Consider the following 54,829-nt stretch of genomic DNA (forward strand, 5'->3'; position numbering starts at 1 on the left):
GGTCACGTCTCGACGGAAATCAACAGCCAGAGGTTTGGCGAGTAATATTTGCGGTCGACGCTGTGTATCCACCCGAAGGAGCCAGATGAGGCCTCCCCAGTGGAAGAGTGAAATGCGCTGATGACGATCCGGTGCGGCGAAGCACCTTCGCGCATCAGAGAAAAATATCTGGAAGCGAGGGGAATGGCGACTGAACGAACGTCCGCTGTCGCGGCGTCAAAAACACTCCGCGAACGGCGACTATTCGGTGGGAAACGGACCCGTCTAGGAACGGGGTGCCAGAGACCGCGTCCACCCTTCTATAGCCATCGCTGCGCTGATCCAGGGTGCAACATCACCGATAGGCCCGCTGCAATACCACAAGAGGGAGTCGGCTTCTTCTCGCACCCAGGCCACCAGTTCCGCAGCCTGGCGTGAAGTATAGGACACGATTGCCCCACTTGCCGCGTGCCAATGAATCCTGGCGATCGCTGATCAAAGCTCAACGCCGCATGCACCATCCGCTCTCACCTCTTCGCCAGCGAAGCGATCGATAGTGGCTTCGAATTCCTTTATCGGTCGCAGCAATCGCTGGCTGTGCACCGCCGCGAAATCAGCTTTATCGAAAAAAGGGGGAAATGAATCTCCCGAGGCTCCGCTCTATTTGATCGGGCGCTTATATTGTGCGGGAAACGGAGGTTTACGGCGGTATTTGGCGTTCTTAAATTGGGCCGAAACAGGAAGCGTGGCGGAGACGAAGGGATTCGAACCCTCGAGACGGTTTCCCGTCTGCACCCTTAGCAGGGGTGTGCCTTCGACCACTCGGCCACGTCTCCGCTGCCCCGTATATGGGGCGAGCGGCGGGGAAACAAGGGCTTTTTGACTGACCGGCGCAGTTGCAAAGCCCGGCCTGTATGCCGTCGTTTTCAGAGTATTTCGACCAGAACACTGCATGGTTTGGCGCAAGCCGCGCGGGAGACCACCGGCCTGTCGGCCTGACACGCCGCAGCTGTCCGGCCAAAGCTGTTGTGAACAGGCCACAGTTAGGCTTATCAATGGATTGCGGGCAGGAGGAACGCTTGGTGGGCGTCCCGCAGAACGCATCTTGCGGGGCGCGTCAAAAGGGCAGGGAGGGGCAAGAGGGCCATGCGTGCTTCCTCGGAGGCTATGGGTTTGCCTGTGTCCGCCGCATGCAAGAGGTGCGGGCGGTGACGGGGGCGGATCGCAGCACGCGCCACGAACAGCGCGAGATGGTGACACTGGTCACGGCGCGGGTGCGCGATGCCGCCCTGCGCAAGCCATATGTGGTCGATGCCGGGACCGATCTTGCAACGTTGTGTCGCGAACTCGCGGCCCGTGCCCTGACCGATGCGCTGGTGCGGGACGGAAAGCGGCTTGGCATCTTTACCGCCACCCAGCTGGTCCGGGCGATCCTGCGCGATGAGCCGCCACAGGCGCTGGCGGTGCGCGATTTCACCAGCTTCACCCCTTGGTCCGTGGCGGTGGACGACGATCTGTACGATGCGATGATGCTGATGCTGCGCCACCGTATTCATCGCGTTCTGGTGCGCGATGGCGATGAAGTGGTGGGCATTCTCAGCCAGTTCGATCTGATGAGCTTTCTGGCCAGTCACTCGCATCTGATCGCGGCCGAAATCTCGCGCGCCCGTAGTCCGGGTGAGCTGGCCGAAGCCGCTGCCGGGGTTGAGCCGCTGATCCGCGCCCTGCATGCCGATGGCGTACGAAGCGAGATCATCGCCGAGCTCGTTGGCCGTCTGAACCGCCAGATATTTCGTCGGCTGTGGCAGATGCTGGCCCCCCGGCCTTTGCAGGAAAACAGTTGCCTGATCGTCATGGGCAGCGAGGGCCGGTCCGAGCAGATCATCCGCACCGATCAGGACAATGCGCTGATCCTGCGCGACGGATTCCGCTTTGACGGGCTGGAGCGGGTGACGCAGGCCTTTACCGATACGCTGATCTCGTTCGGCTATCCCCCCTGTCCCGGGGGCATCATGCTAAACCGTCCGTTATGGTGCCAAAGCGTACAGGACTTTGGTGACAGTATCCGCGACTGGGTCCATGGCTCGGACCCCGAGGGGCCGATGCATCTGGCGATCTTTCTTGACGCCGCCGCGGTTGCCGGGGACGAGCGGTTGCTTGCCGCCCTGCGCGACCGGCTGCGGCGGGTCCTGACCGGGGGCGACAGCTTTTATGCCCGTTTTGCCTTGGCGATCCGGCAGTTTGACGGCGGTGCAGAGGGCGGCTGGTGGCGGCGTCTGCCCGGTCTGCGCGGACCCGAGGCGGCCGAGATCGACCTGAAAAAGCTGGGGATATTTCCGTTGGTCCATGGCACGCGCGCATTGGCGCTGGAACACGGGATCACATTGCCGGGCACTCAGGCCCGTCTGGCGGCGCTGGCCGGGGCCGGGCGGATCGATGCAGGGCTTGCCCGCGACGTTGCTGACGCCCTGCATTGCATGATGGGGCTAAAGCTTGACAGCAACCTCGCGCAGATTGCCCGTGGCCAGGCCCCTGACAACAGCATCCGCCCGTCCGAACTGGGCCGGCTCGAGCGCCAGGCCTTGCGCGATTCGCTGAACATCGTGCGCGAATACAAGCAATGGCTTGGCCAGCATTACCGGTTGGATCTGCTATGAGACGGCGCGACGGACCCCGGCCCGAGGTGCTGTTGGCGCTGTGCGGCGCGGGCTTTTTGCTGTTCAACTTTCCGCTGCTGCTGATCTGGGACCAGCCTTTGACTATCCTTGGGCTTCCACTTTTGCCGGTGGTGCTGTTCGTGGTCTGGGGCGGGCTGATTGCGGCGCTGGCATGGGTCAGTGCCCGCAGCGCCCGACCGCCCCGCAGCGACCGGGCCGGGAACCGGAGGAAGGGCGAATGATCCAGCCCGGTTTCGTTCTGGCAGCCTCTTTTGGATATCTGGTCCTGCTGGTGGCGGTCGCAGCACATGGAGATCGCCGCGCAGGGCAGGGCCGGTCGCTGATCGACAGCAGCCTGGTCTATGCGCTGTCCTGGGGGGTCTATTGTTCGGCCTGGACCTATTTCGGCAGCATTGGCCGCGCGGCTTTGGGTGGGGTCTGGTTCTTGCCGATCTATCTGGGGCCGATGCTGGCCATGCTGCTTGCATGGCTGGTGCTGCGCAAAATGGTGCGGATCGCGCGCAGCTATCGCATCACCTCGATCGCGGATTTCATTGCCAGCCGCTACGGGAAAAGCCCGCTGCTTGCCGCGCTGGTGACACTGATCACCGTGGTCGGCATCCTGCCTTATATCGCCTTGCAGCTGAAAGCCGTCTCGGCCGGTTACGAGGCATTGACCGGGGGGCAGGGCCAGTCTGACATGGCCTGGTGGCGCGACGGCACGCTTTACATGGCGTTGTCGCTTGCGGGCTTCGCGGTGGTCTTTGGCACCCGCCACCTTGACCTGTCCGAGCGGCATGAAGGCATGGTCGCCGCCATCGCCTTTGAATCGGCGGTCAAGCTTGCGGCTTTTCTGGCGGTGGGGGTTTTTGTCACCTACGGGCTTTTCGCAGGCATGGGCGATATCTGGGCACGGGCGCAGGCACAGCCTGATATTGCCAATCTGCTGCGCCTTGATGGGCTGGGATTCGAAGGATTTCAGGGTGCGCAATGGTTCGCGCTGACTCTGCTGTCGATGCTTTCGGTGCTGATGCTGCCGCGCCAATTCCAGATGATGGTGGTGGAATGTGTCGATGAAAGGCACATCCTGCGCGCAGCCTGGCTGTTTCCGGCTTATCTGCTGCTCATCAACATCTTTGTCCTGCCCATCGCCATCGGCGGCATGTTGATGATGGGCGACGCAGGGGCGGGGGCGGAAAGCTATGTGCTGACCTTGCCCCTGTCACAGGGGGCGGCGTGGCTGGCACTGCTGGCCTATATCGGCGGGCTTTCGGCAGCGACGGGTATGATCATCGTTGAGACGGTCGCGGTCTCAACCATGGTCTGCAACGATCTGGTGATGCCCGCGCTGCTGCGCAGTGGGCGCTTTGCCCAGGCCGGGGGCGACCTGACGCGGCTGCTCTTGAATATTCGCCGGGCCGCGATCCTTTTGGTGCTGCTGCTGGGCTATCTGTATTTCCGCGTCGCGGGTGAGGCTTATGCGCTGGTCTCGATCGGGTTGATCAGCTTTGCCGCCGTCGCGCAATTCGCCCCGGCGCTTTTGGGTGGCATGTATTGGCGCGGCGCGACGCGGGCGGGGGCGCTGGGCGGGCTGATCGGTGGGTCTTTGGTCTGGGCCTATACGCTGATGCTGCCTTCGGTCGCCCGGTCGGGCTGGATCGGGGCAGATTTCCTTGATGGCCCATTCGGTCTGACCTTTCTGGCACCGCAACGGCTTTTCGGCCTTTCCGGTTTCGACGAACTGACCCATTCGCTGTTCTGGAGCCTGCTCGTCAACATTGCGCTTTATGTTGGCCTGTCGCTGATCGGCCGCGCCTCGGCGCGCGAGGCAAGCCAGGCGCTTTTATTCGTCGATGTGTTCGAGCGTGGGCAGGCCCAGCCGGTGTTCTGGCGCGGTCGGGCGCGGCCCGAGGATCTGCGCCGCCTTGCCGGGCGTTTTCTGGGGGCGGCCCGGGCCGAGGCGCTGTTTCGTGACCATGCGCGCGAAACGGGAACGGCGCTGGACAGTCTGACCGCCGATGCACGGCTGGTGGATCGGGTGGAACGTCAGATTGCCGGGGCTATTGGCACGGCCTCGGCCCGGGTAATGGTCGAATCGGCTTCGCAGGAGGAACCGCTAAGCCTTGATGATGTGCTTGAGATCATCGACGAGGCCTCGCAGGTGCGCGTCTATGCCCGCGAACTGGAAGAGGCGACCATCGAGCTGCGCGCTGCCAACGAAAAGCTGAAAAGCCTCGACCAGCTCAAGGATGATTTCATGTCCTCGGTCACGCATGAATTGCGCACGCCCCTGACCTCGATCCGGGCGCTGACTGAGCTGATGCTGGACACGCCCGATATCGAGTCCGCTCAGCGTGATGAGTTTCTGGGGATCATCCTGTCGGAAAGCGAAAGGCTAAGTCGGCTGGTCAATCAGGTGCTGGATCTGGCCAAGATCGAGGCGGGCGTGGCAGAATGGCATACGACCCGCGTGGACATGAAGGCGCTGATCGCCGCTGCCCTGCGCGCCACGGCCGAGCTGTTTCGCGAACACGGGACCGAGGTGGCGCTGGACCTGCCCGAGCGGGTGCCCATGGTGCTGGCTGATCCCGACCGGCTGACACAGGTGCTGGTGAACCTGCTGTCGAATGCGGCCAAGTTCGTCCCCAAAGGGCGAGGCCGGGTCCAGATCGTGCTGCTGCAGCAGGGGGATGAACTGGTCGTCAAGGTGCGCGACAACGGCCCCGGTGTTGCGCCCGGGGATCAGGCGACGGTGTTTGAAAAGTTCCGGCAGGGCGGCGATGCGTGCAACCGTCCCCCCGGTACCGGGCTTGGTCTTCCGATCAGCCGGCAGATCGTTGTTAATTTGGGGGGCAGGATGTGGCTGGAATCCCGGCCGGGGCAGGGCGCATGTTTCGCCTTCAGCCTGCCGTTACAGAGTCAGGGGAGGAGCTGATGACGGACAAGGTACTGATCGCGGATGATGAGCCGAATATCGTCGTGTCGCTGTCCTTCATGCTCAAACGCGAGGGGTATGAGGTCCTTGTCGCGCCGGACGGGTTGCAGGCGCTTGATATGATCCGCAGCGACCCGCCCCGGCTGGTGCTGCTTGACGCGGCCATGCCGGGGATGAACGGCTTTGACGTTTGCGAGGCGGTGCGCGCCGATCCCGGCCTTTCGGGGGTCCGCATCCTGATGCTGACCGCCAAGGGGCGCGAGACGGACATCGCCCGCGGCATGGGGGCGGGGGCCGACGCCTATGTGACCAAGCCCTTCTCGACGCGCGAACTGATCGTTCGTATCCGCGAGCTGCTGGCATGAGATCCGCCACCCGCCTCCTGTTGCCTGTCGTCCTACCGGGTCTGGCGGTGGCGCTATGGGTGCTGGGTGGCATGGCGCTGTTTTATGCTGCCCTGTCGCCCGAGCGGCGCGAGGGGGTGTCCGCCGGGCTTGCGCCGGCGCTGGCCGAAGGCGGCGCGCTGATCTTTGGCTGGTGGCTTGCTGGGGCGGTGCTCGCTGGCTGGCTTGCCGCGCGTCTTTACGCCCGCCATGTTGCAGCCCCGGCGCGGCTGGCTGATGCGGCGCGGCTGCTTGCCGGGAATGCCGATGCGCCCCGCGCGCAGGCTGCTGGCCCCGAGGCGCTGTCCGGGCTGGCCGAGGCGCTGAACCGTCTTGCCGACGAACGTCGGACCTTGCAGACCGACATGGCGCGTCTGGTGGCCGAGGCCCAGCACAAGGTCGCGCAAGAGCGCGACCAGCTTGGTGCGCTGATGGCTGAGCTGCGCCAAAGCGTGATCGTCTGCAACCTTGATGGTCGCATCCTGCTTTACAATGACCATGCCCGCAGCATGTTCCGCCGGGTCTCGGGCGGGGGGGATGTGATCGGGCTTGGCCGCTCGATCCATACTGTTATCGAGCGGGCCCTGATCGACCATGCGCGCGATACTGTGGACCGCCATATCGCACGGGGAGAGGCGCCCGTTTCGGCGCAATTCGTTACCACCACGCCAGCGGGCAGTCTGCTGCATGTCGTGCTGGCCCCGGTTCGCCCGCAGGCCGGGGAATCCGATCAGATCAGTGGCTATGTGCTGCTGGTTGATGACATTACCGGCGATTATGCCGCCCAGTCCCGTCGCGACCGTCGCCTGATCGAGCTGACCGAGGCCAGTCGCGCCTCGCTGGCCAATATGCAGGCGGCGCTGGACATGCTGGATTATCCCGACCTGCAACCGGCCGAGCGGGACGGCTTTCACGCCATCGTCCGCGATGAGGTAACGGCGATGGGCCAGCGGCTAAAGGCGATGACGGCGGATGCCTCGCAAGAGATCCTGACCCGCTGGCCGCTGCAAGAGATGCTGGGCGACGACCTGCTTGCTGCCGCTTCGCGGCATGTCCAGGTACAGACCGGGGCCGAGGTTGCGGTCGGGAATGCCGATGACGGGCTGTGGCTGCGCGTTGACAGCTTTTCCCTGATTCAGGCGCTTGGTGCACTGGCGGTGCAGGTCGCGGGGGCGCAGTCATCCCTGACGCTAAGACTTGCCCCCGCAGCAACGCCGGGCTGGGCGCATCTGGATCTGGTCTGGCCGCTTGAGGTCGGGACGGGGCCGGGCACTGCCGGGGCCGTCGCTGGTCAGGCCGAGGTGGACCGTGCCCGTGACATCGCGGAACGTCACGGCGGTGAATTGTGGCTGGAACAGGACCGTCCGGCGGGGCAGTCCTTCTTTCGCTTTCTGCTGCCGACCGCCCTGTCCGGACCCGAGATCGCCTGGCCCGAGTCCCGGCCCGAGTTCTATGATTTTGACCTGTTTGCGGCCAGCGATTCCAGCCGCTCTTTGGACGATCAGCCGCTGGATCAGCTGACCTATACCGTCTTTGATACCGAGACGACGGGTCTGAATCCGGCCGAGGGCGATGAAATCATCCAGATCGGCGCGGTGCGTATCCTGAACGGCAAGCTGTTGCTGGGCGAGCGGTTTGACCAGATTGTCGATCCGGGCCGCGAGATCCCCGAGGCCTCGATCCCCTATCACGGCATCCACCCCGAGATGGTGCGGGGTCAGCCGCGTATCGCCGAAGTGCTGCCCGTTTTTCACGCCTATGCCGCCGATACGGTGCTGGTCGGGCATAACGTTGCCTTTGACATGCGGTTTTTGCAGATGAAAGAGGGAGTGACAGGCCTGCGCTTTGACCAGCCGGTTCTGGATACGCTGCTGTTGGCCAGTATCGCCCAGCCCCATGAACCTTCGCATTCGCTTGAGGCGATTGCAGAGCGGTTGGGGATCGAGGTCGCCAATCGCCACAATGCCGCCGGCGATGCGCTGGTGACGGCGCAGGTGTTCTTGCGGCTTTGGCCGCTGTTGCAGGCGCGGGGCATTGCGACGCTGGGTCAGGCACGTGCGGCGGCCGAGAACTCGTATTATGCGCGGCTGCGCTACTAGCGTCGGGGGCGGCTATGGACCAGCTGCAAGGGATGTTCCAGAAATCCAGAAGGGGGAGTATGCGGCGGCCCAGAGCATTTCCGAAGGAGCTGTGACATTGGCCACGCTGAAGGATGTCGCGCGTGCGGTGGGCCTGTCGATCACACAGGCCAGCCGGGCATTGAACGATCATTCCGATGTCAGCGAGATGACGCGTAAACGGGTCAAGGCCGCAGCGTGTTCGCTGAATTATCAGGCGAATATCTCGGCGCGCAAGCTGGTGACGGGCCGCTCGGGTAGCGTTACCAAGGCACCGCGGCGTGACAGCCGGGAGCTGCCGGCAGATTGCCTTGCCGGTCTGCTGGAGGGGCGGCCGCTTAAGGAATTGCAGCGCGTCGGCCCGCATGAACTGATCATCCGTAATTCGACCGGCCCTGCGCCGGAGTGACCTGACGAGGACCGACATGACCTTTCCCGACCGTGCCGCAATCGAGACCATGGATGCCCAGGACCCGCTGGGCCATCTGCGCGATGTCTTCCTTTTATCCCCGGACGAGGTCTATCTGGACGGCAACTCTTTGGGTGTCCCGACCCGTGCCGCTCAGGATGAACTGATGCGCGCTGCCCGTGACGAATGGGCGGGACAGCTGATCCGCAGCTGGAACAGCGCCGGTTGGTTCGACCTGCCCGTCGAACTGGGCGATCGTATTGGCGGGCTGATCGGCGCGGCTGCAGGACAGGTGGTGGTGGCCGATACCACCTCGATCAACGTCTATAAGGCGCTGCATGCCGCCATGAGATTGCGCCCGGGGCGCAAGGCAATCATTGCGGAAAGCAGCAGCTTCCCGACCGATCTGTACATCGCTGAGGGGGTCGTTTCGACCCTGCCCGGGGCACGGCTGCGGCTTGAGGGCGTGGATGGCGCGACGATCGAGGAGATGCTTGATGGCGATGTCGCCGCGGTGCTTGTCAATCATGTGGACTATCGCACCGGAGCGTTGCGCGACATGGCGGCGCTGACGGCGCGCATCCATGCGGCGGGCGCCGTCGCTGTCTGGGACCTGTGCCATTCTGCCGGTGCGCTGCCGGTCGGGCTGGATGCGGCGGGTGCGGATTTCGCCGTGGGCTGCACCTATAAATACCTCAACGGTGGGCCGGGCTCGCCCGCCTTTATCTATGTCGCACAGCGGCATCAGGGGCAGGTGTCGCAACCCCTCAGTGGCTGGTGGGGACACGCCCGGCCTTTTGCCTTTGAGACGGGGTATGAGGGTGATACCGGCATCCGCCGTTTCCAATGCGGCACCCAGCCCATCCTGTCGATGCGGGCGCTAAAGGGCGCGTTGCAGATCTGGGAGGGGGTGGACCTGCACCAGCTTCGCGCCAAGAGCATTGCCCTGACCGATCTTTTTATCCGGCTGGTCGAAGGGCGATGCGCCGGGCTGGGACTGACGCTTGAGACCCCGCGCGAGGGCGCCCGGCGCGGCAGTCAGGTTGCATTGCATCACGATCACGCCTGGCCGGTGATGCAGGCACTGATCGCGCGCGGTGTAATCGGCGATTTCCGCGCACCCTCGACCCTTCGCTTTGGCTTTACGCCGCTTTACCTGCGCTATGCTGATGTGCTGCGTGCGGTCGATGTGCTGGAGGATATCTTGCGCAGCGAAAGCTGGCGCGATCCGCGCTTTGCCGTAAAGGCCGCCGTGACCTGAGGAGTTATTCGTCCGACGGGGGACAGACCCGGACCTTGGTCCCCCATTCTGCGCAGCGTCGCGTCAGGTCCTCGGGTAATGGCTGGTCGATAAAGACCGCATCCAGTTCGGACAGGCTGGCAATGCGGGCGGGTGCGGGGCGGCCAAGCTTGGAATGGTCGGTGACCAGAAAGGCCTGACGCGACTGGCGCAGGATGGCGCGGCTGACCCGCACCTCGGCCAGATCGAAATCCAGCAGATCGCCGTCATGATCCAGCGCCGAGGTGCCGATGACCGCGTAATCGACCTTGAATTGTTCAAAGAACTGGGTGGTCAGTTCTCCGACCAGCCCACCGTCCGAGCGCCGCAACGCGCCACCCGCCACCATGATTTCGCAGCCCGGATTGGCCAGCAGGATATTGGCGACATTCATGTTGTTGGTGACAACGGTGATATTCGAATGATGGATCAGCGCACGGGCCACCGCCTCGGTCGTGGTGCCAAGGTTCAGGATCAGGCTGCAATTGTCGGGGATTGCCGCTGCGCAAGCCTTGCCGATGGCGGTCTTGGCCTCGGCATTCATACGCCGCCGCGCCTCATAGCCCAGATTGACGGCCCCGGCGCGCGGCACCGCCCCGCCATGCACGCGGTCCAGCAAGCCTGCTCCCGCCATTTCGCCCAGATCACGGCGGATCGTCTGTAAGGTGACGTCGAAACGTTGTGCCAGATCCTCGACCAGAACCCGGCCTTCGGCGCGGGCAAGCTCAAGGATCTCACTTTGGCGAATGCTGAGGGCCAAGGGCGCTCTCCATCGGCTGAACCGTGGTCAATGTAAGCGATCCGGAAGGGTGCGCAAGTGTTCCTTGCATAGGGAAAGAGCCGGCGCTGATGTTCGCATTGCTGCTGCTTTGGCCTGAAACGAAAGCTTCTTGACCGTCCGGGGCCTGCGGTGCAGCCTGCGCCCGACCTTGAAAACAGCAGGCCGCCATGTCCCACACGTTTCGATTGACCAGCGCATTGCGCGTGCCACTCTGCCCGAAATGCGCGGGGGCGGCATGAACGGGTTTTCCTTTGCCCTGCCGGGGCGTGTGATCTTTGGTCGGGGCGAGGCGGAACAGGCTGCGCCCCTGATCCGCACATACGGTCCGCGCGGTGTGCTTGTACATGGTGCGAACCCGGCCCGCGCGGCATGGCTGCTTGACGCCCTGCACAGTCAGGGGGCTGAGGTCATGGCTCTGGCCTGCGGGTCTGAGCCAAGCTTGCCGATGCTGGAACAGGCACTTGGCCAGGCCAAAGAGTTTGGCGCTGACTGGGTTGCGGCACTGGGCGGAGGCGCGGCGCTGGATCTGGGCAAGGCGCTGGCGGGGCTGATCCCTGCTCCGGGCGGGGTCATGGATCATCTTGAGGTGGTGGGCCGTGGCCTGCCGCTGGCCGCGCCGCCCTTGCCCTATATCGCCTTGCCGACCACAGCCGGGACCGGGGCCGAGGCGACCCGCAATGCCGTGATCGGCCTGCCCGATCATGGCCGCAAGGTTTCGATCCGGGACGAGCGTATGCTGCCCCGGCTGGCCATCGTCGATCCGGCGCTGACCGATCATTGCCCGCGCGCGGTGACGCTGGCTTCGGGGCTTGATGCATTGGCGCAGGTGATCGAACCGTGGATCTCGTGCAAGGCGACGCCGTTTACCGACGCGTTGGTGCGGCCGGTCATCCGCCCCGGCTTGCAGGCGCTGAAACGGTTGACAGAGGCCGAGGACAGCGCCGCCCGTGACACCATGGCCTGGGTCAGCCTGTGTGGGGGCATGGCGCTGGCCAACGGAGGGCTGGGCGCGGTGCACGGCCTTGCAGGGGTGATCGGGGGCGTGACGCCCGCCGCGCATGGCGCGATCTGTGGGGCGTTGCTTGGCCCTGTGCTGGCCCTGAATCGCACCCATTCCCCTGATTCCGCCCGTATCCGAGAGGTCTGTTGCGAGATAGCCGGGGTGCTGGACTGCACCACCGCCGAGGCTCCGCAAGCGCTGACTGCCTGGGCGCGCGGTGCCGGGTTGCCTGGGCTGATCGCGCAAGGTCTTGACCCGGCGCGGCATCAGGTGGTGGCCGAAGCGTCGCTTTCCAGCTCTTCGATGAAGGGCAATCCCTTTGCCCCGACGGTTCCGCAGCTTTGCGATGTGCTGCGCGAGGCGAGCTGACCGCCGGATGCGTCGAAGGCTTGTCGCAAATCATCTGCTCGGCTGACGTAGCCTGTTTTGACCCAAGTCGCAAAACGACACTGTCCTGTCGCAATAGGGTCTGACCTTTGCGACGGCCAGTTGGAAAAAGGCGTCAACGGGGATAGAGGCGAACCGGGACGGTCAGGTCCGCCATGGGGCGGGTTTGCACATGCCGGCGCCTGCGCTATCCGCGAGCGGGGGCGGTCGGCTATTGCCGCCCGCGACACGGGTGCGGAATGCGAAGGAGGTTAGGCCGATGGGGGCAAGGATCATCGACGGCAAGGGGTTTGCGGCCGGGGTTCGCGGCCGTGTGGCAGAGGCTGTGGCAAGTCTTAAGTCCCGGCACGGGATTACGCCGGGCTTGGCGGTAGTTCTGGTGGGCGAAGACCCGGCCAGCCAGGTCTATGTCCGCAACAAGGGCGTCCAGACCCGCGAGGCCGGAATGGTCAGCTATGAACACAAGCTGCCGGTCGAGACGCTGCAGGATGAGTTGCTGGCACTGATCGACAGGCTGAACACCGATCCGAACGTTCACGGCATCCTGGTGCAGTTGCCGCTGCCCGACCATATGGACGCCGCGGCTGTGATCAACGCCATCGACCCCAAGAAGGACGTGGACGGGTTCCATGTCATCAATGTCGGCCTGCTTGGCACCGGGCAAAAGGCGATGGTGCCTTGCACCCCTCTGGGCTGTCTGATGCTCTTGCGAGATCTGCACGGCGATCTGACGGGGCTGAATGCTGTGGTGGTCGGGCGCTCGAACATCGTCGAAAAGCCGATGGCGCAGTTGCTGTTGAATGCAAGCTGCACCGTGACCGTCGCCCATAGCCGTACAAAGGATATCGAAGAGCTGTGCCGCTCGGCCGATATTCTGGTCGCGGCGGTGGGCCGGCCGCGCATGATCCACGGCGATTGGATCAAGCCTGGTGCCACGGTGATCGATGTCGGCATCAACCGGATCGAAGAGGATGGCCGGGCGCGGCTGGTTGGCGATGTCGACTTTGACAGTGCCGTACAGGTAGCGGGGGCTATTACTCCGGTGCCGGGTGGGGTTGGGCCGATGACCATCGCCTGTCTTTTGGCGAATACGCTGACAGCCTGCTGCCGGGTGCACGGCCTGCCTGAGCCGGAGGAGCTTACCGCCTGAGCGCGCTGCCCGGCCGGGGGCGCTGCCCCCGGACCCCCGGGATATTTGCACACAAAAGAAATCAGGGGCCTTGCGCCCTTTAGTGGAGAGCCAGATGAAGAAATATGTCCTGACCGTCGCTTGCCCCTCGACGCGCGGCATCGTTGCCACCGTGGCCGGCTTTCTGGCCGAGAATGGTTGCAACATCACCGATTCAAGCCAGTTCGACGATCCGCAGACCGGCAAGTTCTTCATGCGGGTGAGCTTTGTTTCGGAACAGGGCGTCGGGGTGGAGGAGCTGCGTGCGGGTCTGACAGAGCCGGCAAAGCCCTTCTCGATGGATTACGCGATCCATGACGAAGCCGATAAGATGAAGGTCGTGATTATGGTCAGCCGCTTTGGCCATTGTCTTAACGATCTGCTTTACCGTTGGCGGATCGGGGCGTTGCCGATTGATATCGTGGCGGTAATCTCGAACCACATGGACTATCAAAAGGTAGTGGTGAACCACGACATACCTTTCCACTACATTAAGGTGACCAAAGAGAACAAACCCCAGGCCGAGGCGCATCTGGTGCAGGTGGTTGAGGAATCCGGGGCCGAGCTGGTGGTGCTGGCGCGCTATATGCAGGTGCTCTCGGATGAGCTGTGCCGCAAGATGTCGGGGCGGATCATCAACATCCATCACTCGTTCCTGCCCAGCTTCAAGGGTGCGAATCCCTACAAGCAGGCCTTTGAACGCGGCGTGAAGCTGATCGGCGCCACCAGCCACTATGTCACTGCCGACCTTGATGAGGGGCCGATCATTGAGCAGGATATCATCCGTGTCACCCATGCCCAAAGCCCCGAGGATTATGTGAGCCTTGGCCGTGACGTGGAAAGCCAGGTTCTCGCCCGCGCCATCCATGCCCATATCCACCGCCGCGTGTTCCTGAACGGTAACAAGACGGTGGTCTTCCCAGCCTCGCCCGGCAGCTTTGCGTCTGAGCGCATGGGCTGAAACAGCAAAGGGCGGCCATCGAGCCGCCCTTTTCACACCTGTCATCTTCCGTGGAAAAATATCCCCGCCGGAGGCAAGAACTTCAAGACGAGAAGCCGATGCGGCGTGTCAGGGGCGGTTATGCCGCCGCAGCGCTTCTTCGACGGTCGGGGCATAATGGGCGAACGGGCGACGCAGACCATGCCGCAGCAGAACGCGGCGAATGTCTCGGCTCGCCCCTGTCAGCCACAGGTCGATGCCACGCCGTTGCGCCTTATGTGCCAAGCCTTCGATCATATTCGCGCCGGTCGAATCGAGAAAGGGTACGGCGCTGAAATCCACCACCAGTACCTGCAACCCATCCTGAATGCGGTCCAGAACCGATCCGATCGAGGCTGTGGCACCAAAGAACAGTGCTCCCGAGATGCGATAGACCATCACATCGCGCACCTGCGGCTGATCCGCGCGCGGCTGATCGCTGTCGGCAAGATCTGCCCCGACCAGCGCCTCGACCCCGACGGCCTGGCTCATCCGCTGGATGAACAGCACCGAACCCAATGCCAGACCGACCACGATGGCCTCGGTCAGGTCGCGGAAGATCGTCAACAGGAAGGTGACTGCCAGCACCGCTGTTTCGCCCCAGCCCGAGCGCAGAAGGATGGCGATGGCGGGTTTCTCGATCATGTTCCAGGCTACGACCGCCAGCACTCCGGCCAGAGCTGCCAGCGGGATGTAAGAGGCAAGCGGCGCTGCGACCAGCATGAAGCCCAAGAGGAACACCGAATGCAGCATCCCCGCGACAGGCCCGTGCGCGCCCGAGCGCACGTTGGTCGCGGTACGGGCGATGGTGCCAGTCACGCAGATGCCGCCGAATAGCGCAGAGCCCATATTCGCGACGCCTTGCGAGACAAGCTCGCAGTTAGAGCGATGCCGACGGCCGGTCATTCCATCTGCCACCACTGCCGAGAGCAGCGATTCGATGGCCCCGAGCAGCGTCAGTGACATGGCACCGGGCAACAGCGCCTTTACCTTGTCTGGCGAAAATTCGGGCAGGGCCGGAGCCGGCAGGGTCGAGGGGATGCCTCCGAACTGGCTGCCGATGGTCGCGACATTCGCGCCAGTGACGGCGATGAAAATCGCCGCCAATGCTACGGCGATCAGCATGCCGGGCCAGTGCGGACGCAGGCGTTTCAGCCCGACGATAACTGCGATGGTGCCAAGCGCCACCCCCATTGCTGCGGGTGTCACAGTGTCCCGGACTTGCCAGAGAGCAGGGATCTTTTCGATCAACGCGCCGGGTTCATTCTCAAGCGCCAGGCCAAAGATCTCTTTCAACTGGCTGGTAAAGATGATCACGGCAATACCGGCGGTAAAGCCGACCGTCACCGGGAAAGGGATGAACTTGATGAAGGTGCCAAGGCGTAGCAGCCCGATGGCAAGCAGCATCATTCCCGACATGAAGGTGGCAAGGATCAGCCCCGACATACCGTGTTGCGCGGCGATCCCGGCGATCAGCACGATAAAAGCCCCCGCAGGCCCGCCGACCTGATAGCGTGAGCCGCCGAGCAACGACACCAGAAAGCCGCCGACGATGGCAGTATAAAGCCCCTGTGCCGGAGTTCCGCCCGAGGCAATGGCGATCGCCATCGACAGGGGCAGGGCCACGATGGCGACAGTCAGTCCGGCCACAGCATCGGCGCGCAGCTGGGCCGCGCCATAGCCTTCGCGCAGAACGGTGATCAATTTCGGGGTAAACAGCTGCGCGAATCCCGGCGCTGCGTTGACCTTCTGGTTCATTTGGAGCCGCACCTTCATGAAAAAAGGCGGCGGGGTCGTCGGCGTTTGCCGGCGGTCTCCGTCGCGATTACGTCTGCGGACCGGATTTCAGCCGCACGCCACGCCCGCCCGAGGCGCTTGCCGCGCCCTCGCCGATCAGTTCGATCCCGGCGGTCTCCAGCGCCTCGACCACGCGGGTCAGGCTTTCAACCACGCCGCGCACATTGCCATCGCTGGCCTCCATGCGCTGGATGGTGGGGACCGACAGGCCCGAAAGTTCGGCCAGCCGCTTTTGGTCTATGCCAAGCAGGGCACGTGCTGCACGCATCTGGGCCGAGGTTATCATCAGCTGATTTCCAATCCTTGATTATGCATATGTAGCATAAGATAATTGATATTTCAAATATCAATACTGGCGGCTCAGCTATGAAAAAGGCCCCTGTGAAAGGGGCCTTTCCGTTCCGTCTGGCGGATGGATCAGAAATCCATCTTCAGGCCCAGTGTGACCGTACGGCCGGGGGCGTAGAGCGGATCAATATCACGCGCCAGCGTACCACCGCGGACAACGTCGCGTTCGCCGTAGCTGGAGCGTTCGTAGTAGGTCCGGTCAAAGACGTTGTCGATGCCAAGGCGCAGCACGACATTTTCATAGCTCTCGGGCCGCCATTCACCGTAAAGGTTGACGACAGTGTAGGAGCTTTGATCGTAGAAGCCACCCTCGCCGTTGACATAGTCGCCCTTGAGCTTGTCAGCCCATTCCACAGAGCCACCGACCTTGAGATTGTATTGCGCGATCTCCTGGTCGACGAACAGCGTTGCGACCTTGCCGACCGGTACGGCGGCTCCGCCTGCGGGCAGTGCGTCGATACCGCCCTGCGACACATCGGCCTTGGTAAAGCTGCCGCCCACACGGCCCGATCCCCAGCTGTAGGTGCCTTGCAGGGTAAAGCCCTTGCTGCGGTATTCATCCACATTGCCAAGATAGTAGGGCTCTTCTTCAAAGATGAACTCGCCCATCTTTTTCAGGCGGGTGTCAAAGAAGGTCAGGTTACCGGTCCAGTTCCCCTGGTTGGCGTTAAGACCGACCTTGACGTTGCGCGCTGTCGAGGGTTCAAAGTTATCGGCGGTATAAAGATCCGCGGTCCGCGCGTGCAGCAGCGCGTATTCGCCGAACCGATAGCCCAGCCAGGTGTGCGAGGCGCCGGCAAAGACTTCGTAGCCTTCGGCGAATTCGTAGGACACGGTGCCGTTCACGCTGGCGCCGGTGTCGCTGTAGCGTTTGCCGTTCCAGTCGGTGAAGCGATGGTGATCCAGCCGCAGGCCCGTGGACAGGTCGATGCCGTTGTCGAATTCGAACCGGCCCTGCACAAAGGCACCGACCTGCATCGTTTCCATGGTCCAGTAACGGCGGTTCGTGTCGCCGTAGTTATCGACATCATAGTCGTTATAGGCCCAGTCGATACCCGAGGTGACGTTGCCCGGGCCCACGGTGAAGGTGTTCTTGATTACGCCGCCGATGGTGCTGTTTTCCAGCTGCATGTCGCCGTTCACGCCGTCCGGCACATAGTTCGGCCGGTCATACTTGTTGCGGGTGACATAGATCATCGCCTCTGGATCCCAGAGATCGGTCGGCGCAGTCGAGCTGTATTTCAGGCTGAACGAGTCGCGGGTGACCTTGAGCGGATAGACCAGCTTGTCCGCGTTCAGGTCCATGTTCATCTTGATGGTGCGGTCGGCGTCGTCCTCGGTGTGATCGACGGTCACCTCAAGGCGGTGCCCTTCGGCCTCATAGCCCAGTTTGACAAGCGCGCCGGTGACGCCCGGTTCGGTTCCGACGATTTCATAGCCGTCGCCGTTTTCGTAGTCCTTGCCGTTGGTGCCATGAACCATCGCGAACCAGTCAAAGCCACCATAGATGCCATAGCCTGCCAGCGAAGCCGAAAGCCCCCGACCGTTCGAGCCATAGGACAGGCCGACGCGGCCGCCTTGGGTCTTGCCATCGGTCAGCAGGTCCCTGGCGCCGACGGTTTCATAGCGCACCGCACCGGCCGCCGCGCCAAAGCCTGCGTCTGCGGCAGCCGCGCCAGCCTCGACCTCGACCGATTTCAGGAAGGCCGGGTCAACCACGTTCGAGCCGGTATGATGCCAGCTCGTCGGCCCTTGCGGCACGCCGTCCACGGTAACGGCGAGGTTCGACTGTTCGAGGCCAAAGACGTGAATCCGTTTTGACGGGCCCGCGCCGCCCGAGACGGTGACCGCGGAATCGCGGGCAAAAAGCTCGGACACATCGGCCGGCTGCATTGCCTCGATGTCTTCGGACGAGACGACCACACCACCGGTTGCCTCAACGTTTTCCTGACCATCTGCGACCAGCGTGATCGGGCTAAGCACGACGGTATCGGTTTGCGGCTTTTGGTTGTCCTGCGCGTAAAGCGCAGAGGCCAGGGCAAGCGAGGACACCCCCGCCAGCGGGATGATGCGGCGCAATTTCATGGTCAAAGCCTTGTTTTGACAGGTTCTCGCGCGGCTTATAGAGGCGCGGAACCAGATTCAAGTATTTTACTCAGGAATACGTGCAAAAATTTTACTGTTTTGGTATGGATTGTTGCACATCTGCGCCACTATCGGCGACGGGCCGCCGCGGCGGGGTATCTGGCGGCCTTGCTTGCGGACACCGGGGCTGGCGCTAACGGGGGCAAAGGGGTTACAGCAACTGAAACCCGCAGCCCGAGAAGCTCGACATGACCATTACCCTTCATCGCAATGACCTGCCCGACGATCTGGATCTTGGCCCGGTCGTCGCCATCGACACCGAGACGATGGGTCTTGACCCGCGCCGTGACCGGCTGTGCCTTGTCCAGCTGTCCTCGGGCGATGGAAATGCGCATCTGGTCCAGATCACCAAAGACCAGCGTGAGGCACCGAACCTCGTGCGGATGCTGGCCAATCCCGATGTGGTAAAGCTGTTCCACTTTGGCCGGTTCGACATCGCTGCGCTGGAAAACACCTTTGGCGTGGTGACCAAGCCGGTCTGGTGCACCAAGATCGCCTCGAAACTGGTGCGCACCTATACCGACCGTCACGGACTGAAATATCTGCTTTCGGAACTGGTCGGGGTCGATATCTCGAAGCAGCAGCAGACCAGCGACTGGGGCGCGTCCGATCTGTCCGAGGCGCAGCTGGGATATGCTGCATCGGACGTTCTGTACCTGCATGCGCTGAAAACCGAGCTGGAAAAGCGGCTGGCCCGCGAAGGCCGGCTGGAGCTTGCGCAGTCCTGTTTTGATTTCCTTCCTGTCCGGGCCCATATGGATCTGTTGGGCTGGGGGGATGAAAACGACATCTTTCATCACTAGATAGCCGGCCATGAGCGCATATCTTGACACCGCCCACCGGGTGATCCGAACCGAGGCCGAGGGGCTGGCGCTGCTGGCCGAAGGTCTTGGCGACAGTTTCGACCGCGCGGTCGAGGCCATTCTGGCTGCCCGTGGCCGGGTGGTGGTTTCGGGCATGGGCAAATCCGGCCATGTCGGGCGCAAGATCGCGGCGACGCTGGCTTCGACCGGTACTCCGGCGCAATTCGTCCACCCTGCCGAGGCAAGCCACGGCGATCTGGGCATGGTGACCGAGGCGGATGTGGCGCTGGTCTTGTCAAACTCGGGTGAGACGCCCGAGCTTGCGGACCTGATCGCCCATACCCGGCGCTTTCAGATCCCGCTGATCGGCGTTGCCAGCCGGCCGCAATCGACCCTGCTGCGTCAGGCTGATGTCGCGCTGGTGCTGCCTGCGGCACCCGAGGCCTGCGGCACCGGCATCGTGCCCACCACCTCGACCACCATGACCATGGCGCTGGGGGATGCGCTGGCCGTGGCGCTGATGGAACATCGCAAGTTCACGCCCGAGCATTTTCGCACCTTCCATCCTGGCGGCAAGCTGGGGGCGAAACTGTCGCGCGTCGCCGATCTGATGCACAAGGACATGCCGCTGGTTTCCGAAGGCGCGCCTATGGCTGATGCGCTGCTGACCATCAGCCAGAAAAGCTTTGGCGTGACTGGCGTGACCGACGAACTGGGCCGTCTGACCGGTATCATCACCGACGGCGACCTGCGGCGGCATATGCAGGGCCTGCTGGATCATACTGCGGCCGAGGTAATGACCCGCAATCCGCGCACCATTGCCCCCGAGGCGCTGGCCGAATCCGCGCTGGCCGAAATGCAGTCCCGCCGCATCACCTGCCTGTTCGTGGTGACGCCCGACGGTGCGCCCGCCGGATTGATCCATATCCATGATTTTCTGCGCACGGGGTTTTTGTAGGTGAGCACCCGGTCCTGCATCGTCGCATGGTTGAGGGTGCTGTTGCCGCTGTCGGCGCTGGCGCTTTTATCGGTGCTGTTTCTGCTGGGCCGCAACCCCGACCCCGATGCGAGCATCCCCTACGCCGATGTTGACCCGCGCGAGCTGGCCGAACGTCAGGCAGTGACCAGCCCGACCTATGCCGGGGTGACGGATGACGGGGCGCAGCTCAGTATCACGGCCGCCGAGGCGCGGCCCGATGGCGGGCAGGGCGAGGGACAGGCGCAGACGGTGCACATGACCTTGCGCGCCCGTGATGGCAGGGCGGCGGATGTCAGCGCCGGCTCGGCCGCGCTTGAGGGCGAACAGGTCCTGCTGGGCGATGGCGTGCGCATGACCACAGCCGATGGCTGGGTGGTGACCGCGCCCCAGTTCCTGGCCTCGACCATCGCAGGCACGGTCGTCTCGGACCGCGAGGTGAATGTCCTTGCCCCCTTCGGCGAACTGACGGCCGGGCAGATGGAATTGCGCCCTTCAGGACAGGGCAGCGGCGATCATGTGCTTGATTTAAGCGGCGGAGTCCGCTTGATATACCGCCCATGACCCGGTGCCGCCGCCACAGAGGGGCCGTCACAGGCGCCAGAAAGGAAATCCGATGATCCGGCCCGGACCGCTTTTGCCCGTGATCCTGTCGCTTGTGCTGGCAGCAGGATCGGTGCAGGCGCAGACTACAGGGTTCGGCAGGGCGCAGGACATCAAGGCGCCGGTCGAAGTTACTGCTGATTCGCTGAGCGTCGATCAAAAGACCGGGAAGGCCACATTTTCGGGTCATGTGCTGATCGGGCAGGGCGCGATGCGGCTGTCAGCCGACAGCGTGACCGTGACTTATGCCCAGGGAGACCAGCGCCGCATCAGCGCCCTGCATGCAGAAGGGAACGTCACCCTGGTCAGCGGACAGGACGCGGCCGAGGCCCGCGCCGCTGACTACAATGTCGAAAGCGGCACCGTCGTACTGACTGGCGACGTGCTGCTGACCCAGGGCAGCAATGTGCTGGCCGGTGAGCGGGTCACGGTAAATCTGGAAAGCGGCACGGCCAATGCTTCGGGCCGGGTCCGCAGCGTATTGCAGCCGGAGAATTGACGCTATGGCCGGGGAACTGGGGCTGCGCGTCCGCGGGCTGCGCAAATCCTATCGCAAGCGCCCGGTTATCCGGGACGTGGCACTGGATCTGGACCGGGGCGAGGTGGTGGCGCTGCTTGGGCCGAACGGCTCGGGCAAGACGACCTGCTTTTACTGTGTGGCAGGCCTTGTCGCCCCCGATTCGGGTCAGGTGCTGATCGACGGACAGGATGTGACTGTTCTGCCCATGTATCAGCGCGCCCGTATGGGGATCGGCTATCTGCCGCAGGAAATGTCGATTTTTCGCGGCCTGACGGTCGAGCAGAACATCATGGCTGTCCTTGAACTGGTCGAGCCGCATGTCCATCAGCGCCGCGAACGGCTTGAAGAGCTGTTGGGCGATTTCTCGATCGGCCATTTGCGCGGCGCCTCGGCCATGGCGCTGTCGGGGGGGGAGCGGCGGCGGGTCGAGATCGCGCGCTGCCTTGCAGCCGATCCGGCCTATCTGCTGCTGGATGAACCCTTTGCCGGTGTCGATCCGATTGCCGTGGGCGAGATTCGCTCACTGGTCCATGACCTGAAAAGCCGCGGCATCGGTGTTCTGATCACCGATCACAACGTGCGCGAGACGCTGGAGATCGTCGACCGTGCCTATATTCTGCATGACGGACATGTACTGAAATCCGGCTCTACCGCAGAAATCGTCGCCGATCCTCAGGTCCGTCGCGTCTATCTGGGCGAAACCTTCCGCATGAACTGAACGCAGGGACGTGCCGATCCTCTGCGCAGCCGTTGACACAAGGCCGCGGCTGTCACCAAATGAGGATATGACCGGGCACGAAAGCACGGTCGGAAAACCCCGGACGCCAGGCTCCTCGCAAGGGCCGCAACCACAGCCCGGGCAACCGAAAGGACGAAGACCATGCGCTACCAGATCAGCGGAAAACAGATCGACGTAGGTGAGGCGCTTTCGACTCATGTCAAGACCGAGCTTGGCGTGACCATCGAAAAGTATTCGCAACGCCCTACGGATGCGACGGTCATCTTTTCCCGTAACGCGCATGAATTCATATGCGACGCCGTGGTGCATCTCTCAACCGGGCTGACTGTTCAGGCCAAGGGCAGCGCCACGGATATCTATGCGGCTTTCGAGCAATGCCGCGAGCGGATGGACAAGCAGCTGCGCCGCTACAAGCGCCGTCTTAAGGACCATTACAAGGATCGGACCCAGCCGGTTGAATTCGAACAGGCGGGGATGTATGTGCTTGCCGCCGATGAGGACGAATGGGAAACGCAGGAAAACGGCCTGCAGCCCATGATCATCGCCGAGATGGAGACCCGCGTGCCCACCCTGTCGGTTGGCGAGGCGGTGATGCAGATGGAACTGGCCGGCAGCCCGCTGCTGGTCTTTCGGAACGAGAAACATGGGGGCGTGAACGTGGTTCATCGTCGCGATGACGGTAACGTAGGCTGGATCGACCCCCGCAACTTGAGCTAGACTGGTACCAGACGGGCAGTCTTGTTGAACCAATCGTCCCGGTCGCGCAGCCCGCGGCCGGGACCTGACAATTTCGGGCGACATGCAGATCAGCGACATTCTCTCCCCTGCCGCAGTGCGGACGATGAGCCAGACCACCAGCAAGAAGCGGTTGTTTCAGGAAATCGCCGAACAGGCGCGGGCGGTCTATGGTGTGGACGCGGCGCAGACGCTGGACGCGCTGCAGGAACGCGAAAGCCTGGGGCCGACCGGCGTCGGGCATGGCGTGGCGTTGCCGCACGCGCGGCTGCACGGGCTGGATCGCGTGGTCGGGCTGTTCCTGCGGCTGGAAAAGCCGCTGGATTTCGACGCGGTGGATCGCCAGCCGGTGGATCTGATCTTTGCGTTGCTGGCGCCCAAGAACTCGGGCGTTGATCACCTCAAGGCGCTGGCGCTGGTCTCACGCACGTTGCGTGATCAGGACCTGCGCGCCAAGCTGCGTGCCAATGAGGACCCGGTGGCGCTGCATGCCATGCTGGCCGCTGCGCCGGGCATCAAGGCGGCCTGAGGTCAGCTGTCGCGGGCCAAGGGGTGAAATGCCCGCGCATTCGCGCTATACTCTGTTGCAGGAGGAAGACCGAACATGACCAGACATATCGCTGACCGAAGTCAGGAAAGCAGTTCCGGCCGCACGCAATATTTCACGCGGCAGGAACGCGAATCCGGCCTTCACCCGTCCATTATCACGCTGCGCACGCGGCCCCGTGCCCGTGACGAGGCGGCGAATCGCCGTGCTGCGGAATTCGCCCGGATCGAGCGGGGTCATCGGGTCTGATCCCGTAACCCGCAAATGAAAACCGGCCGGGCGTCAGGGCCCGGCCGGTTTTTTGTCCTGCGATCTGCGATCAGGCGCGGACCAGCTGTTCATATTCTTCGGCGATCTTGCGGGTGGTGTCGCCGACCTGGAAATGCCAGTCGCCGATCTGCCCGACCGGGGTCACCTCGGCCGCGGTGCCGGTCAGGAAGCATTCCTGAAAATCCGCCAGCTCTTCAGGGCGGATGCGGCGTTCATGCACGGCGATGCCCTTGTCATTGAGCATCTGGACGACGGTCTGCCGCGTGATGCCGTTCAGGAAGCGGTCGGCCAGCGGTGTATGCACCTCGCCATCCTTGACGAAGAAGATGTTGGCGCCGGTGGCCTCGGCGACATAGCCCTCCCAGTCCATGAACAGCGCATCCGAGCAGCCTTTCGCCTCGGCGGCGTGTTTGGACATAGTGCAGATCATGTAAAGCCCGGCGGCCTTGGCGGCGGTGGGGATCGTCTCGGGGCTGGGGCGTTTCCACTTGGCGATGTCGAGTTTGGCGCCCTGCCATTTCGCATCGCCGTAATAGCTGCCCCATTCCCAGGCGGCGACAGCCATGCGCACCGGGTTGCGGCGGGCCGAAACCCCCATATCCTCGCCCGAGCCACGCCACATAACCGCACGGACATAGGCGTCCTTGAACCCGTTTGCGGCCAGAACCTCATCCTTGGCGCGGTCGATCTCTTCAGCGGTATAGGGCGAGGTCATGTCCAGCAGCCGGGCCGATTCGATCAGACGCAGCGAATGTTCGTGCCCCCTGAAGATCTTGCCGTTGTAGCAACGCTCGCCTTCAAAGACCGAGCTTGCATAATGCAGGGCGTGGGTCAGGATGTGCACCTGGGCATCCCGCCAATCGACCAGCTTGCCATCCATCCAGATCTTGCCGTCACGATCATCATATGCGCCCGCCATTTTTCCCTCCGGCCGGTTATGTGTTCGGAATGTTGCGTTTCATTACCCTGTCTGGCAAAGAAAGTTGCGCAACTTGACGTCCGGGCTATCCATTCATGGTTGGAAAGTCAACAAGTCTGACGTAATACAAGGTAATGGTTTACGGAGAAGTCATGCAGGACAAGGTGGGCGCTGCGCCGGCGGGGGGCGAAAACCTGCTGTTTCTGACCGACGACCAGCTTCGTCGCGGCATCGAGGCGATGTTTTTCGCCTATCGGGCCTTTACCGCCGATCCCGACATGATTCTGACCGAGCTTGATTATGGCCGCGCCCATCACCGCGCGATCCATTTCATCAATCGCGAGCCAGGTCTGACGGTGACGGCGCTGCTGGATGTGCTGGGTGTGACCAAGCAGTCGCTGAACCGTGTGCTGCGTACCTTGATCGAGGACGGGCTGGTTGAAAGCCGTATTGGTCGCCGTGACCGGCGCGAGCGGCAGCTTTACCTGACCGAAAAGGGCGCGCTGCTTGAACGCCGGCTGTCCGAGGCGCAGCGTGCCCGTATGCGCGCCGCCTATCGTGCCGCCGGACCGCAGGCGGTGGCTGGCTTTCGCCAGGTGCTTGAGGCGATGATGGACCAGGAAACCCTGCGCCAGTATCACGCGCTAAGGGAAATGCCCGAGTGACATGACCAATCCCGACTCGCAGCCCGCGCCCCATATTCTGGTCGTCGATGATGACGAGCGTATCCGCAGCCTCTTGCGCCGCTTTTTGCTGCGCAACGATTTTCTGGTCACTACCGCGCGTGACGCCGCCCATGCACGGCGCCTGCTTGGTGGTCTGGATTTCGACCTGATCGTGCTTGACGTGATGATGCCGGGCGAGGACGGGTTTGCGCTGACCCGCGACCTGCGCAAGCGTATGAACACGCCGATCCTGTTGCTTACCGCCAAGGGCGAGACCGAGGACCGGATCGAAGGGCTTGAAAGCGGCGCGGACGACTATCTGCCCAAGCCCTTTGAGCCGCGCGAACTGCTGCTGCGCATTGCTGCCATCCTGCGCCGCATGCCTGCGGCCGAGACAAAGGGGCCAAAGTTCCTGTCCCTTGGTCCGCTGCGCTATGACGCCGACAAAGGCGAGCTGTGGCAGGGTGAGACCCCCTTGCGCCTGACCGGGACCGAGCAGGCGCTGTTGAAGCGACTGGCCGATACGCCGCGCCAGCCGGTCAGCCGCACCGAATTGATCGAGGATCTGGGCCGCAGCCCGGCCGAGGATGCGGGTGAGAATTCCGAACGCGCCATCGACGTGCAGATCACTCGCCTGCGCCGCAAGATCGAGCCTGATCCCAAAGAGCCGCGCTATCTGCAGACCGTGCGTGGCACGGGGTATATGCTGGTACCCGACTAGGCGGCCGCCAGCACCGTAACGATATGAAAAAGGGGCCCGGGGGCCCCTTAATTCATGCCAGCGCGCCGTGGCAGTGTTTGAACTTTTTGCCCGAGCCGCAGGGGCAGGGATCGTTGCGCGACGGATTACCCCATGTGGTGGGGTCGGTCTCGTCAAAGCCCGCCACTCGGCCCGAGACTTCGCCGCCCTCGGCCTCTTCATGCTCAGGGTGCATCTGCTCTTGCACCGCTGCCTGCTGCTGCTGGTATTCGCGCAGCATCTGTTCGCGTTCGGCATCGGTCAGCGGACGGATACGGGCCAGCTGCTGCGTCACATCAATGCGCAGACCGTCAAGCATGGATTCAAACAGCTGGAACGCTTCGGTCTTGTATTCCGACAGCGGATCGCGCTGTGCATAGCCGCGGAAGCCCACGACCGAGCGCAGATGCTCTAGCGTGATCAGGTGCTCGCGCCATTTGCTGTCGATCTGTTGCAGCAGAACCTGCTTTTCGATCTGGCGCATGTTTTCCGGGCCGAACTGCTCGGCCTTTTGCGCCATATAGGAATCGGTGTGCTGCTGGATACGCTCGTGGATCGTGTCCTGATCGACACCATCCTCGGCCGCCCAATCGGCGATGGGCAGATCCATGTTCAGCTTGTCGATCACCGCGTCATGCAGACCCTTGACGTCCCATTGCTCGGCATAGGCGCGGGGCGGCAGATATTCATCAATCAGATCGTCAATCACCTGCGAGCGCATATCCGCTGCGATATCGCCGACCTCTTCGGTATGCATGATTTCCAGACGCTGGCTGAAGATCGCCTTGCGCTGGTCGTTCATCACATCGTCGAATTTCAGCAGCTGTTTGCGGATGTCAAAGTTGCGGCCCTCGACCTTGGCCTGTGCGCGTTCCAGAGATTTGTTGACCCAGGGGTGAACGATCGCCTCGCCCTCTTTCATGCCCAAGGTGGACAGAACCTTGTCCAGCCGTTCAGAGCCAAAGATGCGCATCAGGTCATCTTCCAGCGACAGGAAGAACAGCGAACGGCCGGGGTCGCCCTGACGGCCCGAACGGCCGCGCAGCTGGTTGTCGATGCGGCGGCTTTCGTGGCGTTCGGTTGCCAGAACGAACAGGCCGCCGGCCTCTAGTACCGCCTGCTTTTCGGCGGCATGTTCGGCCTCGATCCGGGCGCGGATCTCGTCGGGGTTGGCCTCGGGGTCCTCGGCCAGCGCCTCAAGCACTTTCATCTCGACGTTGCCGCCCAGCTGGATGTCGGTCCCGCGGCCGGCCATGTTGGTGGCGATGGTCACCGCGCCCAGCTTGCCGGCATCGGCGACGATCTTGGCCTCTTGCTCGTGCTGGCGGGCGTTCAGAACGTTGTGAGGGATGCCAGCCTTGTTCAGCATCTGCGACAGCATCTCGGATTTTTCGATGCTGGTCGTGCCGACAAGGATCGGCTGACCTTTGGCATGTGCCTCTTTGATCGTTTCGATCACGGCGGCATATTTCTCGGCCGCGGTGCGATAGACGCGGTCATGTTCGTCGATACGCTGCACGGGGCGGTTGGTCGGAACCTCGACCACGCCAAGCTTATAGATCTCGGCGAATTCCTCGGCCTCGGTGGCGGCAGTGCCGGTCATGCCCGACAGCTTGTCATAAAGCCGGAAGTAGTTCTGGAAGGTAACCGAGGCCAGCGTGACGTTTTCGGGCTGGATGGCGACGCCTTCCTTGGCCTCGATGGCCTGATGCAGCCCGTCCGAAAGGCGGCGGCCCTTCATCATCCGGCCGGTAAACTCGTCGATCAGTACGACCTCATCGTCGCGGACGATGTAGTGCTGGTCGCGCTGGAACAGTTTATGCGCCCGCAGGGCCTGATTGACGTGGTGGACGATGGTGGTCGATTCGGGGTCGTAAAGCGTCTGCCCCTCGGGCAGCACGCCCGCCGCCTGCAACCGCTTTTCCAGATATTCGTTGCCTTCCTCGCTAAAGGTGGCGTTGCGGGACTTTTCGTCCAGCTTGTAATGCTCGGGCGTCAGTTCAGGGATGAACTTGTCGAGCGTTTTGTAAAGCTCGCTGCGGTCCTGGCTTGGCCCCGAGATGATCAGCGGCGTCCGAGCCTCGTCGATCAGGATCGAGTCAACCTCGTCCACGATGGCATAGAAATGCCCGCGCTGGACCATCTGATCAATCGAGCCCTTCATATTGTCGCGCAGGTAGTCAAAGCCCAGCTCGTTGTTCGTGGCATAGGTCACGTCGGCCTGATAGGCGGCGCGCTTTTCCTCGTCGGGCTGGAAAGGGTAGACGACGCCGGTGGTCATGCCCAGCTGGGCAAAGACCTTGCCCATCCAATGTGCGTCCCGCTTGGCCAGATAGTCGTTGACGGTGACGACATGCACACCCTTGCCCGCCAGCGCGTTCAGATAGGCCGGGAAGGTCGCGACCAGCGTCTTGCCCTCGCCCGTCTTCATCTCGGCGATATTGCCCTGATGCAGAAAGATCCCGCCCATCAGCTGGGTGTCAAAGGCGCGCAGGCCAAGTGCCCGGCGCGCTGCCTCGCGGCAGTTGGCAAAGGCTTCGGGCAGAAGCTTGTCCAGATCCTCACCCGATTGCGCCCGGCCCTGCAATTCGCGGGTCTTGCCGATCAGTTCGGCATCGGAGAGCGCACGGAACTCCTCTTCCAGCGCGTTGATCTGGGCCACGAGGGGGCGGACTGATTTCACCTTGCGGTCGTTGGGTGTTCCAAAGACCAGTTTCGCCAAGTTTCCGATGCCGAGCATATGAACCTTCAAAATCGCGTATCTGGGGCTGCGCCGGACGTTCCGCCCACTTGCCGGCACCATTCGCCTTGCCCTATCACGGGGCCGGAAAAACGGCGACGGGCGCGCATTTTCGGTTGAGCCGGATGTATGCCCCGGTTGCCCCACTGTCAACGCTTGCGCCCGTTCACCTGTACGTGGACGCGCCGTCCCATGAAAGGGAAGACCATGCTGAAACCGCTTCTCGCTGCCTCGGTGCTGATGTCGGGGGTCCTGTCGGGTCTGCCCGTCTGGGCGCAGGACGCTGATACCGTTGTCGCCACCGTCAATGGCGAGACGATCACCCTTGGCCAGATGATTGCCATGCGCGACGGGTTGGACCCTCAGGCCACGCAGGGCCTGCCCGATACGGCGCTGTGGGATCTGATGCTGGACCAGATGATCCGCCAGACCGCCGTTGCCCAGGGGGCCGAGCCGCTGAGCAAGCGCGATACCGTGGCGCTTGAGATCGAAAAGCGCGCCTATCTGGCCGGTTCGGTGCTGGAAAAGGTCGCCGCTGCCGAGCCGACCGAGGCTGAGCTGAAAACCGCCTATGATCAGGCAATTGGTGCAGATGCCGGCCCGCGCATGGAATATAGCGCCGCCCATATCCTGGTGAAAACCAAGGAAGAGGCCGACGCCATCGCCAGGGAACTGGCTGAGGGCGCCGATTTCGGCAAGCTCGCCGAAGAGAAATCGACCGACACCTCGGGTCCTAACAAAGGCGATCTGGGCTGGTTCCAGCCCGAGCAGATGGTGGAGCCCTTTGCCGAAGCGGTGAAGAAACTGGAAAAGGGTCAGGTCTCTGAGCCGGTCGAGACCCAGTTCGGCTGGCATGTTATCAAGCTGAACGACACCCGCGAGGTCACTCCGCCCGCCTTTGAAGAGGTCAAAGAACAACTTGCCGTGCAGGTCCGTCGCGACCGTGTGCAGGCCGAGATCGAAAAACGCGTGGGCGAGGCCAAGATCGAAAAGACCGAAGGCCTGACCCCCGATCTGCTGAACAAGACCGACATCCTTGGAGAGTGAGCCATGGCCAAGACCGATGACAAGAAGTCCGGCCTTTCCGATGCTGAAAAGCTGAAGACGCTAAAGAAAAAGCTGAAAAAGCTGAAATCTGCGCTGAAAGAGGCCGCAGCCGGCATCGAGGCCCGGGCTGGTGCGGCCGCAGGTGCCGCGATCGGGGCGGTGGCCAAGCCCGGGAACCCGGTCTCTCCGCTGGCGCCGGCCAGGTTTCCCGATCTGCCGGTGGTCGAGGGGGTGGAATTCGCCGCCGGTGCCGCAGGGGTCAAATACAAGGGCCGTACCGATGTCATGCTGGTCCGGCTGGCGCCGGGTACGGCTATCGCGGGCGCGTTCACCAAATCCTCGACCCGTGCGGCCTGCGTTCTGGACTGTCAGGCCAAGCTGGCGCTGAAACAGGACACGGCCAAAGGCGCGGCGATCATCGTGAACTCGGGAAATGCCAATGCCTTTACCGGCCGGCTGGGCCAGGAGGCGGTCGATACTGTCACCGGTGGCGTCGCCAAGACGCTGGGCGTGCCGCGTGAGCGGGTGTTCTCATCCTCGACCGGGGTGATCGGCGAGCCGCTGCCGGCCGAGCGCATCACCGCCGTTATCGGCGATCTGGCGGCCAGTCTGGACGTCTCGGGTGCGGCGGATGCGGCGCGTGCCATCATGACCACCGACACTTTCCCGAAAGGTGCTTCGGCGACCATTCAGGGTGAGGGCGGGCCGATCAACATCGTTGGCATCGCCAAAGGTTCGGGCATGATTGCGCCGGATATGGCGACGATGCTGGTCTATATCTTTACCGATGCGCAGATCGCGCCGGCGATGTTGCAACGGATGCTGTCGTCGCGCCTGGATCAGACCTTTAACGCGATCACCGTGGACAGCGACACCTCGACCTCGGACGCGCTGATCCTTGCCGCGACCGGCAAGTCCAGGGCTGCGCCGATCACCGATCTGCGTTCGGCCCCGGCGCGGGCCTTTGGCAAGGCGCTGTCGCAGGTGATGCTGGATCTTGCCCAGCAGGTGGTCCGTGACGGCGAAGGTGCGACAAAATTCGTAGAAGTGCAGGTCACCGGTGCGGCTAATGATGCCGATGCGCATCGCGTGGCCATGGCTATCGCCAATTCGCCGCTGGTGAAAACCGCCATCGCCGGTGAGGATGCTAACTGGGGCCGCGTGGTCATGGCCGTCGGTAAGTCCGGTGCCAAGGCTGACCGCGACCGGCTGTGCATCCGCTTTGGCGACATGGTCCTGGCCGAAAAAGGCTGGCGCGCGCCCAGCTATGACGAGGCCGCCGCCAGCGCCTATATGAAGCGCGACCACCTGATCATCGGCGTCGACCTGGGGCTGGGCAAGGGGCAGCGCACGGTCTGGACCTGCGACCTGACGCATCGCTACATTGATATCAACGCCGATTACCGCTCATGAAAATGGTGCTTGTTGCGGCCGTCGCTCTGATCGACACCGACGGTCGCGTCCTGCTGGCACAGCGCCCCGAGGGCAAGTCCCTCGCAGGCCTGTGGGAGTTTCCGGGCGGCAAGGTCGAGCCGGGTGAGACCCCCGAAGCCGCGCTGATCCGCGAACTGCACGAAGAGCTGGGGATCGAGACATGGCAATCCTGTCTTGCGCCTCTGACCTTTGCCAGCCACGCCTATGAAGATTTCCATCTGCTGATGCCGCTTTATGCCTGCCGGCGCTGGCAGGGCGTGCCAATGCCTCGTGAAGGGCAAAAACTGTCCTGGGCGCGTGCCTCGGAATTGAACAAATACCCGATGCCACCCGCTGATTTGCCGCTAATTCCCATCCTGCGCGACTGGATATGAGACATATCGGTCACGCGAGCGGGGATCATATCAACAACTTGCAGTATATTTGCACATTCCCGATTAACATTTAACGAATTTGTGACAATCCTGAAATCCTCAAGAGGAGGAGATTGGACATGATTCGCACGATCACGATCGGTAGCTGCATTTCTGTTCAAGGTGTTTTTGAGCGGCAGCAGGCGAATGGGAACATTGTCGTCCGGGTAGGCACCAAGACCTATGAGGGCAAACCCGTCTTGTCCTGAGGCAAGCGAACTATCTGGAATGCCGAAACGGGGCCCTGTCGGGCCCCGTTTTTTTTTTGCGCAAGTGCCCGCGCAAGGGGCGGCGGATATGAAAAGGGCGGACCCGCAGGCCCGCCCTTTTGTCTCATTCTGCGCAGTATCACAGCTGACGCTGTACCTCCTCGCGCTCAAAGATCTCGATGATGTCGCCTTTGCGGATGTCGTCGTAGTTTTCAAAGGCCATACCGCATTCCTGACCGGACTGGACCTCTTTGACCTCATCCTTGAAGCGCTTGAGCGTCTTCAGCGTGCCTTCGTGGATCACCACGTTGTCGCGCAGCAGACGCACGCCGGCAGAGCGTCGCGCCACACCTTCGGTGACCAGACAGCCGGCGACGTTGCCGACGCCCGAGACGCGGAACACTTCCTTGATCTCGGCGTAACCGATGAAGGTTTCGCGCACCTCGGCCGACAGCAGACCCGAAGCCGCCGCTTTGATATCATCAACCAGATCGTAGATGATCGAGTAATAGCGGATCTCGACCCCTTTCTGGTTGGCAGCATTGCGGGCCGGGGCATTGGCGCGGACGTTGAAGCCGATGACCGGAGCGCGGCTGGCCTCGGCCAGACCGACATCCGATTCGGTGATCGCGCCGACGCCGTAATGCAGCACGCGGATGCGTACTTCGTCGTTGCCGATCTTTTCCAGCGCCTGGACGATCGCCTCGGCCGAACCCTGCACGTCGGCCTTGATGACCACGGGCAGTTCGGCGACGTTTTCATCCGCCTTGGCCTTGGCCAGCATCTGGTCAAGGGTGATCGCGGCACCGGCAGCGGCGCGTTTGTCCTTGGCTGCCTGAATACGGTAATCGGCGATCTCGCGCGCCTGGGCTTCGGTTTCGACCACGTTCAGCACGTCGCCCGCTTCGGGCGTGCCGTTCAGGCCCAGAACCTCGACCGGAACCGAGGGGCCTGCTTCGTCGATACGGTCGCCCTTGTCGTTGATCAGCGCGCGCACCTTGCCCCACTGTTCGCCGACGACAAAGATATCGCCGCGCTTCAGCGTGCCGTGCTGGACCAGAACCGTGGCAACCGGGCCCCGGCCAACATCCAGCTTGGCCTCGATGACCGCGCCCTGAGCGGGACGGTCCGGATTGGCCTTAAGCTCAAGGATCTCGGCTTGCAGCGCGATGGCCTCCAGAAGCGTTTCCAGACCTTTGCCGGTCTTGGCCGAAACCTCGACATCCTGCACGTCGCCCGACATCGCCTCGACCACGACCTCATGCTGCAAGAGGTCGGTGCGGACCTTTTGCGCGTTGGCCTCGGGCTTGTCGATCTTGTTGATCGCGACAATCATCGGCACTTTGGCGGCCTTGGCGTGGTTGATCGCCTCGACCGTCTGCGGCATCACTGCGTCATCGGCGGCAACCACCAGAACGACGATATCCGTCACCTGCGCACCACGGGCGCGCATCGAGGTGAACGCCGCGTGGCCGGGCGTGTCGAGGAAGGTCAGCGTCGCACCCGATTCGGTCTTAACCTGATAGGCGCCGATATGCTGGGTGATGCCACCGGCCTCACCCGTGACGACGCTGGTCTTGCGGATCGCATCCAGAAGCGAGGTCTTGCCGTGGTCGACGTGGCCCATGATGGTGACCACGGGGGGACGCGGCTTCAGATCCTCGGGCTGGTCCTCGACCTGATCAATCACCTGTTCGACGTCGGAATCTGAAACACGGATAGCGCGATGGCCGAATTCGTCGATCACCAGCTCGGCGGTGTCGGCGTCGATGGTCTGGTTTGCCGTGACCATCATGCCCATTTTCATCAGGACCTTGACGACGTCAGCCGCGCGTTCGGCCATGCGGTTGGCCAGTTCCGAGACCACGATGGTTTCGGGCAACTGGACATCGCGGACCTGCTTTTCGGCGCGCTGGTTGCCGCCCATGGCTTTCTGCCGGGCTTTTTCCTGCTTGCGCTTCATCGCGGCAAGGCTGCGCTGGCGGCCGCCTTCACCATCCAGTGCCTGGCTCAGCGACAGCTTGCCGGTGCGGCGGCTGTCCTCGCGGCCCTTGCCACGGCTGTCGCGGTCGTCCGCCCCGCCGCGGGGGTCGCGGTCGCGGTCGGTCTTGCGCGGGCCAGCGGCGCTGACGCCCTTGGTTTCGGCGCGGACGGCTGCGGCCTCGGCAGCGGCACGGTCGGCGGGGGCCGCCGGGCGCGGCGCTGCCTTGGGCTTGGCAAGCTCGGCCTTTTTCTTTTCACGCAGCTCGGCCTCGCGGGCACGGCGCTCATCCTCTTCGGCTTTCAGCCGCAGGGCTTCTTCACGCTCACGCTCTTCACGCTCTTTGGCCTCGGCTTCCAGCCGGCGGCGTTCGCGCTCTTCCTCGCGGGCCTTTTCCTCGGCAGCACGCTGCGCAGCCTCTTCGACCTCGCGGGCCTTGGCGGCCTTGAGAGCAGCCAGACGGCGCTCCATCTCGGCATCCGAGATCCCGGCCGGGCGCTTCGACGGGTCGCCCGACACGGCCGAGGGCGAACCTGCGCGTGCGCCGCCAGCCGCTCCGGTCTTGCCGGGTACGACCACGCGCTTGCGTTTGGTCTCGACGACCACGTTATGGGTCCGACCGTGGCTGAAGCTTTGCTTCACATGGCCCGAACGGCCGCCGCCAAGACCCAGGGGTTTCTTTCCGTCACTATCGCTCATCCGATCTTCATTCCTTCCCGGCGGGTGCACCGCCGTCATGCCCGCGCAGACCAGTCAGTCTGCTCGCGTCCCTGATCAATCTTTCGGTCAGGCCCCCCGGCGCAAGCGCGCTGTGTATGACATGATCGCGCCCAAAGGACAAACCCAATTCTGAGGCGGTCATGCAGCCGAACCACCGGCCTCCCGGCGGCGTCCACAGTTTACCCTTGCCCCGCTCGGATCCGTCGCTGGCCTGAAGCAGTACCTTGACCTTGCCCGAGGCCAGCCAGTCCTTGACCTTTTCAAATCCTGCAACCGCCAGTCCCGCCTTGCGGGCCAGCGAAAGCGTGTCGGTCACCCGCCGCGCCAGCCCCGCCTCGATCATCTCAAGAAGATCGGACGGAGCGGTGACGCGGGCTTTGGCACCGCGTGAAAACAGTCCCTTCGCCGCAGCCCTGTCCAAGGCAGCGCGATCAGCCACCACCCAGAACCCGCGTCCGGGCAGCTTTTCAGCCAGATCAGGCACGACCTCGCCATCGGGGTCCGCGACAAAGCGGATCAGACCCGCCTTAGGCTGGGTCTCGCCCGTGACGATGCAGCGCCGTTCGGGCGTCTCGCGGTCCTTGATACGGCCCCCGCGCGTCATCTATCTCCCGGGGCGTTACACCCCGGCCTCCTGTCCGTCGGCTTCATCGGCTTCTGCCGATTCCAGCTCGGTCGGGTCAACCCAGCCCAGCATGACACGGGCGGTCATGACGAGGTTCTGGGCCTCTTCAAGGCTGATATCGAAGGGCTCAAGGATGCCATCATCCTTGACGCGCTGACCGTTCTGCGTGGTCCAGCCGCCCGCCAGTTCCCAGTCGGCGCAGGTGGCAAAATCTTCAAGCGTCTTGACGCCTTCCTTGGCCAGCGCCTCGACCATCTGCGGGGTCAGGCCCCCGAATTCGATCAGGCTGTCCTCGACGCCAAGGGCGCGGGCATTCTCAAGCGCGGCCTTGTTCGCGGCCTCCAGATGCTCGCGGGCGCGGGTCTGCAGCTCCTCTGCGGTCGCTTCGTCCACGCCTTCGATCGCCAGCAGCTCGTCCACATCGACATAGGCCACCTCTTCGAGATCGGTGAAGCCTTCGGCAACCAGAAGCTGGGCAAAGAATTCGTCCAGATCCAGCGTGTCCATGAACAGCTTGGTGCGGGCGTTGAATTCGGCCTGCCGGCGCTTGGACTCTTCTTCCTCGGTGAGGATGTCGATGTCGAGCCCGGTCAGCTGGCTTGCCAGCCGCACGTTCTGGCCGCGGCGACCGATAGCCAGCGAAAGCTGCTCGTCGGGGACCACCACCTCGATTCGGGTCGCATCCTCGTCAAAGACGACCTTGGCGACCTCGGCCGGTTGCAGGGCGTTCACAAGGAAGGTCGCCTGATCGTCGGACCACGGGATGATGTCGATCTTTTCGCCCTGCAGCTCGCCCACCACGGCCTGAACGCGGCTGCCGCGCATGCCGACGCAGGCGCCGACCGGGTCGATCGAGTTGTCATAGCTGATCACGGCGATCTTGGCGCGCGAGCCGGGGTCACGGGCCACGGCCTTGATCTCGATGACGCCGTCATAGATTTCCGGCACTTCCATCTTGAACAGTTCGGCCATGAACTGCGGGTCGGTGCGCGACAGGAAGATCTGCGGACCGCGGGCCTCGCGGCGCACGTCCTTGACATAGGCGCGGATGCGGTCGTTCGGGCGATAGCTTTCGCGGCCGATCTTTTCGTTGCGGCGCAGGATCGCTTCGCCACGGCCGACATCGACGATGATGTTGCCGTATTCCTCGCGTTTGACGACACCGTTGATGATGGTGCCGATGCGGTCCTTGAATTCCTCGTACTGGCGGTCACGCTCGGCCTCACGGACCTTTTGCAGGATCACCTGCTTGGCCGATTGCGCGGCGATGCGGCCCAGCTCGACCGGAGGAACGCGTTCCTCGAACACATCGCCGGGCTGAGGCCTGCCTGAGAAATCCTCAAGCTTCTGGCCCTCGCGCAGCCAGCCCGACTGGCCGTCCCTGGAGGGTTCGAAATAGGGCAGGGCCTGCGCGGCGGTGAACTGGGCCTGATAGTTCTCGACCGCGTCATCCTCGACCACGGTGCGGGCGCGGGTGAAGGTGGCGTTGCCGGTCTTGCGGTCGATATGGACGCGGATGTCCATTTCCGAGCCGTAGCGCGACTTGGCGGCACGGGCGAGGCTGTCCTCCATCGCCTCGATCACCAGATCGGGGTCGATCATCTTTTCCCGCGCAACGGCCTCGGCAGTTTGCAGCAGTTCAAGCTGGTTGGCAGAGGTGATGGCCATTCCTCACTCCTTCGCGGCGGCGTTGTCTTCGCCGGCTTCCGTTTCGATCTCGTCAAAGGCGGATTCGTCCAGATTGTCGATCTGTACGCCCGCGTCCTTTTTCTGCCGTAGCATTTCGGCAATCAGTTCGTCGGTCAGGACCAGCTTTGCATCTGAAAGCCAGTCGAAATTCAGCCCGATGGTGTGGGTCTCATCACCTTCGGAGATATTAAGCAGCACCTCGTCACCCTCGACGCCCGCGAGCACGCCCTTGAAGCGCTTGCGCCCGTCGATGGGCTGGTTGGTTTCCAACCTTGCCTCATAACCTTCAAAGGTGGCGAAATCTTTAACCCGGGTCAGAGGGCGGTCGATGCCGGGGCTTGAAACCTCAAGATGATAAGCGTCCTCAAGCGGATCCTCGACATCCAGCACCGCGCTGACCGCGGTCGAAATATCGGCGCAGTCGTCGACGTTGATGCCGCCTTCCGGCCGGTCGGCCATGATCTGCAAGGTGGCGGTCTTACCGCCTTGCAGGCGGATGCGCACCAGTTCGAAACCCAGATCCTCGATGACCGGGGCGATGATCTCGGCCAGACGCCGGTCGATGGCGGTCTTGGCGATGAGGTCGGTCATTCAGTTTCCCCAAATACAAAAAACGGGCCGTGGCGGCCCGTGCGTCTTACCGGTGGGCAGGGTGTGGACGCCTGCGCCGCTGTTGAGCCGCATATAGGCCGCCCGGCACCAAATTGCAAGGGAAACCGCCGCTGGGCCGGGAAACCCCGCAAAGGGCGTGTCAGCTCTGGCGCGTTCCATCGCGCAACCCGTCCATGACCCGCACCAGTTCAGCGGCGATTCGCGGCTCGCTCAGCGCATGACCCGAGGCCGGTACCAGCCGCAATTCGGCCTTGTCCCAGCCCTCGGCCAGCTCCCACGCGGTGCTGGGGGGGCAGACCATGTCATAGCGTCCCTGCACGATCACGGCGGGGATATGTTCAATCCGGTGGCGGTTATGCAAAAGCTGCCCCTCTTCGAGAAAGCAGCCATTTGCGAAATAGTGATTCTCGAGCCGGGCAAAGGTGCGGGCGTAATCGGGGGGAGCATGGCCGGCGCCGATGATTTCAAGCCCTGCCAGAGTGTTTTCCCAGACCAGCCAGGGCATGGCAAAGCGCGTTTCCTGCCCCCGGTCGCCGCTGAACAACCGCCGGTGATAGGCGGCGATCATGTCGCCCCGCTCGGCCTCGGGGATCGGGGCCTGAAACTCGGCCCAACGGTCGGGGAAAAAGCGCGCGGCACCGCCACCGTAGAACCAGTTCAGTTCGGACCGGCGGCCAAGGAAAACGCCGCGCAGCACCATGGCCCCGACCCGGTCGGGATGGGCTTCGGCATAGGCGACGGCCAGCGTTGCGCCCCAACTGCCGCCGAACAGGGTTGCCCGTTCGATCCCAAGGGTGCTGCGGATGATCTCGATATCGGCGATCAGGTGCCGGGTCGTGTTGGCCTCGACCGAGGCATGGGGTTGCGAGCGTCCGCAGCCGCGCTGGTCAAACAGCACGACCCGGTAATACGACGGATCAAAGAAGCGCCGCATATACGGGCTGCACCCTCCGCCCGGCCCGCCATGCAGGACGATCACCGGCACCCCGTCGGGATTGCCGCTTTGTTCGACATGCAGCTGATGTCCGTCGCCAACATCCAGCACACGGCGGTCGAAGGGTTCGACCATCGCGTGCAGTCTGCCATGCGACGACATGCCGCCGATTTGCCCTGCCAATCTGTCCATGGCACCACTATATAGCGCCTCGCACGCGCCCGCCACATCAAGGACGGCCAGATGACCGAAAGACCAGATACCGCCGCCCCAAGCAGCATCGACCCCGCCGAGGTCGCCAAGTTTCAGGCCATGGCGCGGGAATGGTGGGACCCTCAGGGCAAGTTCAAGCCGTTGCATATGCTGAACCCGACCCGGCTGGAATATGTCACGACGCAAATCGCCGCCCAATTCGGCCGTGACCTGACCGGGGCCATGCCTTTTCGCGATCTGGCGATTCTTGACATCGGCTGCGGCGGCGGGCTGATGGCCGAACCTATGGCGCGGCTAGGGGCCTTGGTGACGGGGGCCGACGCGGCCGAGGGCAACATCGCCATTGCAAGCCTTCATGCCGAAGAGCAGGGGCTGCCTATCGACTATCGCGCCACCACCGCCGAGGCGCTGGCTGCCGAAGGGCTGCGTTTTGACGTGGTGATGGCGCTGGAGATCGTCGAGCATGTCGCCGACCCGGCCCAGTTCATCGCCACCTGTCGCGATCTGGTGGCGCCGGGCGGGATGCTGATCGTCTCAACCCTGAACCGCACGGCGCGCAGCTTTGCCGCCGCAATCGTCGGGGCCGAGTGGATCATGCGCTGGCTGCCCAAGGGCACGCATGACTGGCGGCGTTTTATCACCCCCGGTGAACTTGCGCAGATGACCGAGATCACAGGCCTTAGCGTTGTTGATCGCTGCGGGATGGTCTTTAACCCTCTGGGCTGGAGCTGGTCGCTGTCGCATCGCGACCTGTCGGTGAACTATGTCCTGACCGCTCTGCGCGAAGGGTGACGGGGCAAAGCGGGTCAGCGCCCTGCCGGTCCGCGATGTTCCTGTCCCAAGGTTTCCTCCAGCTGTTTGCGCAGCATGCGCAGCACCGGCAGCGCCGCACGCACCCGGTCGGCACCCACATCGCGCACCACATCGGCAATGCGCGGCATAAAGGCAGCCAGTGCCGCGTCCCGCGCCGCACGACCCGCCGGGCTGATGGCGATCAGCTTGCGCCGCGCATCGTCCCAATCGGGGCGAATATGAATATGCCCGGCCCATTCCAGCCGTGACAATGTATTGGTCATGGCGCCGCGCGTGACGTGAAAGGCTTCGGCCAGTTCGGCAGGCGTGCGCTCGACATTCAGATGGGCCAGCAGATTCAGCACCGAGAAATGCGAAATCTGCATGCCCTTGGGCAGTGCCTTGCCAATCAGATCGCGCGCCAGCTGGTCGGCGATAAACACTTCGGAAAACAGGCTGGCGGCCAGGGCCTCGGCCGAGCCGTCGGCATGCCCTTGCGGGCTGTCTTGGGTCTTATGGATCATGGGCCCGTGAAATTCCGGTCATGCGTCAGTGATGGGATGCGAGACCGTGCATCGACAACCGCCGCCGGGTCAAGCGTCACGAGAGTCACCCCCGGTTCGGTCCCGCCATCGGCGAGGACCTCGCCCCACGGGCTGACCGCCAGCGAATGGCCATAACTGCGACGGGTTGGGCGGTCCGGTTCGGCATGGGTGGCATGGGTGCCGCATTGCGCCGGTGCCAACACAAAGCTGCCTGTTTCAATGGCGCGTGCGCGCAAGAGCACCTCCCAATGCGCGGCACCGGTCGTGTCGTTGAAGGCCGCCGGAACTGTCAGGACCGTCGCCCCCGCCTTGGCGAGCGCGCGGTAAAGGTAGGGAAAGCGCAGATCGTAGCAAACCGTCATGCCGACCGGCAAAGGACCCTCTGCCAGAACTGCGCGATCTCCGGGCCGGAAAGCTGCGGATTCGCGGTAGGATTCGCGTTCTGAAACGGTCACATCGAACATGTGCAGCTTGTCATAACGGGCGCGGATGCTGCCGTCCGGTGCGATCAGAAAGCTGCGATTGGCAAAGCGGGTCTCGCCCGGCTCACCGGTCCTAAGTGACAGAGAGCCGATCAACAGCCAGATGCGCAGATCCCGCGCCTCATGACGCAGGGCGGCCAGTGTTTGGTCCTCAGCCTCGGGGCGCAGAATCATCTCTTGCCGCTCGCGACTCGCGCCAAGCAGGTTCGTCGCCTCGGGCGTCAGGACCCAGGTCGCGCCTTGTCGCGCGGCCTCGCGGATCAGGGTCCGCGTTTCGGGAAGGTTGCGCTCGGGGTCGTCCGAGACGTTCAGCTGTACGAGCCCGGCAGTGACGCCTTTGCTCATGCGGTCAGGCTCAGCAGCCCGTCCAGCCGGCCCTGACGGTCAAGCGCATGCAGATCGTCCGAGCCGCCGATATGCTGACCGTCGATAAATATCTGCGGCACCGTCCGGCGGCCCCCGGCGCGCTGGGTCATGGCCTCGCGCAGTTTGGGATCACGGCTTACATCGGTCTCTTCATAGGCGATGCCCTTGCGTTGCAGCAGCGACTTTGCCGCGTGGCAATAAGGGCAGGTGGGCGTGGTATGGATTTCGACCTTGGCCATGGATGCATCCCGATGTTCATTGTCCGGCCCCCTATCTAGGCATCCTTGACCGCCCGCGCCAGCACCAGGATGGAAAGAGGTCCCGCCCCCGCTGCGTTAAGTGCTGTCGCAGCAGCACAAAGCGTCGCACCCGAGGCCATTACGTCATCAACAAGCAGCACCGGCCGCCCCTGCAATCGTTGCGCTATCCGCGTGGGCGCAGTGATGGCGTCCTTTTGGTTGGCATAACGGTCGGTGACGCTGCGATGATCCTGCATCGGCGTATGACGCAGCCGCCGCAGCGCGCCGGGCAGAAAGTCCAGCCCATAGGCCCGGGCGACGGGCCGGGCCAGTATCTCGGCCTGATTGTATTTGCGCCTGAGCAGCCTGCGCAGCGGCACCGGAACCGGCACCACCACCATTCCCGGCTGCACCAGCGGTTCCGCCGTCCGTGCAAGCCCCCCCCAAGTGCCGGTGCCAGATCCAGCCGGTCGCCATGTTTCAGCATCAAGGCCAGCTTGCGCCCGGTACCGCGATAGACCAGTGCCGCCCGTCCGCTCTGCCATGGGCGCGGGGTGATCAGACATTCGTCGCAAGACAGCAGATCGCCAGCCTCTGTGTCCGCATCGCCAGAGTCGGGCAGGGGTGCTCCGCAGCATGTGCAGCAAGTGCCGTGAATGAAATCAGCTTCGCGCCAGCAGAGCGCACATAGCCCGCCTTCTTCGGTAACAGGAGTACCGCAGCTAAGGCATTGCGGTGGGAAACCCAGCCGCAATGCGCCTTTCATCAGGCGGCGAAGCCCCCTATGTTGCACCCCCATGATGCCTGATCGCCCCCCTTCTGTTCCCAGTCTGACCGACCGCCCGGCACTTATGCGGAACCGAATCCGCGCCCTGCGCCAGGGGCCGGCCGACTTCCTGCACCGAATCGTCGCCGACGAGATTCAGGATAGGCTTGCAGAGGTTAACAGACGGTTTAACGACATCGCTGTCGTTACCGGCTGGCCGGATTTTTGGCGGGCCGTTCTGCCCGGGGCGCGTATTGTCAGCGACGATCCCGTTCTTGATCTGCCCGAAGGTGCGCATGATCTCGTCATCCATGCCATGGCGCTGCACTGGGCCGAGGACCCCGTGGGTCAGATCGCGCAATGCGCCCGTGCCCTGCACCCGGACGGGCTGTTTATCGCTACCTGTCCGGGGGGACGCACACTGCACGAACTACGCGATTCGCTGACCCGGGCCGAGGTCGAGGTCGCAGGGGGCCTGTCGCCGCGCGTGCTGCCCATGGGCGAGATCCGCGATCTGGGCGCGCTTTTACCACGTGCCGGGCTTGCCCTGCCGGTGGCTGACCAGATCGCGCAGACGGTAAGCTATCGCAATCTGTTTCACTTGGCCCGCGATCTGCGCGCCATGGGCGAAGGCAATGCCCTGGCGCAGCGGTTGCGGCGCCCGACGCGACGAGATGTCCTGTTGCGGGCCGCCGCGCTTTATGCCGAAAACCATCCCGACCCACAGGATGGAACGCGCATCCGGGCAACCTTTGATCTGGTCTTTCTGACCGGATGGGCGCCCGACGCCAGCCAGCCAAAACCGCTTCGTCCCGGCTCGGCCAAAATGCCGCTGGCCGAAGCCCTTGCCCGCGTGAGAAAGCCCGAATGATCCCTGCCGAGCACGCCCCCGCCAGCCACCCGCAGATTCCTTCCCGCAAGATCGGCGTGCTGATCGCCAATCTGGGCACCCCCGATTCGCCTGATTACTGGTCGATGCGGCGCTATCTGAACGAGTTCCTTTCGGACAGGCGGGGGATCGATTATCCGGCGTGGAAATGGCAGCCGCTTTTGCAGGCCATCATCCTGACCAAGCGGCCTTTTACCTCTGGCGCGAACTACCGTCAGATCTGGGATTACGAAAAGAACGAAAGCCCGCTGATGACCATCACCAAAGATCAGGTCGAGGCGCTGCGCCAGCGGACAACGGCGCTGTGGGGCGACCGGGTGATGGTTGATTTTTGCATGCGCTATGGCAACCCTTCGACCTTTGACGTGGTGGATCGGATGGTCAAGGCAGGGTGCGACCGCATCCTGTTTTTCCCCCTTTACCCGCAATATGCGGGTGCGACGACCGCAACCGCGAACGACCAGTTCTTTCGCGCACTTATGCAGCAGAAGTGGCAGCCCGCTGCGCGGACCGTGCCGGCCTATTTCGACCGTCCCGACTATATCGCGGCGCTGGCCGCGTCGGTCGAGCGGACGCTGGGCGGGACCCGGCCCGGCAAGCTGGTCGCCAGCTATCACGGTATGCCGCGGCGCTATCTGCTTGAAGGCGATCCCTATCATTGCCAGTGCCAAAAGACGACGCGTCTGCTGCGTGAACATCTGGGCTGGCCCGAGGACGCCATCGACACGACCTTCCAATCGGTCTTTGGCCGCGAGGAATGGCTGCGCCCCTATACGGTCGAGCATGTGGCCGAGCTGGCAAAGCAGGGGATTACCAGGATTGCGGTGATCTCTCCGGCCTTTTCTGCCGATTGCATCGAAACGCTTGAGGAAATTCAGGGCGAGATCCGCGAAGCCTTCATCCATGCCGGGGGCGAGGAGTTCACTTATATTCCCTGCCTCAACGCCGAGCCTGACCATATCGAGGTGCTGACCACGGTGATCGGGGAAAACCTCGCGGGCTGGGTTTGACAGGGGCTGGCACCAGACGCGGTCCTGTGCGCCGCAGCGTATGAATATGCACGAAAAAAGGGGCCGAAAGGCCCCTTTTGCATTCACAGTCTTTGCTGGCCGGTCAGATCAGCAGCACCTGCGTGCCGATCGTGGTCAGATCGTAAAGCTGGGAGATGTGCTCGTTGTAAAGCCCGATGCAGCCGTTCGAGGATTTGCGGCCGATCTTGCGCGTGTCATGGGTGCCGTGGATGCGGTAATATTGCCAGCTGAGCCACAGCGCATGGGTGCCAAGCGGGTTATCGGGGCCCGGCGGCACGAAATCCGGCCATTCGGGGTTGCGCTTTTTCATCTCGGGGGTCGGAGCCCAGCTCGGCCCTTTGACCTTCTTGATGATCTCGGTCCGGCCGGTGCGGGTCAGGTCGGGGCTGACCGGGACCGAGGTCGGGAACAGTTTGTAGACCGACTGATCCTCGGACCAGTAATGCAGCGCGCGTGAGGTCAGATCGACAAGGATCGCGCCATTGGTCAGATCCTTGAAGTAGGGCTGCCAGTCCTGCATGCGGAAACTGGAGATATTGCGGCGCGAATCCTGATTCGGATCATATTGCACCATGCCCGCGTCAGGCGTGGCGCCGCCGCCCGTACCTTGCAGCGGCAGCCCGGTATAGGGGTCGATGGCCTGTGCGATGGCGGGGGCTGCCAGCCCCGTAGCGCCGAGAGCCACCGAGGCGGTCAGGAATTTCCGGCGCGAAACCGGATTTTTCGGCGTGATCATGTGTCGCTCCTGATAGTGACGGGCCGCTTGGCGCGGCCTTCTTTGCCCGAATGTGTGAATAGGTCTTGCTGGAGTCGCGATTTACGCCTGCGCCTGACGCCTTGCAATTCAAACTGGCGTCATTGTCGCAACAGAGTCGCAGCCTGTGGCTATCACGCAATCTTGGGTTTGAAGCAGCTCGCGCGCTTTTGTATGGCTGACGCAAAACCTCCTTTGGGGACAGGACATCATGTTGAAATTCGCTACCTTGGCTCTTGTGTCGGTGCTGGCCCTTTCGGCCTGCCAAAGGCCGGCCCAGCAACTGGGCCCCGACGGGCAGCCGCTGCCGGTCGCATACAAGATTACCCCGCGTGAGGCAGCGCAGATCCCCGGCCGCGTTCTGGGCCAGGTCAACTCGCTGCGCGCCAATGTCGCTGCGCCCGCGATGATCCAGAACCCGATGCTGGACGCGGCTGCCCAGGCCCATGCCCGTGACATGGCGGCACAGAACCGCGCCTGGCACTTTGGCTCGGACGGTTCGTCGCCGCTCGACCGTGTGCGGCGTCAGGGCTATTCGGGCCACCTGATCGGCGAAAACATCTCGGAGACCTATGAGAACGAGATCACCACGCTGAACGCATGGATGCAGAACCGCGACACCCGTGACGTGATCATGGACCCGCGTGCGACCGAGCTGGGCATGGGCTGGTATCAGGAACCGTCGGGCAAGATCTGGTGGGTGCTGATCACCGGCGGTGCGGGCGGCGCGTCGAATATGGTAGCCGGCAGCTTTGCTGCGCCCGGCGCCGGTATCTGATTTTCCGGGTCACCGAATCGCAAAGGGGCGGTATTGGCTGCCCCTTTTTCATGTCTCGTCGTTTGCCGATCCGCGGGGCTAGTGGATAGTGGAATACGGCTGCGTCATGTGCAGGTGACCTCCTTATCCCGACCTTGCTCATCCCCAGCGGCCTTTTTCGACCGGTGTCGACGGGACCCATCCGGCGGATCGCGCCAGGTACTTGTGGTCCGGATACATCCCGCTGCGGATCGCGCAAATAAACAGGCCCCGGATTTCCGGGGCCTTTCGCATGTCATCGTTCTTGTTTCCCGTGGGCTAGTCGGGGCTAAGGCGAGTTTTCTCCTATGCCCGGCAAGCCGCCGTTACGGGTAGAGAAAGACCGGAACGCCGGGCCTTAGCATGGTAAAGATCTCTTCGATCTCTTCATCGGTGACAGCGATACAGCCAGCGGTCCAATCCGGGCGGTTCAGTGCCCGTCCTTCGGGGCCCAGGCCGTGGATGAAGATGTCCCCGCCGGGCCTGAGTCCCATGGTAGCTGCACGTGCTACGTCCTGAGCCGAGGGGTAAGAGATGCCCACCGACAGGTGATAGCGGCTACGCGGGTTGAACCGGTCGATGAAATACATGCCCTCGGGCGTGCGCCCGTCGCCCTCGTACTGCTTGGGGCCGACCGGCTGGTTGCCAAGGTTGATCTTGTAGCTTTTGATCACTTCCTTGCCGCTGACCATATACATCTTGCGCTCACCCTTTTTCACCACAACCTGGGTGATGGGTGGCCCCTGATAGGTCTTGCTGGGTTGCAGACTGTCTCCACCGCCGCAACTGGCCACAACGGCCACTGCGACAACCGCGAAGAATGCGCGAATTGCCCGAATCATCACTGCCCTCTAAGTGCGCTATGCGCTTCGTTTTATTATGAAATACCACAAAGATTAAAAATTCGCTAGCGGCGACGAAATTCGGCGACGGTCTCGACATGCGGCGACCAGCGGAACTGATCAACGACAAAGAGCCGCGTCAAAATATAGCTGCTCTCGGCAAGAATTCGCGCATCCCTTGCGAAAGTGACGGGGTCGCAACTGACCCAGGCGAGCCGTGGAACCACGGCTCGGGCAATCTCGCGGGCCTGCGTTTCTGCACCGGCACGGGGTGGGTCGATCACGATTGCGTCATAATCCAGCTCATCAGGCAAGAGCGGACGGCGGGCCAGATCCCGAATCTCGGTCGTGATTCGGCGCAGGCCGGGGGCGCGGCGTGCGGCGGCATCCAGTGCCTTCAATGGCGCTGCCAACCCCTCGACCGCGTGCAGCATCGCTGTTTCGGCCAGGGGCAGGGTAAAGGTGCCGCAGCCCGAGAACAGATCGAGCACCCGGTCCGCATCCCCAACCATGTCGCGCACGGCGGCAAGCAGCGCGGCCTCGCCCTCGGCCGTGGCCTGCAGAAACCCGCCCGGAGGCGGCACGACCAGCGCCCGGCCCATGGGCAATGCAGGCGGCCGGCGGGTGATGCCTTGACCGTCCCAGCTTAGCCGCGCCAGATCGCCCTGATCGGCCAGCGCTGAAAGGCTTTGGAACAGACCGGGCGTCATCGGCTTGCCACCGGTGACCGCGATATCCAGCCCCGCCGGTGTCTCGGTCACTGCCAGAGAAACCTCGCCCGAGCGTGAGGCACCTGCCGTCACAAGCTGGCGCAGAAAGGGCAGGGCGGATTGGATGGCTGGGCGCAGCACATGACAATCTGCGATATCGACGATCACATCAGAGGCACGGGCGTGAAAGCCAAGCAGAGCGCCCTTTTTCGTCCTGCGCCCCGACAATACCGCACGGCGACGCGAGCGTGGCGGCGAAACATGAACCCCCGCAACCGGCGCAGACAGCCCCTGCGCGCGCAGCGCCTCGGTCACTACGCCGACTTTCCACGCCTTTACGAAGTTTTCCGAGCCGTGCATCAGCGAGCAGCCACCACAGGCGCGGTAATGCGGGCAGGGCGCTCGTACCCGATCGACCGAGGGCGTCACGATGCGCGGCGCGGCAATGCGGCCCTCGGCAGGGTCACCCTCAATCTCTTCTCCGGGCAGGGTCAGCGCGACAAGGGCTCGCTGATCGCCGCTGACGGCCACGCCATCGCCCTTGCGGCCCAGACGTTCAACTGTCCAGATTGTCACTCGGCTGCCTCGGCGGTCTCGTCATCATCCTCGGTGCCAAGGAAACCGCCCGACTGGCGATTCCAGTAGCGCGCATAGGTGCCGTTCAGTGCCAGCAGTTCGGCATGGGTGCCCTGTTCGACAATGCGGCCTGCCTCCAGCACCACAATGCGGTCAAGCTCGGCAATGGTCGAAAGCCTGTGCGCAATCGCCAGCACCGTCTTGCCCTGCATGGCGCGGTGCAGCGCGTCCTGAACCTGCGCCTCGACCTCGCTGTCAAGCGCGCTCGTCGCCTCGTCCAGCACAAGGATCGGGGCGTTCTTGAGCAAGGCACGGGCAAGGGCGATACGCTGGCGCTGGCCACCGGACAGTTTCACGCCCCGCTCGCCCAGATGGGCGTCATAGCCGGTGCGTCCCATATGGTCGCGCAGCGTCAGGATAAAGTCATGCGCCTCGGCGGCCTGGGCCGCAGCGACGATATCTTCTTCGCTGGCGTCAGGGCGACCGTAGAGGATGTTCTCGCGCGCCGAGCGGTTGAACATCGCGGTTTCCTGCGTGACCATGGCGATGTTGCGGCGCAGGCTTTCCTGGGTTACGGCACGCACGTCATGGCCATCCACCCGGATCGCGCCGCGATCGACGTCGTAAAGCCGCAAGAGCAGCGACACCATGGTCGATTTCCCCGCCCCCGAGGCCCCGACGATCCCCAGCTTTTCGCCCGGGGCGATATGCAGATCAAGATCGCGGATGCCCCCCTTGTCGCGACCATAGGCGAAATCGACATGGTCAAAGTCGATGCCGCCCCGGACTCGGCCCAGAGAGATGGCATCGGAAGCATCCGTCAGGGCATGGGGCGGCGCAAGGGTCTGCATCCCGTCCTCGACCTCACCGATGCTGCCCCAGACGCCCATCAGGGCCATGCTGACCCAGCCGGTCATCTGCGCCAGCCGCATGGCGATGGCGCCGGCGGCGGTGATGTCGCCTGCCGTTGCAAGCCCCTGTCGCCACAAAAGGATGCTGCCCCCGACGAGAATCACCGGCAGCGCACCCGCGATGGTCATCAGCGACAGCCGGAACCAGGTCGAGACGCGGCCGAAATCCAGTGCCCGTTCGCGGAAACCGGCCATGGCGCCAAGCGCGGCGCGGTCCTCGTGTTCGGCATGGGCGAAAAGCTTGACGGTCTTGATATTGGTGATCGTATCGACGACCTGTCCCGTGACCATGGCACGGGCCGAGGCACGGCTGGCCGAGCGTGAGCGGATGCGGGGCAGGAAAAAGCGGATCAGCAGCAGATAAGAGCCCAGCCAGACAATCAGCGCCAGTGCCCCCCATCCGTCGACCGAGACCAGAAACGCGGCCGAGCCGATCACCGAGGCCAGCGCAAAAGCGACCACGTTCACGAATTCGGTTGCGACATCGGTCACTGCGCGCGCGGTTTGCATCTGCTTTTGTGCAATGCGCCCGGCAAAGTCGTTGTCAAAAAAGGTGACCGCGTGGCCCATCGTCCAGCGATGCAACCGCGACAACACCAGCGGCAGGATGTTCGGGCCAATGATGACGCTGGAGCTGGCGGTCGAAAGGCCAAAGATCGCCGGACGAATCAGCAGGAAAAAGGCGACAAAGCCAAGGATCAGCCCGCCCTGATCGGCCCAGATCCGGTCGACGGGGGTCGAGATGACTGCATCGACCACCCAGCCCAGCATCACCGCCGAGACGACATCGGCAATCCCGCCAAGCGCCGAGGCAATCGCCGCGACCGTCAGCCCCGGCCAAGCCCCCGAGAGGCACCAGCGGAAAAAGGCCAGCAGGCTGCGCGGCGGCGGACCTTCGGCGGGGCGGAAAGCATCAATCATGCGGGCAAAAAATTCGTGCATCAGCTTCCGGCCTCTGGTTGCAGTGCGATTTGCAACAGCGCCTCGCGCGGCAGGGTGAAATCGCTGTCGATGTAGGCGGCCTCGGCGCGACGCAGCGCCTGACCCAATGCGGGGCCTGAAAGCTGGGGCATCAGGTCGCGGGCGGTCAGTGGGAATTTTGCCTCGGCCCCGCGCGCAAGCCGATGGCACCAGCCAAAGGGCGGAGTTTCACCCCGGGCCGCCCGGATCAGCACCGATTGCGCGGCGACGGCGCGGCCAAAATGATAGGCGGCGACCGGGGCGGGCATGGTCAGGGCCTGTGCGATCTGGTCTTGCGTCCGCGTCTCGTCCCGCGACAGGCGCAGCGCCTCGGCCGCGTCCGGGGGGGCAAGCAACGCCAGGCGGCGCGGCCAGGCGGTCAGCGCGCCGGTGCCGTATTCATGCTCGGCCTCGACCAACTCGGGCAGGTCGCTGGCATCGGCACCGGGCAGGACCTGTGTCAGCACCCCGGTTTCCGTCATCAGCGCCACAGAGGGCGAAGGGTCGGGCGCGTTCAGCAGCCGGCGGATCTCATACCCGATCCGCTCACGCGAGATGCGGGCCAGCCCTTCACGCAGCTCACCGCAGGCGGCGACCGCCTGCAGCTCGGCCTCGCGACCATACCAGGCAAGAAAGCGAAAAAAACGCAGGATACGCAGGTAATCTTCGGAAATCCGGTCATGGGGGTCGCCGACAAAGCGCAGCCGGCGTCTGGCCAGATCCTCAAGCCCGCCGACCGGGTCCAGCACCTCGCCTGTCGAGGTGGCGTAGATCGCGTTCATGGTAAAGTCGCGACGCTGCGCGTCCTCTTCGATCCGGTCGGAATAGGCGACGACGGCGCGGCGGCCAAAAGTCTCGACATCGCGGCGAAAGCTTGTCACCTCAAAGCCGCGCCCTCCGGCGATGACGGTGATGGTGCCGTGGTCGATCCCGGTCGGGACGGTGCGCAGCCCGGCGGTTTCGGCAAGGCGAAGCGTTTCCCCGGGCCGGGCCGAGGTTGCGATATCCACATCTGCTACCGGTTCGCCCAAAAGGGCGTTACGGACCGCGCCGCCGACGATCAGCGCCTGTGCACCCTCGGCCGACAGCGCGGCCAGCACCTGTTTCAGGGCCGGATCGTCTAGAAAGGGCGCGGTCAGACGGGTCATGCAGAAAGCCTTGTCGCAAGGGAATGCAGTACGCGGGCGGTGGCGCCCCAGATATAATAGGGGCCCCAGGGAGCGACGTAATAATCGCGCCGCGCCCCGCGCCAGTGCCTGCCCTCGATACGGTAATTCGCGGGGTTGGTGATATGGGCAAAGGGGACGGTAAAGACCTCTTCGACCTCGTTCGCCTCGGGGGTGAGGGTAAAAGGGGCATGGATCAGCGCCAGCACCGGGGTCATCGCAAAGCCGGTGACGGTGCGATGCGGCGGCATGGTGCCCAGCACCTCGACCTGTGCGGGGTCAAGGCCGACTTCCTCCTGTGCCTCGCGCAGCGCGGCGGCGACCTCATCCCGGTCGTCGGGGTCGACCTTGCCGCCCGGCAGCGCGATTTGCCCGGGGTGGTAGCGCAGGCTTGAGGCCCGCTTGGTCAGGATCAACCGCCCGTTGCTGGCGTCAAACCCGGCAAGCACGCCTGCCGGGCGCAGCGCGGTTTCGGCAGCGGGGGGCGGCGCACTGGCGAAATCGTAATCTGACGAAGGCCCCGTCTGTACCGACAGGGCCTGCATCAGCTTTTCGCGCAGCGTCGCCATCAAAGCCCGGCCCGGCTTTCCCGGGCGTCGCTGTGGGGCAGAGGCTTGCCTTTGGCGTCGACCGTCGCGTCAAACCCAAGGCTTTGGGGGTCGAACTCGTAATGAGCGCCGCAGAACTGGCAATCGGCGGTCACGATCCCATCGGCATTAGTCATATGGGCGATGTCCTTGGCAGAATAGATCGACAGCGTGCCGCGCACCCGGTCGGCGCTGCACGAACAGCCAAAGACCAGATTTTGCCGGTCAAAACTGGTCGGCTCATCCTCGTGAAAGAGGCGATAGACCAGATTGGGCAGCGGCAGGGTGGGATCGACCAGCTCGATATCCTCGACCGTCGACATCAGCGTGGTGGCGCGGTTCCAGTCCTCGGACTGCGCGCCTTGCAGGATGTCGGCGGATTTGAGGTTTTCCTCCTCGGGATCAGCAGAGGCGTGGCTGGAGGCGGGCAGGGTCTGCAGCATCACGCCACCGGCGCGCCAATGCTCATCATGATGGCCGGGCAGGCGCGAGCGACCCACCGTCAGTTCAAACTGGGTGGGCAGCTGTTCGGACTGCTCGAAATAGGTCTGCGCACAGGCGGCAAGCGACCCGCCGGCCAAAGGAGTCAGCCCCTGATAGGGTGTCGTCCCCTGACCCTGATCGATCAGCACAGCGAAATACCCCTGACCGATCTGGTCAAAGCCGGGCCGGTCAAGCTGCAGGCGATCGGCATCAAAGCTGGCCCAGGCACGCATGCGGGCGGGACCGCCCTCGGTTTCGGGGGCGTAGTAATCGGTTGCGATGGTGCGGACGGCACCATTGCCGCGCACCTGCAGCGACAGTTTCCAGCGCAGCTTGATAGTCTGGCCGATCAGCGCGGTCAGCGTGGTCAGTTCAGCCAGCACGGCGCTGACGGGCACCGGATAGTCGTGGCGAGACAGGATATGTTCAAGAACCGGCCCAAGACGCGCGATGCGGCCGCGGATGTCCGAGCGTTCAAGCTGGAAAGGCAGCACGCTGTCGTCCCAGGAAAGTTCCTTCGTTTCGGTCATTGCAAGTCCTTCGGAATGCGGAATGCGCGGGGCCGTCAGCGGCCTTGCGCCTTGGCTTCCAATATAGGCGCTGCGTGGAAAAGCCCAAGGGGCCGCGTTCCGCCTGTGGGCTTGCGACTTTCATGTGTGTTGACGGCCGGCGGGCTGGGGCGATAACCCGGACCGGCGCAATGCAGGGAGCCAGCCATGACCTTTGATCGCCGCATCAAGATCGCGCCTTCGATTCTTTCCGCGGATTTCGCCAATTTCGGCCAAGAGTGCCGCGCGGTCGAGGACCAGGGTGCCGACTGGGTCCATGTCGATGTGATGGACGGCCATTTCGTACCGAACCTGACCTTTGGTCCTGCGATGTGCAAGGCGATCCGTCCGCATATCCGCGGCGTCATGGATGTGCATCTGATGATCGCGCCGGTCGATCCCTATATCCAGGCCTTTGCCGAGGCGGGCAGCGATTTCATCACCGCCCATGTCGAGGCCGGGCCGCATATTCATCGCACGCTTCAGGCCATTCGCGGAGCGGGTGCCAGGGCGGGTCTGGCGCTGAATCCCGGCACCCCGGCCGAGGCGGCGCGGCCACTGCTTGATGATGTCGACCTGATCTGTGTGATGACCGTGAACCCCGGCTTTGGTGGGCAAAAGTTCATCCACAGCCAGATCGGAAAAGTGCGTGAACTGCGTGCCATGATCGGAGACCGCCCCGTGCATATCGAAATCGACGGTGGCGTCGATCCGACCACCGCGCCGCTGGTTGCGGCAGCGGGGGCCGATGTGCTGGTCGCGGGTTCGGCAGTGTTCCGGGGCGGCTCGGTTTCAAACGCCGCGCCCTATGGCGAGAACATCCGTGCCATCCGTGAAGCAGCCGAGGCCGCGCTGCGTTGATCTGGCGCGGCGCTACGGCGCTTGCCGGCGCGGCGCTGGGGCTGGCCGCGCCCCTTGCCGGTGCCGACTGGCGCGAACGGCTGGCCCTGTCCGGGCCAGAGGTGACGCCCGGCGGCATCTGGCTGCATGCGGCAAGTGTGGGTGAATTCAACTCGGTCCGCCTGCTGGCCGAAGAGCTTGCGCGTGGCTTTCCCCTGATGGTGACCACGAACAGCCTTACTGGCCGCGAGCTGGTGCGGGGGCTTGGCCATGCGGCTGCCCTTGCGCCACTGGACGTGCCGCAGGCTGTGGGGCGCTTTCTGGACCGGATACGGCCACGCGTTCTGGTCACGGTCGAGAATGAGCTTTGGCCCAACCGCTCGGCCATCGCGGCGGCGCGGGGGGTTGCGCAGGTGGTGGTGGGCGCGCGCATGTCGCAACGCTCGGCGCTGCGCTGGGGCAGGTTGCCGGGGCTGATCGGGCCGATGCTGCGCCGCATCGACGCGCTTTCTGCCCAAGATGCGGGTAGCGAGGCGCGGCTTCTTAAGCTTGGGCTGCCCGAGGCGGCGCTGACCCCACGCCTGAACCTCAAGCTTTTGGGTCCGGCGCGGGTCGAGCCGGGTCAGGACGGGCCAGTGCGCTGGTGTACCGTGCTGGCTGCCTCGACCCACGAGGGCGAGGAGGCGCCGATCCTTGATGCATGGCTTGCCGCGCGCGAGGCGGTGCCACAGCTGCGGCTGATCCTTGCCCCGCGCCACCCGCGGCGCGGCGATGCTGTGGCGGCCCTGATCGCGGCGCGGGGGCTGGAGTTTTCCCGGCGCAGTCAGGGTGCAACCGAAAGCGCGCCGGTGCTGCTGGCCGACACGCTGGGCGAGATGGAGCACTGGTATCACGCCGCCGGGATCTGCGTCACCGGCGGTTCTTTCGTCGAGGTGGGCGGTCATACACCATGGGAACCGGCGGCATGGCGCTGTGCCATCCTGCACGGGCCGCATGTCGAAAACCACGCTGGCGATTACGCCGATCTTGATGCAGCGGGGGCGGCAACAGGCTGTGCATCCGCCGATCTGCCACAGCGGCTGGTCCGGTTGGTGCAGGATGCCGAGGGGCAGCGCCACATGGGCGTGGCGGCGCGGGCGCTGCTGCTTGAAAGGGCTGGCAATCCCGCCACGCTTGTTACGCGGATTCGGGATCTGGCGCAGCGCGACCTTGTATAAGCCCTTTCATCCCCCGATATCTGAAGGGGAAAGGAGTCAAGATGATCCGCTACGCCCTGCGCTGTGACAAAGGCCATGATTTCGACGGCTGGTTCCGGTCCTCGGACGGGTTTGAAAGCTTGCGTTCGGCGGGTCAGATCTCTTGTACGCATTGCGGTTCGGCCAAGGTGGAAAAGGCGCTGATGGCCCCGCGTGTCGCGCAATCGCGCGACGAGGCTGCCGATCTGCACACCCCGCGCAATGAATATGAGGCCACGGTCGAAAAGCTGCGCCAGCATATCGAGAATAACTCGGATTACGTGGGCATGTCCTTTGCCTCTGAGGCCCGCGCCATGTTCGAGGGGCAGGTCCCCGAACGCGCGATCCATGGCGAGGCGCGGCTTGAGGACGCCAAAAAGCTGCTTGAGGACGGCATCCCGGTGACCCCCTTGCCCTTCCGTTCGCGCCAGCGGGCGAACTGAACCCAGCGGCTCAGGCGGGGGCGTGCTCGCCGTCGATCATTACCATGATGCGCCCGCGCGAACAGCGTTCAACCCTGGCCTCGACGCCATAGACTTCGGCCAGCAGCTCGGGGGTCAGAACCTCTTCGGGGCGTCCTTCGGCACGGGTATGGCCGCCGTGGATCAATACGATGCGGTCGGCCCATTGCGCCGCCAGCGCCAGATCATGCAGCACTGCGACAACGATCCGGCCCTCGCCTGCCAGCCGACGCAGTTCTGATAACAGACGGACCTGCCGCGCCAGATCCAGCGCGCTGGTCGGTTCGTCCAGCAGCAACAGGCGTGGGTCGCGCACGATGGCTTGCGCCAGGCTGACCATCTGGCGCTGCCCG

The 54,829-nt window shown here is 63.6% G+C and carries 53 protein-coding genes, 1 tRNA gene and 1 pseudogene (1 of these 55 cut by a window edge); 31 read left to right on the top strand and 24 right to left on the bottom strand.

The features are described 5' to 3' along the window. Nucleotides 1-725: 725 nt before the first annotated feature. A tRNA-Ser gene (locus PARACOCCUSGL_RS0104335) sits at nucleotides 726-815 on the bottom strand. A 246-nt stretch (nucleotides 816-1,061) separates the two neighbouring features. Between PARACOCCUSGL_RS0104335 and PARACOCCUSGL_RS0104340 the strand changes: the two genes are divergently transcribed. The 7 genes from PARACOCCUSGL_RS0104340 to kynU all read left to right on the top strand — a co-directional run bounded on the left by PARACOCCUSGL_RS0104340 (nucleotide 1,062) and on the right by kynU (nucleotide 9,741). Continuing rightward, a complete protein-coding gene (locus PARACOCCUSGL_RS0104340) occupies nucleotides 1,062-2,636 on the top strand; it encodes a DUF294 nucleotidyltransferase-like domain-containing protein (protein ID WP_237701484.1) in 1,575 nt (524 codons plus the stop codon). Then, nucleotides 2,633-2,878 (top strand): hypothetical protein, encoded by a 246-nt coding sequence (locus tag PARACOCCUSGL_RS20260; protein ID WP_010393469.1) that lies wholly within the window; start codon nucleotides 2,633-2,635, stop codon nucleotides 2,876-2,878. Before PARACOCCUSGL_RS0104340 ends, PARACOCCUSGL_RS20260 begins: the two co-directional genes overlap by 4 nt. Further along, on the top strand, nucleotides 2,875-5,571 hold the full coding sequence (locus PARACOCCUSGL_RS0104350; RefSeq protein WP_010393470.1) for a sensor histidine kinase: 2,697 nt from the start codon (nucleotides 2,875-2,877) through the stop codon (nucleotides 5,569-5,571). Before PARACOCCUSGL_RS20260 ends, PARACOCCUSGL_RS0104350 begins: the two co-directional genes overlap by 4 nt. Beyond that, nucleotides 5,571-5,936: a response regulator transcription factor gene (locus PARACOCCUSGL_RS0104355; protein WP_010393471.1), complete on the top strand. Its 366-nt coding sequence runs from the start codon at nucleotides 5,571-5,573 to the stop codon at nucleotides 5,934-5,936. Before PARACOCCUSGL_RS0104350 ends, PARACOCCUSGL_RS0104355 begins: the two co-directional genes overlap by 1 nt. Then, nucleotides 5,933-8,053 carry an exonuclease domain-containing protein gene (locus tag PARACOCCUSGL_RS0104360; protein WP_029371498.1) on the top strand — a complete coding sequence of 707 codons (2,121 nt, stop codon included), beginning with the start codon at nucleotides 5,933-5,935 and terminating at the stop codon, nucleotides 8,051-8,053. The genes PARACOCCUSGL_RS0104355 and PARACOCCUSGL_RS0104360 overlap by 4 nt, the downstream gene beginning before the upstream one ends. Nucleotides 8,054-8,150: 97 nt before the next feature. Further along, nucleotides 8,151-8,480 carry a LacI family DNA-binding transcriptional regulator gene (locus PARACOCCUSGL_RS0104365; protein ID WP_010393474.1) on the top strand — a complete coding sequence of 110 codons (330 nt, stop codon included), beginning with the start codon at nucleotides 8,151-8,153 and terminating at the stop codon, nucleotides 8,478-8,480. Nucleotides 8,481-8,496: 16 nt separating this feature from the next. After that, entirely contained in the window at nucleotides 8,497-9,741 is a 1,245-nt protein-coding gene (gene kynU / locus PARACOCCUSGL_RS0104370; RefSeq protein ID WP_010393475.1) for a kynureninase, read from the top strand. Nucleotides 9,742-9,745: 4 nt separating this feature from the next. Here kynU and PARACOCCUSGL_RS0104375 read toward each other — a convergent pair whose 3' ends face one another. Next, complete coding sequence (locus tag PARACOCCUSGL_RS0104375) at nucleotides 9,746-10,519, bottom strand: DeoR/GlpR family DNA-binding transcription regulator (RefSeq protein WP_010393477.1); 774 nt, start codon at nucleotides 10,517-10,519, stop codon at nucleotides 9,746-9,748. A gap of 256 nt (nucleotides 10,520-10,775) precedes the next feature. Between PARACOCCUSGL_RS0104375 and PARACOCCUSGL_RS0104380 the strand changes: the two genes are divergently transcribed. From PARACOCCUSGL_RS0104380 to purU, 3 genes are all read left to right on the top strand, one after another. Further along, entirely contained in the window at nucleotides 10,776-11,909 is a 1,134-nt protein-coding gene (locus PARACOCCUSGL_RS0104380) for an iron-containing alcohol dehydrogenase (protein ID WP_029371500.1), read from the top strand. Between the two features lie 277 nt (nucleotides 11,910-12,186). Further along, nucleotides 12,187-13,077 (top strand): bifunctional methylenetetrahydrofolate dehydrogenase/methenyltetrahydrofolate cyclohydrolase FolD, encoded by an 891-nt coding sequence (gene folD / locus PARACOCCUSGL_RS0104385; RefSeq protein WP_010393482.1) that lies wholly within the window; start codon nucleotides 12,187-12,189, stop codon nucleotides 13,075-13,077. 94 nt (nucleotides 13,078-13,171) lie between these two features. Beyond that, nucleotides 13,172-14,056 (top strand): formyltetrahydrofolate deformylase, encoded by an 885-nt coding sequence (gene purU / locus PARACOCCUSGL_RS0104390; RefSeq protein ID WP_010393484.1) that lies wholly within the window; start codon nucleotides 13,172-13,174, stop codon nucleotides 14,054-14,056. 108 nt (nucleotides 14,057-14,164) lie between these two features. Here the strand turns inward: purU and PARACOCCUSGL_RS0104395 are convergent, their stop codons facing one another. The 3 genes from PARACOCCUSGL_RS0104395 to PARACOCCUSGL_RS0104405 form a co-directional block, all read right to left on the bottom strand. After that, nucleotides 14,165-15,832, bottom strand: coding sequence for a SulP family inorganic anion transporter (locus tag PARACOCCUSGL_RS0104395; protein WP_010393486.1), 1,668 nt, complete (start codon nucleotides 15,830-15,832; stop codon nucleotides 14,165-14,167). Between the two features lie 67 nt (nucleotides 15,833-15,899). Further along, entirely contained in the window at nucleotides 15,900-16,157 is a 258-nt protein-coding gene (locus PARACOCCUSGL_RS0104400) for a helix-turn-helix domain-containing protein (protein ID WP_010393487.1), read from the bottom strand. Between the two features lie 131 nt (nucleotides 16,158-16,288). Next, nucleotides 16,289-18,304, bottom strand: coding sequence for a TonB-dependent receptor domain-containing protein (locus PARACOCCUSGL_RS0104405; protein ID WP_010393495.1), 2,016 nt, complete (start codon nucleotides 18,302-18,304; stop codon nucleotides 16,289-16,291). A 248-nt stretch (nucleotides 18,305-18,552) separates the two neighbouring features. Here PARACOCCUSGL_RS0104405 and PARACOCCUSGL_RS0104410 point away from each other — a divergent pair, with 248 nt between their 5' ends. The 8 genes from PARACOCCUSGL_RS0104410 (at nucleotide 18,553) to PARACOCCUSGL_RS0104445 (ending at nucleotide 23,536) form a co-directional block, all read left to right on the top strand. Then, nucleotides 18,553-19,167, top strand: a complete 615-nt coding sequence (locus PARACOCCUSGL_RS0104410) for a ribonuclease D (protein ID WP_010393500.1) — start codon at nucleotides 18,553-18,555, stop codon at nucleotides 19,165-19,167. 10 nt (nucleotides 19,168-19,177) lie between these two features. Then, a complete protein-coding gene (locus tag PARACOCCUSGL_RS0104415) occupies nucleotides 19,178-20,125 on the top strand; it encodes an SIS domain-containing protein (RefSeq protein ID WP_010393501.1) in 948 nt (315 codons plus the stop codon). Next, nucleotides 20,126-20,707 (top strand): hypothetical protein, encoded by a 582-nt coding sequence (locus PARACOCCUSGL_RS0104420; RefSeq protein WP_029371503.1) that lies wholly within the window; start codon nucleotides 20,126-20,128, stop codon nucleotides 20,705-20,707. It abuts the gene before it with no gap. 52 nt (nucleotides 20,708-20,759) lie between these two features. Further along, complete coding sequence (lptA, locus tag PARACOCCUSGL_RS0104425) at nucleotides 20,760-21,245, top strand: lipopolysaccharide transport periplasmic protein LptA (protein WP_010393505.1); 486 nt, start codon at nucleotides 20,760-20,762, stop codon at nucleotides 21,243-21,245. A gap of 4 nt (nucleotides 21,246-21,249) precedes the next feature. Then, nucleotides 21,250-21,984, top strand: a complete 735-nt coding sequence (lptB, locus tag PARACOCCUSGL_RS0104430) for an LPS export ABC transporter ATP-binding protein (RefSeq protein WP_010393506.1) — start codon at nucleotides 21,250-21,252, stop codon at nucleotides 21,982-21,984. A 162-nt stretch (nucleotides 21,985-22,146) separates the two neighbouring features. Then, nucleotides 22,147-22,722, top strand: a complete 576-nt coding sequence (gene hpf / locus PARACOCCUSGL_RS0104435; protein WP_010393507.1) for a ribosome hibernation-promoting factor, HPF/YfiA family — start codon at nucleotides 22,147-22,149, stop codon at nucleotides 22,720-22,722. Between the two features lie 82 nt (nucleotides 22,723-22,804). Beyond that, nucleotides 22,805-23,269 carry a PTS sugar transporter subunit IIA gene (locus PARACOCCUSGL_RS0104440; protein ID WP_010393508.1) on the top strand — a complete coding sequence of 155 codons (465 nt, stop codon included), beginning with the start codon at nucleotides 22,805-22,807 and terminating at the stop codon, nucleotides 23,267-23,269. 75 nt (nucleotides 23,270-23,344) lie between these two features. Then, nucleotides 23,345-23,536, top strand: coding sequence for a hypothetical protein (locus PARACOCCUSGL_RS0104445; RefSeq protein ID WP_010393509.1), 192 nt, complete (start codon nucleotides 23,345-23,347; stop codon nucleotides 23,534-23,536). Between the two features lie 70 nt (nucleotides 23,537-23,606). Here PARACOCCUSGL_RS0104445 and PARACOCCUSGL_RS0104450 read toward each other — a convergent pair whose 3' ends face one another. Further along, complete coding sequence (locus tag PARACOCCUSGL_RS0104450; protein ID WP_010393514.1) at nucleotides 23,607-24,476, bottom strand: branched-chain amino acid aminotransferase; 870 nt, start codon at nucleotides 24,474-24,476, stop codon at nucleotides 23,607-23,609. Nucleotides 24,477-24,628: 152 nt separating this feature from the next. On the opposite strand from PARACOCCUSGL_RS0104450, the gene PARACOCCUSGL_RS0104455 reads away from it, so the two are divergent. Next, nucleotides 24,629-25,141, top strand: a complete 513-nt coding sequence (locus PARACOCCUSGL_RS0104455; protein ID WP_010393516.1) for a MarR family winged helix-turn-helix transcriptional regulator — start codon at nucleotides 24,629-24,631, stop codon at nucleotides 25,139-25,141. A 1-nt stretch (nucleotide 25,142) separates the two neighbouring features. Next, complete coding sequence (locus PARACOCCUSGL_RS0104460; protein ID WP_010393518.1) at nucleotides 25,143-25,862, top strand: response regulator; 720 nt, start codon at nucleotides 25,143-25,145, stop codon at nucleotides 25,860-25,862. A gap of 52 nt (nucleotides 25,863-25,914) precedes the next feature. On the opposite strand, the gene secA is transcribed toward PARACOCCUSGL_RS0104460, so the two are convergent. Further along, on the bottom strand, nucleotides 25,915-28,620 hold the full coding sequence (secA, locus tag PARACOCCUSGL_RS0104465) for a preprotein translocase subunit SecA (RefSeq protein ID WP_010393520.1): 2,706 nt from the start codon (nucleotides 28,618-28,620) through the stop codon (nucleotides 25,915-25,917). A 207-nt stretch (nucleotides 28,621-28,827) separates the two neighbouring features. Between secA and PARACOCCUSGL_RS0104470 the strand changes: the two genes are divergently transcribed. From PARACOCCUSGL_RS0104470 to PARACOCCUSGL_RS22570, 4 genes are all read left to right on the top strand, one after another. Then, a complete protein-coding gene (locus PARACOCCUSGL_RS0104470) occupies nucleotides 28,828-29,667 on the top strand; it encodes a peptidylprolyl isomerase (RefSeq protein ID WP_010393522.1) in 840 nt (279 codons plus the stop codon). 3 nt (nucleotides 29,668-29,670) lie between these two features. Then, a complete protein-coding gene (gene argJ, locus PARACOCCUSGL_RS0104475; protein ID WP_010393525.1) occupies nucleotides 29,671-31,080 on the top strand; it encodes a bifunctional glutamate N-acetyltransferase/amino-acid acetyltransferase ArgJ in 1,410 nt (469 codons plus the stop codon). Further along, the gene (mutT, locus tag PARACOCCUSGL_RS0104480; RefSeq protein ID WP_010393526.1) at nucleotides 31,077-31,475 is read left to right on the top strand and encodes an 8-oxo-dGTP diphosphatase MutT; all 399 of its coding nucleotides are present in this window, start codon (nucleotides 31,077-31,079) and stop codon (nucleotides 31,473-31,475) included. The genes argJ and mutT overlap by 4 nt, the downstream gene beginning before the upstream one ends. Before the next feature lie 119 nt (nucleotides 31,476-31,594). Beyond that, entirely contained in the window at nucleotides 31,595-31,723 is a 129-nt protein-coding gene (locus PARACOCCUSGL_RS22570) for a hypothetical protein (RefSeq protein WP_010393528.1), read from the top strand. Nucleotides 31,724-31,862: 139 nt separating this feature from the next. Here the strand turns inward: PARACOCCUSGL_RS22570 and infB are convergent, their stop codons facing one another. The 5 genes from infB to pip all read right to left on the bottom strand — a co-directional run bounded on the left by infB (nucleotide 31,863) and on the right by pip (nucleotide 38,476). Then, entirely contained in the window at nucleotides 31,863-34,403 is a 2,541-nt protein-coding gene (gene infB, locus PARACOCCUSGL_RS0104490; protein ID WP_010393530.1) for a translation initiation factor IF-2, read from the bottom strand. A 7-nt stretch (nucleotides 34,404-34,410) separates the two neighbouring features. Beyond that, entirely contained in the window at nucleotides 34,411-35,028 is a 618-nt protein-coding gene (locus tag PARACOCCUSGL_RS0104495) for an RNA-binding protein (protein WP_010393531.1), read from the bottom strand. A gap of 15 nt (nucleotides 35,029-35,043) precedes the next feature. Further along, nucleotides 35,044-36,717 (bottom strand): transcription termination factor NusA, encoded by a 1,674-nt coding sequence (gene nusA / locus PARACOCCUSGL_RS0104500; RefSeq protein ID WP_010393534.1) that lies wholly within the window; start codon nucleotides 36,715-36,717, stop codon nucleotides 35,044-35,046. A 3-nt stretch (nucleotides 36,718-36,720) separates the two neighbouring features. Next, entirely contained in the window at nucleotides 36,721-37,329 is a 609-nt protein-coding gene (gene rimP / locus PARACOCCUSGL_RS0104505; protein ID WP_010393537.1) for a ribosome maturation factor RimP, read from the bottom strand. A gap of 160 nt (nucleotides 37,330-37,489) precedes the next feature. Further along, the gene (pip, locus tag PARACOCCUSGL_RS0104510; RefSeq protein ID WP_029371505.1) at nucleotides 37,490-38,476 is read right to left on the bottom strand and encodes a prolyl aminopeptidase; all 987 of its coding nucleotides are present in this window, start codon (nucleotides 38,474-38,476) and stop codon (nucleotides 37,490-37,492) included. Between the two features lie 51 nt (nucleotides 38,477-38,527). Here pip and ubiG point away from each other — a divergent pair, with 51 nt between their 5' ends. Further along, nucleotides 38,528-39,289, top strand: coding sequence for a bifunctional 2-polyprenyl-6-hydroxyphenol methylase/3-demethylubiquinol 3-O-methyltransferase UbiG (gene ubiG / locus PARACOCCUSGL_RS0104515; protein WP_010393540.1), 762 nt, complete (start codon nucleotides 38,528-38,530; stop codon nucleotides 39,287-39,289). A 14-nt stretch (nucleotides 39,290-39,303) separates the two neighbouring features. Here ubiG and PARACOCCUSGL_RS20265 read toward each other — a convergent pair whose 3' ends face one another. From PARACOCCUSGL_RS20265 to PARACOCCUSGL_RS20270, 4 genes and pseudogenes are all read right to left on the bottom strand, one after another. Beyond that, nucleotides 39,304-39,813: a MarR family winged helix-turn-helix transcriptional regulator gene (locus PARACOCCUSGL_RS20265; protein WP_010393541.1), complete on the bottom strand. Its 510-nt coding sequence runs from the start codon at nucleotides 39,811-39,813 to the stop codon at nucleotides 39,304-39,306. Further along, a complete protein-coding gene (locus PARACOCCUSGL_RS0104525) occupies nucleotides 39,810-40,661 on the bottom strand; it encodes a carbon-nitrogen hydrolase family protein (RefSeq protein ID WP_010393542.1) in 852 nt (283 codons plus the stop codon). Before PARACOCCUSGL_RS0104525 ends, PARACOCCUSGL_RS20265 begins: the two co-directional genes overlap by 4 nt. Then, nucleotides 40,658-40,921, bottom strand: a complete 264-nt coding sequence (gene grxC, locus PARACOCCUSGL_RS0104530) for a glutaredoxin 3 (RefSeq protein WP_010393543.1) — start codon at nucleotides 40,919-40,921, stop codon at nucleotides 40,658-40,660. Before grxC ends, PARACOCCUSGL_RS0104525 begins: the two co-directional genes overlap by 4 nt. 35 nt (nucleotides 40,922-40,956) lie before the next feature. Beyond that, a pseudogene (locus tag PARACOCCUSGL_RS20270) lies at nucleotides 40,957-41,687 on the bottom strand (double zinc ribbon domain-containing protein). 31 nt (nucleotides 41,688-41,718) lie between these two features. On the opposite strand from PARACOCCUSGL_RS20270, the gene PARACOCCUSGL_RS0104540 reads away from it, so the two are divergent. Both PARACOCCUSGL_RS0104540 and hemH read left to right on the top strand, forming a co-directional pair. Beyond that, entirely contained in the window at nucleotides 41,719-42,558 is an 840-nt protein-coding gene (locus tag PARACOCCUSGL_RS0104540; RefSeq protein WP_010393545.1) for a methyltransferase domain-containing protein, read from the top strand. After that, on the top strand, nucleotides 42,555-43,586 hold the full coding sequence (hemH, locus tag PARACOCCUSGL_RS0104545; RefSeq protein ID WP_010393547.1) for a ferrochelatase: 1,032 nt from the start codon (nucleotides 42,555-42,557) through the stop codon (nucleotides 43,584-43,586). Before PARACOCCUSGL_RS0104540 ends, hemH begins: the two co-directional genes overlap by 4 nt. A gap of 103 nt (nucleotides 43,587-43,689) precedes the next feature. On the opposite strand, the gene PARACOCCUSGL_RS0104550 is transcribed toward hemH, so the two are convergent. After that, the gene (locus PARACOCCUSGL_RS0104550) at nucleotides 43,690-44,343 is read right to left on the bottom strand and encodes a L,D-transpeptidase (RefSeq protein WP_010393551.1); all 654 of its coding nucleotides are present in this window, start codon (nucleotides 44,341-44,343) and stop codon (nucleotides 43,690-43,692) included. Between the two features lie 229 nt (nucleotides 44,344-44,572). On the opposite strand from PARACOCCUSGL_RS0104550, the gene PARACOCCUSGL_RS0104555 reads away from it, so the two are divergent. Then, complete coding sequence (locus tag PARACOCCUSGL_RS0104555; protein ID WP_010393552.1) at nucleotides 44,573-45,139, top strand: CAP domain-containing protein; 567 nt, start codon at nucleotides 44,573-44,575, stop codon at nucleotides 45,137-45,139. Between the two features lie 344 nt (nucleotides 45,140-45,483). Here the strand turns inward: PARACOCCUSGL_RS0104555 and PARACOCCUSGL_RS0104560 are convergent, their stop codons facing one another. The 6 genes from PARACOCCUSGL_RS0104560 to PARACOCCUSGL_RS0104585 form a co-directional block, all read right to left on the bottom strand. Beyond that, complete coding sequence (locus PARACOCCUSGL_RS0104560) at nucleotides 45,484-45,999, bottom strand: murein L,D-transpeptidase family protein (RefSeq protein WP_010393556.1); 516 nt, start codon at nucleotides 45,997-45,999, stop codon at nucleotides 45,484-45,486. Nucleotides 46,000-46,064: 65 nt separating this feature from the next. Beyond that, entirely contained in the window at nucleotides 46,065-47,285 is a 1,221-nt protein-coding gene (locus PARACOCCUSGL_RS0104565; protein WP_010393560.1) for a class I SAM-dependent RNA methyltransferase, read from the bottom strand. Continuing rightward, nucleotides 47,282-49,138 carry an ABC transporter ATP-binding protein gene (locus PARACOCCUSGL_RS0104570; protein WP_010393562.1) on the bottom strand — a complete coding sequence of 619 codons (1,857 nt, stop codon included), beginning with the start codon at nucleotides 49,136-49,138 and terminating at the stop codon, nucleotides 47,282-47,284. Before PARACOCCUSGL_RS0104570 ends, PARACOCCUSGL_RS0104565 begins: the two co-directional genes overlap by 4 nt. Further along, nucleotides 49,138-50,304, bottom strand: a complete 1,167-nt coding sequence (locus PARACOCCUSGL_RS0104575; protein WP_010393565.1) for a CCA tRNA nucleotidyltransferase — start codon at nucleotides 50,302-50,304, stop codon at nucleotides 49,138-49,140. Before PARACOCCUSGL_RS0104575 ends, PARACOCCUSGL_RS0104570 begins: the two co-directional genes overlap by 1 nt. Next, nucleotides 50,301-50,891, bottom strand: a complete 591-nt coding sequence (locus PARACOCCUSGL_RS0104580) for a CoA pyrophosphatase (protein WP_010393567.1) — start codon at nucleotides 50,889-50,891, stop codon at nucleotides 50,301-50,303. The genes PARACOCCUSGL_RS0104575 and PARACOCCUSGL_RS0104580 overlap by 4 nt, the downstream gene beginning before the upstream one ends. After that, the gene (locus PARACOCCUSGL_RS0104585) at nucleotides 50,891-51,922 is read right to left on the bottom strand and encodes an Hsp33 family molecular chaperone HslO (protein ID WP_010393568.1); all 1,032 of its coding nucleotides are present in this window, start codon (nucleotides 51,920-51,922) and stop codon (nucleotides 50,891-50,893) included. The genes PARACOCCUSGL_RS0104580 and PARACOCCUSGL_RS0104585 overlap by 1 nt, the downstream gene beginning before the upstream one ends. A gap of 186 nt (nucleotides 51,923-52,108) precedes the next feature. Here PARACOCCUSGL_RS0104585 and rpe point away from each other — a divergent pair, with 186 nt between their 5' ends. The 3 genes from rpe to PARACOCCUSGL_RS0104600 are packed head-to-tail and all read left to right on the top strand — an operon-like array spanning nucleotide 52,109 to nucleotide 54,458. Beyond that, nucleotides 52,109-52,801 carry a ribulose-phosphate 3-epimerase gene (gene rpe / locus PARACOCCUSGL_RS0104590; RefSeq protein WP_010393570.1) on the top strand — a complete coding sequence of 231 codons (693 nt, stop codon included), beginning with the start codon at nucleotides 52,109-52,111 and terminating at the stop codon, nucleotides 52,799-52,801. Then, the gene (locus PARACOCCUSGL_RS0104595) at nucleotides 52,798-53,997 is read left to right on the top strand and encodes a 3-deoxy-D-manno-octulosonic acid transferase (protein WP_010393572.1); all 1,200 of its coding nucleotides are present in this window, start codon (nucleotides 52,798-52,800) and stop codon (nucleotides 53,995-53,997) included. Before rpe ends, PARACOCCUSGL_RS0104595 begins: the two co-directional genes overlap by 4 nt. 41 nt (nucleotides 53,998-54,038) lie before the next feature. Further along, on the top strand, nucleotides 54,039-54,458 hold the full coding sequence (locus PARACOCCUSGL_RS0104600; protein WP_010393573.1) for a DUF1178 family protein: 420 nt from the start codon (nucleotides 54,039-54,041) through the stop codon (nucleotides 54,456-54,458). Nucleotides 54,459-54,468: 10 nt separating this feature from the next. Here the strand turns inward: PARACOCCUSGL_RS0104600 and PARACOCCUSGL_RS0104605 are convergent, their stop codons facing one another. Further along, nucleotides 54,469-54,829, bottom strand: partial view of an ABC transporter ATP-binding protein gene (locus PARACOCCUSGL_RS0104605; RefSeq protein WP_010393575.1) — the final stretch only. Its footprint extends 416 nt past the window's final position; only the last 361 of its 777 coding nucleotides appear in the window; its start codon lies off the right edge, out of view; its stop codon occupies nucleotides 54,469-54,471.

The sequence above is a fragment of the Paracoccus sp. TRP genome (assembly GCF_000185925.1).
In the GTDB taxonomy this organism is placed as follows: domain Bacteria; phylum Pseudomonadota; class Alphaproteobacteria; order Rhodobacterales; family Rhodobacteraceae; genus Paracoccus; species Paracoccus kondratievae.

Coding starts and splice junctions, on each gene's coding strand:
- PARACOCCUSGL_RS20260 (WP_010393469.1), top strand. CDS start 2,633: ATGAGACGGCGCGACGGACCCCGGCCCGAGGTGCTGTTGGCGCTGTGC.
- PARACOCCUSGL_RS0104350 (WP_010393470.1), top strand. CDS start 2,875: ATGATCCAGCCCGGTTTCGTTCTGGCAGCCTCTTTTGGATATCTGGTC.
- PARACOCCUSGL_RS0104355 (WP_010393471.1), top strand. CDS start 5,571: ATGACGGACAAGGTACTGATCGCGGATGATGAGCCGAATATCGTCGTG.
- PARACOCCUSGL_RS0104360 (WP_029371498.1), top strand. CDS start 5,933: ATGAGATCCGCCACCCGCCTCCTGTTGCCTGTCGTCCTACCGGGTCTG.
- kynU (WP_010393475.1), top strand. CDS start 8,497: ATGACCTTTCCCGACCGTGCCGCAATCGAGACCATGGATGCCCAGGAC.
- PARACOCCUSGL_RS0104380 (WP_029371500.1), top strand. CDS start 10,776: ATGAACGGGTTTTCCTTTGCCCTGCCGGGGCGTGTGATCTTTGGTCGG.
- folD (WP_010393482.1), top strand. CDS start 12,187: ATGGGGGCAAGGATCATCGACGGCAAGGGGTTTGCGGCCGGGGTTCGC.
- purU (WP_010393484.1), top strand. CDS start 13,172: ATGAAGAAATATGTCCTGACCGTCGCTTGCCCCTCGACGCGCGGCATC.
- PARACOCCUSGL_RS0104395 (WP_010393486.1), bottom strand. CDS start 15,832: ATGAACCAGAAGGTCAACGCAGCGCCGGGATTCGCGCAGCTGTTTACC.
- PARACOCCUSGL_RS0104400 (WP_010393487.1), bottom strand. CDS start 16,157: ATGATAACCTCGGCCCAGATGCGTGCAGCACGTGCCCTGCTTGGCATA.
- PARACOCCUSGL_RS0104405 (WP_010393495.1), bottom strand. CDS start 18,304: ATGAAATTGCGCCGCATCATCCCGCTGGCGGGGGTGTCCTCGCTTGCC.
- PARACOCCUSGL_RS0104410 (WP_010393500.1), top strand. CDS start 18,553: ATGACCATTACCCTTCATCGCAATGACCTGCCCGACGATCTGGATCTT.
- PARACOCCUSGL_RS0104415 (WP_010393501.1), top strand. CDS start 19,178: ATGAGCGCATATCTTGACACCGCCCACCGGGTGATCCGAACCGAGGCC.
- lptA (WP_010393505.1), top strand. CDS start 20,760: ATGATCCGGCCCGGACCGCTTTTGCCCGTGATCCTGTCGCTTGTGCTG.
- lptB (WP_010393506.1), top strand. CDS start 21,250: ATGGCCGGGGAACTGGGGCTGCGCGTCCGCGGGCTGCGCAAATCCTAT.
- hpf (WP_010393507.1), top strand. CDS start 22,147: ATGCGCTACCAGATCAGCGGAAAACAGATCGACGTAGGTGAGGCGCTT.
- PARACOCCUSGL_RS0104440 (WP_010393508.1), top strand. CDS start 22,805: ATGCAGATCAGCGACATTCTCTCCCCTGCCGCAGTGCGGACGATGAGC.
- PARACOCCUSGL_RS0104445 (WP_010393509.1), top strand. CDS start 23,345: ATGACCAGACATATCGCTGACCGAAGTCAGGAAAGCAGTTCCGGCCGC.
- PARACOCCUSGL_RS0104450 (WP_010393514.1), bottom strand. CDS start 24,476: ATGGCGGGCGCATATGATGATCGTGACGGCAAGATCTGGATGGATGGC.
- PARACOCCUSGL_RS0104455 (WP_010393516.1), top strand. CDS start 24,629: ATGCAGGACAAGGTGGGCGCTGCGCCGGCGGGGGGCGAAAACCTGCTG.
- PARACOCCUSGL_RS0104460 (WP_010393518.1), top strand. CDS start 25,143: ATGACCAATCCCGACTCGCAGCCCGCGCCCCATATTCTGGTCGTCGAT.
- secA (WP_010393520.1), bottom strand. CDS start 28,620: ATGCTCGGCATCGGAAACTTGGCGAAACTGGTCTTTGGAACACCCAAC.
- PARACOCCUSGL_RS0104470 (WP_010393522.1), top strand. CDS start 28,828: ATGCTGAAACCGCTTCTCGCTGCCTCGGTGCTGATGTCGGGGGTCCTG.
- argJ (WP_010393525.1), top strand. CDS start 29,671: ATGGCCAAGACCGATGACAAGAAGTCCGGCCTTTCCGATGCTGAAAAG.
- mutT (WP_010393526.1), top strand. CDS start 31,077: ATGAAAATGGTGCTTGTTGCGGCCGTCGCTCTGATCGACACCGACGGT.
- PARACOCCUSGL_RS22570 (WP_010393528.1), top strand. CDS start 31,595: ATGATTCGCACGATCACGATCGGTAGCTGCATTTCTGTTCAAGGTGTT.
- infB (WP_010393530.1), bottom strand. CDS start 34,403: ATGAGCGATAGTGACGGAAAGAAACCCCTGGGTCTTGGCGGCGGCCGT.
- PARACOCCUSGL_RS0104495 (WP_010393531.1), bottom strand. CDS start 35,028: ATGACGCGCGGGGGCCGTATCAAGGACCGCGAGACGCCCGAACGGCGC.
- nusA (WP_010393534.1), bottom strand. CDS start 36,717: ATGGCCATCACCTCTGCCAACCAGCTTGAACTGCTGCAAACTGCCGAG.
- rimP (WP_010393537.1), bottom strand. CDS start 37,329: ATGACCGACCTCATCGCCAAGACCGCCATCGACCGGCGTCTGGCCGAG.
- pip (WP_029371505.1), bottom strand. CDS start 38,476: ATGGACAGATTGGCAGGGCAAATCGGCGGCATGTCGTCGCATGGCAGA.
- ubiG (WP_010393540.1), top strand. CDS start 38,528: ATGACCGAAAGACCAGATACCGCCGCCCCAAGCAGCATCGACCCCGCC.
- PARACOCCUSGL_RS20265 (WP_010393541.1), bottom strand. CDS start 39,813: ATGATCCATAAGACCCAAGACAGCCCGCAAGGGCATGCCGACGGCTCG.
- PARACOCCUSGL_RS0104525 (WP_010393542.1), bottom strand. CDS start 40,661: ATGAGCAAAGGCGTCACTGCCGGGCTCGTACAGCTGAACGTCTCGGAC.
- grxC (WP_010393543.1), bottom strand. CDS start 40,921: ATGGCCAAGGTCGAAATCCATACCACGCCCACCTGCCCTTATTGCCAC.
- PARACOCCUSGL_RS0104540 (WP_010393545.1), top strand. CDS start 41,719: ATGATGCCTGATCGCCCCCCTTCTGTTCCCAGTCTGACCGACCGCCCG.
- hemH (WP_010393547.1), top strand. CDS start 42,555: ATGATCCCTGCCGAGCACGCCCCCGCCAGCCACCCGCAGATTCCTTCC.
- PARACOCCUSGL_RS0104550 (WP_010393551.1), bottom strand. CDS start 44,343: ATGATCACGCCGAAAAATCCGGTTTCGCGCCGGAAATTCCTGACCGCC.
- PARACOCCUSGL_RS0104555 (WP_010393552.1), top strand. CDS start 44,573: ATGTTGAAATTCGCTACCTTGGCTCTTGTGTCGGTGCTGGCCCTTTCG.
- PARACOCCUSGL_RS0104560 (WP_010393556.1), bottom strand. CDS start 45,999: ATGATTCGGGCAATTCGCGCATTCTTCGCGGTTGTCGCAGTGGCCGTT.
- PARACOCCUSGL_RS0104570 (WP_010393562.1), bottom strand. CDS start 49,138: ATGCACGAATTTTTTGCCCGCATGATTGATGCTTTCCGCCCCGCCGAA.
- PARACOCCUSGL_RS0104575 (WP_010393565.1), bottom strand. CDS start 50,304: ATGACCCGTCTGACCGCGCCCTTTCTAGACGATCCGGCCCTGAAACAG.
- PARACOCCUSGL_RS0104580 (WP_010393567.1), bottom strand. CDS start 50,891: ATGGCGACGCTGCGCGAAAAGCTGATGCAGGCCCTGTCGGTACAGACG.
- PARACOCCUSGL_RS0104585 (WP_010393568.1), bottom strand. CDS start 51,922: ATGACCGAAACGAAGGAACTTTCCTGGGACGACAGCGTGCTGCCTTTC.
- rpe (WP_010393570.1), top strand. CDS start 52,109: ATGACCTTTGATCGCCGCATCAAGATCGCGCCTTCGATTCTTTCCGCG.
- PARACOCCUSGL_RS0104600 (WP_010393573.1), top strand. CDS start 54,039: ATGATCCGCTACGCCCTGCGCTGTGACAAAGGCCATGATTTCGACGGC.